We start from the raw sequence: 42,555 nt of genomic DNA, 5'->3' as shown, positions 1-42,555 counted from the left end.
GACAGCTGACCCGCGAGGAAATTTCCGCGGCCGAAGCCAATCCCGACCACAAGTTGAAACTCTCCGAGCCGAAGGTTCACGTCCCGGAAAGCAAGCGCAAGGGCCCGCGCTACACCCCGGTGTCCAAGCGCCAGGACCGGCCCAACGCGATCCTGTGGCTGGTGCGCAACCATCCCGAACTCAAGGACGCGCAGATCTCGCGCCTGGTCGGCACCACCAAGTCAACCATCGAACAGATCCGCGGCCGCACCCACTGGAACGCGGCCAACCTGACGCCGATGGACCCGGTCACGCTCGGCCTGTGCACGCAGATCGACCTCGATCTCGAGGTCGAGCGCGCCGCCAAGAACCGTGGCGCGATGCCCGAAGCCGAACTCGGCAGCGTCCTGGTTTCCGCCCGCGAAACCGAACTGGGCAACCTGGGCGACGAGGATGCCGGCGAGAAGGAAATCGATGCCGATGCCGTCTTCGCCAAGCTCAGCTCCATGAAGCGCGTCGAAACCGACGAGGACGACGACGACTGAGCGGCAGTCTCCCCCTCTTGCATGCGAAAAGGCCCGGGCGGATCCGCCCGGGCCTTTTGCGTTTGCACAGCTGCATGCGGGCCCTGCGGCCCGGCGGCTATTCCTTGACGGGCACCGTGTAGTTGAGCGGCAGGCGGCCGCCATCGGCATAAATCGTCTGGCCGGTCACATAGCTCGAATCCGCCGACAGCAGGAACGCTGCCACCGAGGCGATTTCCGAGGGTTCGCCCAAGCGGCCGAGCGGGGTGCGCGACAGGATGCGCGTGCGCACGTCCGGATTGTCGGCGACCGAGGCCAGCATGTCGGTCATGATCGAGCCGGGGCCGATTGCGTTGACGCGGATGCCGTATTGCGCAAGCGACAGCGCCATCACCTTGGTCATCTGGCTGACACCGCCCTTGGACACCGAATAGGGCACCTGGTTGGCGATCGCGAAGGTGTCGTTGATCGAGGACATGTTGACGATCGAGCCGGGTGCCTCGCCCTTCTCGATCTGCTTGACCATGTGCCGCGCCACGGCCTGGCCGCACAGGAACACGCTCTTGAGATTGACCGCCAGAACCCGGTCGAAATCGGCCTCCTCGAGATCGAGGAAATCGGCGGCATGGACGATGCCGGCATTGTTGACCAGCGCGTTGATCGAGCCGAAGGCATCGACGGTCTTGGCCACCAGGTTGTGAACGTCGAGCCGTTCGGACACGTCGGTGGCGGTGAACAGCACCTCGCCCGTGCCCGAAAGGCTCTCCACCGCGGCGGCACCCGCCGCCTCGTCATTGTCGGCAATCATCACCCGCGCGCCCTCGGCGGCAAGCCTGCGCACGATCGCAAGGCCGATTCCCTTGGCGCCGCCAGTCACGATCGCGCTACGTCCGTCCAGTTTCATCCGTCATTCCTTCCATACAGGGCCACGCGCCGGTTCGAGGACGCGGGACCTTCTCAATCCGCTTGAACATGCCGTCAGCCGGCGTCCCGCCCGCGGGACCCGGCTCCGTGGCAGCGACAGTGGCCCGTCACACCGCCGAGGTCAATCGTGCTTGCGGGCGATTCCGTGCTTTGTCATGACCTCGCGGATTTCATCCAGAATCCCCGGATCGTCGATGGTTGCCGGCATCTTCCAGCTCTCTCCGTCGGCGATCTTCTGCATGGTGGCGCGCAGGATCTTGCCCGAGCGGGTCTTGGGCAGGCGCTTGACCACCATCACCGTCTTGAAGGCGGCCACCGGCCCGATCTGGTCGCGGACCAGCTTGATGACTTCCTTCTCGATCTCCTCGTCGCTGCGCTCGACGCCGGAATTGACGACGATGAAGCCCGCGGGAATCTGCCCCTTCATGCTGTCGGCGATGCCGATGACGGCGCATTCGGCGACGTCGGGATGGTTGGAGACGGCTTCCTCCATGCCGCCCGTCGACAGCCGGTGCCCGGCGACGTTGATGATGTCGTCGGTGCGCGCCATGATGAACAGGTAGCCGTCCTCGTCGACAAAGCCGGCGTCAGCCGTCTTGTAGTAGCCGGGGAACTCCGCGAGATAGGCGTTGTGGAACCGCTCCTCGGCGTTCCAGAGCGTGGGAAGACACCCGGGCGGCAGCGGCAGTTTCACCACCACATTGCCGAGCGTGCCGGCCGGCACCGGATGGCCGGCATCGTCGATCACCTGCACGTCGTAGCCGGGCATGGCGACGGCGGGCGACCCGTATTTGATCGGCAACAGGCCCAGGCCCATCGGGTTGCCGGCAATGGTCCAGCCGGTTTCGGTCTGCCACCAGTGATCGATGACGGGCACCTTGAGAACCCGCTCGGCCCAGTGGATCGTGTCCGGATCGGCGCGTTCGCCGGCCAGGAACAGCGCCCGGAAGCCCGACAGGTCGTACTTGCCCACCAGCGCGCCTTCGGGATCCTCCTTGCGGATGGCGCGGAAGGCGGTCGGCGCCGTGAACAGGACGGCGACATCGTGCTCCGCGATCACCCGCCAGAAGGTGCCGGCATCGGGCGTGCCGACCGGCTTGCCCTCGAACACGATGGTGGTGTTGCCGTGCAGCAGCGGCGCATAGACGATATAGGAATGGCCCACCACCCAGCCGATGTCGGACGCCGCCCAGAACACTTCGCCGGGCTTGAGCCCGTAGATCGAACGCATCGACCATTCGAGCGCCACCATGTGGCCGCCGGTGTCACGCACCACGCCCTTGGGCTGGCCGGTGGTGCCCGAGGTGTAGAGCACATAGAGCGGATCGGTGGCCGCCACCGGGGTGCAGGCGATCTTGCGACCCATGCTTGCCCCGACAAGCTCCGCATAGTCGAAATCCCGGCCCTCGATCAGCTCGCAATGATGCTGCGCGCGCTGCAGCACGATCACTGCTTCGGGCTTGTGGTGCGAATGCTCGATCGCCGCATCGAGCAGCGGCTTGTAGGCGACGATCCGGCCCGGCTCGATGCCGCAGGACGCGGTCACCACCAGCTTGGCCTTGCTGTCGTCGATGCGGGTGGCGAGTTCCGAGGCCGCAAAGCCGCCGAACACCACCGAATGCACGGCGCCGAGCCGCGCACAGGCCAGCATGGCGACGATCGCCTCCGGCACCATCGGCATGTAGATGACGACCCGGTCGCCCTTGGCCACGCCCTTGTCGGCGAGCACCGAGGCGAAGGCCTCGATCTCGGCAAGCAGTTCAGCATAGCTGATGCTGCGCTTGGAGCCGGTGATCGGGCTGTCATAGATCAGCGCCGCCTGGTCGCCGCGCCCCGCGGCGACATGCCTATCGACGCAGTTGTGGCAGGTATTGGTCACCCCGCCGACGAACCACCGGCCATAGGCGCCCTGATCCGGATCGAAGGCCTTGTGCGGCGCCTCGAACCAGTCGATCGATGCCGCCTGGTCCATCCAGAAGCCTTCCGGATCCTCCCGCCAGCCCTTGTAGACCTCGGCATAACTGCTGTGCATGAACGTCTCCCCAATCAAACACTGCCGGCCGCGCGGCTCCGAGCGAGCGGCGCGGCGGCATCCCGAATGCGCGGCACCCTAGTCCGCCCGGCCCATCCGGGAAACTAGACCTTGGACTAGTGGGGCGTTATGTCCGGAGAGGTCGGCGGCGGCGCGAAGCCCCGATTCTAAAGGATCGGGGCGGCTCGCGCGGGAGCCAGGCAGATGGCCGGGGCGGGGAAAGCCAGGTCGCAGCCTACGGGGCCGGGCGTGCGCCAAAAATCGCCGATCCGACCCGAACCTCGGTCGCGCCGAAGGCAATGGCGGTGCGAAAATCATCGGACATGCCCATCGACAGGGTCTCGATCCCGTTGCGCTTCGCAATCTTGGCAAGCAGCGCGAAATGCGGGCCGGGATTGTCGTCGACCGGAGGGATGCACATCAGCCCGGCGACCGACAGCTTGAGCTCGGTCCGGCAGAACGCAAGGAACGTATCGGCCTGCTCGGGCTCGATCCCGGCCTTCTGCGGTTCCGAACCGGTGTTGACCTGAACGTAGAGCGCCGGCCGCCTGCCCTGCTTGTCCATCTCGCGCGCGAGTTCCCGGGCGATCTTCTCCCGGTCGACGCTCTGGATCACGTCGAACAGCGCCACCGCCTCGGCGGTCTTGTTGGATTGCAGCGGCCCGATCAGGTGCAGCTCGATGCCCGGCGTTTCCGCCCTGAGCCCGGGCCATTTGGACTGGGCTTCCTGGACCCGGTTTTCACCGAACACCCGTTGTCCGGCGGCGATCGCCGGCCGGATTTCGTCGGCGGACTTGGTTTTGGAGACCGCCACCAGCCGAACCGAATCCGGCTTCCGATCGGCTTCGGTCGCTGCCTGGGCAATTTGCGTTAGCACAGTGTCGAGGTTTTGCCGTACGTCCAAGGCCAGGCTCCTTTTTTCGCTGTCTGATCGCTGCCGCGGTGTTACCCCAGCCCGCAACGCTTGCCAATCCACCGGCCGGATGCCGGCAAAAAGCTCTGCATCCGGCGCACGTCGCCGCATGGCGCCGGAAGTTCGGTCCTTCCCGCCCCTCAATGGTTGACGCTTGGCGGGTTTCATGGTGAAGGTCGCGGCAAAATCTGGCGGTTTTCTGGTGAACCTTATGGCTATGGAACGATACAATCCCAAACAGGCGGAATCCCGCTGGCAGCAAATCTGGGAAGAGGCAGGCATCTACGCGACGGACACCGGCAAGCCGGCGCCCAAATATTACGTGCTCGAGATGTTTCCCTATCCCTCCGGGCGGATCCATATGGGCCACGTCCGCAACTATGCCCTCGGCGACGTGGTGGCCCGCTACAAGCGCGCCTGCGGTTTCAACGTGCTGCACCCGATGGGCTGGGACGCCTTCGGCATGCCGGCGGAAAATGCCGCCATCCAGAACAAGATCCATCCGCGCGACTGGACCTATGCGAATATCGACACCATGCGCAAACAGCTCAAGTCGATGGGCCTCTCGCTCGACTGGAGCCGCGAATTCGCCACCTGCGATGTCGCGTATTACAAACAGCAACAGGCGCTGTTTCTCGACTTCCTCAAGGCCGGCCTGATCTACCGCCGCAACTCCAAGGTCAACTGGGATCCGGTCGACATGACCGTGCTCGCCAACGAACAGGTCATCGACGGCCGTGGCTGGCGCTCCGGTGCGCTGGTCGAACAGCGCGAGCTGACGCAATGGTTCTTCCGGATCTCGGATTTTGCCGGCGAACTCGACGAGGCCCTTGACGGTCTCGACGGCTGGCCCGAGAAAGTCCGCACCATGCAGCGCAACTGGATCGGCAAGTCGCGCGGGATCGAGCTTGCCTTTGCGCTGACATCGCCGCATGCAGGCCTCGACGCGGTGACCTGCTTCACCACGCGCCCCGATACGCTGCACGGCGCGAGTTTCATTGCGATCTCGCCGGATCATCCACTGTCGCTGGCGCTTGAGGCCGGCAATCCGGAGCTCGCCGCCTTCAACGCCGACTGCCGCCGCATCGGCACCTCGGAAGAGGCGCTGGAAAAGGCCGAAAAGCGCGGCTTCGACACCGGCCTGCGGGTCAAGCACCCGACCGAGGACCGCGAGTTGCCGGTCTGGATCGGCAATTTCGTGCTGATGAGCTACGGCACCGGCGCTGTGTTCGGCTGCCCGGCGCATGACCAGCGCGACCTCGATTTCGCCCGCAAATACGGGCTGCCGGTGCAGAACGCCTTCTTCATGCCGGGCGACGACACCGCCGTGTTGACCGAGGCGCTGGTGCCCGCCAAGTCCGAGAAAGTGGTGTTCGTCGATCATTTCGCCGGCATTTCCGAGACAACCGGCCAGGAGGCGATCGACACCACCATCGCCTGGCTCGAGGAACGCAATCTCGGCAAGGGAATCACCCGCTACCGCCTGCGCGACTGGGGCCTGTCGCGGCAGCGCTACTGGGGCGCGCCGATCCCGGTGATCCATTGCGACAGCTGCGGCGTGGTGCCGGTGCCGGTCGAGGACCTGCCGGTGCGCCTGCCTGACGACGTCACGCTCGACAAGCCGGGCAACCCGCTCGACCATCATCCGACCTGGAAGCACGTCACTTGCCCGCAGTGCGGCAAGGATGCCCGGCGCGAAACCGACACCATGGACACATTCGTCGATTCGTCGTGGTATTTCGCCCGCTTCACGGCGCCGCACCACGAAAGCCCGACCGATCCCGCCATCGCCAGCGCCTGGCTGCCGGTGGACCAGTATATCGGCGGCATCGAGCATGCGATCCTGCATCTGCTCTATTCGCGCTTCTTCACCCGCGCCATGCGCCAGACCGGCCATGTCGATCTCAAGGAGCCTTTCCGCGGACTGTTCACGCAGGGCATGGTGGTCCACGAGACCTACCGGGCACAGCGGGACGGCAAGAGCGAATGGGTGACCCCGGCGGATGTGCTGATCGAGGAAGTGGACGGACAACGCACCGCGCGTCACGCCAAGACCGGCGAGACGCTGGTGATCGGCTCGATCGAGAAAATGTCGAAGTCGAAGAAGAACGTCGTTGATCCCGATGACATCATCGACAGCTACGGCGCAGACACCGCCCGTTTCTTCATGCTTTCCGATTCGCCGCCCGATCGCGACGTGATCTGGACGGAAGCCGGCGTCGAAGGTGCGCACCGCTTTGTCCAGCGGATCTGGCGCGTGCTCGGCGAAGCCGCCGACGAGCTCAAGTCCGTCGCCCCGGCCGCGGGCACCGCCGGCGAGGCTCTGGCAGTGTCGCGCGCCGCCCACAAGACCGTGAAGGCCGTGGGCGAGGACATCGAAAGGCTTGCCTTCAACAAGGCCGTGGCGCGCCTCTACGAGCTGGTCAACAGTGTCGCCGGTCCGCTGTCCGAGGTGGCTGCCGGCAAGGCCGACGCGGAACTGAAGGCCGCCTGCAAGCAGGCCGCGAACATGATCGTGCTCCTGATTGCACCGATGATGCCGCATTTGGCCGAAGAATGCTGGAAAATGCTCGGGAATGACGGCATGGTGGCCGTCACCCCCTGGCCGGAGCATGACCCGGCGCTTGTGACGGACGAACAGGTGACGCTGCCGGTGCAGATCAATGGCAAGAAGCGCGGCGATTTGACAATTGACCGCAATGCCGATCAAGCTGCCATCGAGGCTGCCGTGCTGGCGCTTGACGTGGTCAAGGCCGCCACCGGAGGCCAGCCGCCGCGCAAACTCATCATCGTCCCCCGGAGGATCGTCAATGTCGTCATCTGAAGCCTCCCGGCCGGGCTGGAAACTCACGGCGCTGGCCTGCGCCGTGAGCCTGGGACTGCTGGCCGGATGCCAGGTGCGGCCGCTCTACGGATCGCTGAACGGCCAGCACCACTCGGTTTCGGTGTCCCCCGCCGACAGCCGCGCCGAACAGACCGTGCGCAACGAACTGGTGCTGGGTTTCGGTGGCGAACGCGCCAATGCCGACTACCGGCTCGACCTGAAGGTCACCTCCTCCGTCGGCGGTATCCTTCCCGGCGGCATCGACAACGAGTTCTCCGCCGGCCGCGCGACGGTGACGGCAATCTACGCGCTCAAGTCGGCGGCGACCGGAGAGACGGTCGCATCCGGATCGCGCTTTGCCGATGCGCAACTCGACCTGCCGTCGCAGCATTTTGCCCAGGAACGGGCCAAGCTCGAAGCCGTCGATCGCGCCGCCCATTCGGTTGCCGCCTTGGTCATGGCAGATATCGCGGCCGCGCTCGACCGCTGAGGCTTGCTTGCAGGCATGGCTGGCGTGGGCGTTTATGTCAATTAAAACAAAGGGATAGGTGTATTTTACGTGTCCCACGGGCGGATCTGCGACCCGCATTGAACAAGGCGACTGCGCACTCCTGATGGCACAGCTGAAGGCCCACGAATTTTCAGGCTTTATCCGGCGCGAGGGAACGCCCTACCGGATCGTGCTGGTCTATGGCCCGGACAGGGGCCTCGTTTCCGAGCGGGCGGCGCAGATCGCCGCCAGGACCGGCGTCGACCTCAAGGATGATTTTGCGGTGCTGAAGCTCGAGGCTTCCGACCTTGGCGGCGATCCCGGTCGGCTGGCCGACGAATTCGGGGCGATCAGCCTGTTTGGTGGCGACCGCCTTGTCTGGGTACGCGATGCCGGCAATGAGCGCGCGCTCGTCGACGGTGTCTCCGCGCTTGTCGACACCGAGCCCGGGTCGTCGCATCTCCTGATCGAGGCAGGCGATCTCAAGAAGGGCAGCGCCCTGCGCAAGACGGTCGAGAACAGCCGGACGGCACTGGCCATTCCCTGTTATGCCGACGATGCCCGCGGCATCCAGACGCTGATCGACGAGGAACTGGGGGCGGCCAATCTGGCGATCCAGCCCGACGCGCGCCAGCGTCTCGCGCAGCTTCTCGGCGGCGACCGGCTTGCCAGCCGTAACGAATTGAAAAAGCTTGCGCTTTACTGCCACGATACCGGCCGGGTGACGGATGCCGACGTGATCGAGGCGATGGGTGACGTGGCCGCATTGTCGGTCGATGATGCGGTGGACGCGGTGTTTTCCGGCGATCCGGTAGCGCTTGAAGCAGCCCTCGAGCGCATTCTCGCGTCAAAGACATCCGTGTTTCTCGTGCTGCGTGGCTGCATCGTGCTGTTCGAACAGCTCGACGCCATGCGTGCGCTCGTGGAAAACCACAATCGCCAGCCCGCCCAGGCGCTCGCGGAAAAGGGCCGCGGCATTCACTTCAAACGCAAGCCGGTGATCGAGCGGGCACTGCGGCATTGGCGCCTGGACGCGATCAACCGGGAAATGCGCCGGCTCTCGGACGCGGTCCTCGAAACGCGTAGGCGGCCGCAACTGGAAGCAGCCATCGCCCGCCAGGCGCTGCTGCGCGTTTGCTTGCTGAGCCGCTAAGCCCCCTTATCGCGGGGCACGACCCGAAATCCCCGTCGCTTCGGCTGATCCCGCGACGTCACGGGCTCATGCTTTCGTGCAAGCATGAGCCCGTTTTCCTTTAACGCTTGAAAATATTAGCCTTTTTCGCCCAGAAGCCGGCAAAGTTCGTCGAGTTGCTCGAGCGATTTGTACTCGATCCGCATCTGCCCGCCCTGCCCCTTGTGATTGAGCTGGACCTTGAGCCCGAGATAATCGGACAGGCTGCGCTCGAGCGCCAGCGTGTCGGCGTCCTTGGGGGCGGCAGCGCCGGCGGATTTGGTCTCCATAGCAGCCGGGTTTGCGGCCTGCTCGGCGTCCTTCTGCGCGAGCCTTTCGGCATCCCGCACCGACAATCCGCCATCGACAATCTGCCTCGCCAGCGCCACCGGATCCGAGGTCGAGACGATCGCCCGCGCATGGCCGGCCGACAGCACGCCATCGGCCAGCATCTTGCGGACTTCTTCGGGCAGTTTCAGGAGCCGGAGCGAATTGGCGACATGGCTGCGGCTCTTGCCGATGACTTCGCCCAGATCGTTCTGCGTGTAGCCATATTGGGCGATCAGTTGCTCGTAGCCCTGCGCCTCTTCCAGCGCATTCAGATCCGCACGCTGCACGTTTTCGACAATGGCGATCTCAAGCGCGGTCTTGTCGTCGACATCGCGGACAAGCACCGGAATATCGACCAGACCCGCCATCTGGGCCGCCCGCCAGCGCCGTTCACCGGCAATGATTTCGTAGCGGTCGGCGCCGGCGCTTCGCACCATCACCGGCTGGACGATGCCGTGTTGACGGATCGAGCGCGACAGGTCCTCGAGATCGGCCGGATCGAACGAGCGCCGCGGATTGCGCGGGTTACGGCTCACATGTTCGATCGGCACCCGCCGGTCGGCCGAGACTGCGGGCTTGGATTGCGCCGCCACCGGCTGGTCGATTTCTCCGATCAGGGCGGCCAGACCGCGCCCGAGGCGCTTTTTCGATACATCTTCTGACATCGTCACATCCACTTTCGTCGCCTGATCGCGGTCAGGCGGCCTTTCGATTGCGTTCGCGCTGGATCACTTCAGACGCCAGTTGCAGATAGGCCTGGCTGCCCGCGCATTTGAGATCATAGAGGATCGCCGGCTTGCCATAGGAGGGCGCTTCCGACACCCGGACATTGCGCGGGATCAGGGTGCGGTACACCTTGTCGCCCAGATGCGTGCGCACATCCTCGACCACCTGCAGCGCCAGATTGTTGCGGGGGTCATACATGGTCATGACGATGCCCTGAATATCGAGCGTCGGGTTGAGCGAATCGCGCACCTGCTCGACGGTTTCCAGGAGCTGGCTCAGGCCTTCGAGCGCGAAGAACTCGCACTGCAACGGCACCAAGATCGAATGCGCGGCGGCCATGGCATTCATGGTCAAGAGGTTGAGCGAAGGTGGGCAGTCGATCAGCACGTAATTGTAACGCTGCGCATCGGGCGCCTGCAGCGCCTTGCGCAGCCGGAACACCCGGTCGGCGGTGCCGGCAATCTCCATCTCGACACCGAGGAGGTCCATCGTCGAGGGGATGATGCTCAGATGCGGCACGGCGGTTTCCCGCACTGTCTCGCTGATCGTGGCGTTCTGGGTCAGCAGGTCATAGGCCGACACACCGCGATTGCGGCGGTCGATCCCCAGCCCTGTGCTGGCATTGCCCTGCGGGTCGATATCGACGATCAGCACTTCCTGACCGATCGCGGCCAGCGCGGTGGCAAGATTGATGGCGGTGGTGGTTTTTCCGACCCCGCCCTTCTGGTTGGCGATGGTGATGATCCGGTTCTTGGGAAGCTGCATCGAGAGGGTCCGAGGCCTAGTTGCGCTTGGAGAGGTTGCCGAGTTCGAGGATGGCCGATCCGTCCTGAGCAAGGCTCTCATGTTCTACCAGATCGAAACCCCAAAGGTCACGCGCTGATCGCACTTCTTGCGGATAATCCAACCCTTTGTGAAACCACAATTGAAGCTTCGGGTTGTCTGCGGCAAATGGGGCGGCATAGGCGAGCAGATCCGCGAGCGGCGCGAGCGCGCGGGCAGAGATCGCATCGATGGGACCGAGCGTTCCGTGCAGCGCTTCGATGCGCTCCGGATGCACGCTCGCCCGGGCACCGGTGGCCGCAATCGCCTGACGCAGAAACGCGGCCTTCTTGTTGTTGCTTTCGGCCAGGTGCACCCAGCCCGTGCCCTTCTCGGCAAGCGCAATTGCAGTCACCACGCCCGGAAAGCCAGCGCCGCTGCCCATGTCGAGCCAGGTGAGCGGCTCAGGCTGCAGGCGGAAAAGCTGCAGGCTGTCCAGCACATGCCGGTCCCAGAGCTGTGGCAGGGTTTTCGGCGAAATCAAATTGATCGCGGGCTGCCATTTGCGCACCAGGTCCGCATAGATTTCAAGCCTTTTCCATGTTTCACGTGAAACAAACCCGGAATCCCGGAAAAAGCCTGACGAGGGATTGGTAGCATGAATCATCCGGAAACTGCCCCGATATGCCGCGCAGGCTTCTTGCGCATATGCGTGAGAATAAGAGCCATTGCCGCGGGCGTCATGCCTTCGATGCGTTCCGCATGTCCGATCGACCGTGGCCGGATCCGATCCAGCTTCTGCCGAAGCTCCTGCGACAGGCCCGGCAGGGCATCGTACCTGAAGTCTTCCGGAATCAGCCGCGATTCCTCGCGCCTGCGATCTTCGATTTCCTGCAACTGCCGGTCCATATAGACGGCATAGGCCGCATCGATGGCCGCGGCTTCAAGCACCGACGCGCCATGGACGGCCAGATCCGGCCAGATCGCAACTATGCGTTCGACCGTGACATCCGGATAGGACAGAAGTTGAAAGGCGGAGCGACGGATACCGTCCTTGTTCAGCGCCAACCCGACACGCTCCGCTTCGGATGGCGAGATTTGTCGCGCTTTCAGATCGTCCAAACATTTCGTCAACGAATCGATAAGGGTCAGGAACCTTGTCTTTCGCGCCTCATCCACACAGCCGAGTGCAATCGCTTTCGGGGTGAGACGCTGTTCCGCATTGTCGGCACGCAAAGACAGTCTGTATTCCGCCCGCGAAGTGAACATCCGGTACGGCTCGCTCACCCCTTTGCTGGTAAGGTCATCCACCATGACGCCGATATAGGATTCCGTCCGGCTGAACAGGGTCGCTTCACGCCCCTGCGCCTTCAACGCGGCATTGAGACCGGCTACCAGACCCTGTGCCGCCGCCTCCTCGTAACCGGTCGTGCCGTTGATCTGTCCGGCCAGGAAAAGTCCGGGGAGACGACGGGTCTCGAGCGTCTGCTGCAATTCGCGCGGATCCACATGGTCATATTCGATGGCATAACCGGGCTGCAGAATCCGTACATCCGCGAGCCCCGGAATCGTACGCAGGAATGCCTCCTGCACGTCTTCCGGCAGCGAGGTCGAAATCCCGTTCGGATAGACGGTCGAATCGTCCAGTCCCTCCGGCTCCAGGAAGATCTGGTGTCCATCCCGCTCTCCGAAGCGCACAATCTTGTCTTCGATCGAAGGGCAGTAGCGTGGCCCTACCCCTTCAATCTGGCCCGAATACATCGCCGAGCGGTGAATATTGTCCTGAATAATCTTGTGCGTGGCGGCAGTGGTGCGGGTGACCCCACAGCGAATTTGCGGAACCTCGATACGGTCGGTCATGAAGGAAAAGGGGATCAGATCCGCATCCGCTTCCTGCCACTCGACCGCGGACCAATCGATGGAACGTCCATCAAGCCGCGCAGGCGTGCCGGTCTTGAGACGACCCAGTTCGAAACCAGCCCGCTCAAGTGTTGCAGATAATCCCAGGGCCGGCGCTTCGTTCATTCGGCCGGCGGGTATCTTGCGGTCACCAATGTGGATCAGGCCCCGCAGGAATGTGCCGGTCGTCAGGACGACCATCGCGGTCGATACTGTTCGTCCATCCTTGAGAACGACACCGCTGACGCGTCCGCCCTCCACCACCAGATCATCGGCTTCTGCCTCGATGATATCGAGATTGGGTGTCGCCCGAAGCAGCGACTGGATAGCCTCCTTATAGAGCTTGCGGTCGGCCTGGGTCCGTGGGCCCCAGACCGCCGGGCCCTTGCGGCGGTTGAGCATGCGGAACTGAATGCCAGACCGGTCGGCCGCCAAGCCCATCAGCCCACCCATGGCGTCAACTTCACGCACCAGGTGTCCCTTGCCCAGCCCCCCAATCGCGGGATTGCAGGACATGGTGCCTATGCTGTCGATCTTGTGAGTGACCAAGGCTGTGCGAGCGCCCAGACGTGCAGCTGCGGAAGCCGCTTCACTGCCTGCGTGGCCACCGCCAATGACAACAACATCGTAATTCATGATTGGTCTCCTGAAGGAGTTGTCTTGGGAGGATTGAGCCGAGAGTCAAGCGAAATGTTTCACGTGAAACACTCTAGATGGGGACAATCTCTCGATAGGTCCTAAGTCAAAATGTTTCACGTGAATCACTGGAGTGTGTGACGATCAACCCTCCAATGTGTTTCACGTGAATCATTTGCCGATGCAGAATTCCGAAAAGATTACACCCAGAAGATCTTCGACATCCACAGTCCCTGTGATGCGGCCCAATGTATTTCCGGCCGCACGAAGCTGTTCGGCCCGGATCTCCAGTGGTGCTCGATTCACTTGGTCGATAGCCGATTCGAGTTCGCGAAGACATTGTCTGAGCAAGGCAATGTGGCGCTCTCGTGTCGGTGCTAGGGGCGCTGCCGGACTATCAAGCCTAGCAAGCCTGTCGCCAATCGCCGCAATCAGCCTATCCAGTCCTTCGCCGGTGCGGTTGGAGATCCTGATACCCTCGGCACCTGCCTGGTCCGGATCCGAATTGTGGAGATCCGACTTGGTCCAAACCAGGAGCTTGTCACGGGCGTGATCCAGATCCGGATCGATCCCGTCTCTCCGATCTGCCATGCTTCGCAACTCGATGACGAGATCGGCATCTGCAGCGGCCGAAAGGCTGCGCCGGATGCCTTCGATTTCGATCGGATTTTCCGATTCGCGGATACCGGCGGTATCCAACACCAGGACCAGATGTCCGCCGATATCGAGCCGCACTTCCACAATGTCCCGGGTCGTGCCGGCAATATCCGAGACGATGGCGGCATCCCGTTGGGCGAGGTTGTTCAGAAGCGACGACTTGCCGACATTGGGCGGGCCGATCAAGGCAATTCTATAACCTGAACGCGTGATTTCGCCAACCGATGCCTGGGACAGGTGCGTTGAGATGTCGGCAGCGATCGCGCGCAGGTCCGGCCAAAGCCCGTCGACAACCGAACCCGGAACGTCGTCCTCATCCGCAAAGTCGATATCGGCCTCGATCAGCGCTCGGGCATGCGTCAAACGGGTTGCCCATCCCTGATACAGGTCTTTCAGACGCCCGCTCGCCTGTCCCAGTGCTTGCCGACGTTGAGATTCAGTTTCGGCCCGGATCAGGTCCGACAGGCCTTCAACCGCCGTCAGGTCCATTCGCCCATTTTCAAATGCGCGGCGAGTAAAATCACCGGGTTCCGCTGGACGGAAATCCTCTATCGTGGACAGGCAGTCGAGAACCGCCGCAATGGAGGCGCGACTGCCATGGATCTGGAGCTCCCCCACATCCTCCCCGGTAAAGGAGTTGGGGCCGGGAAAGAACAGCACCAGGCCCGTGTCGAGCAGCTCGCCGGATAGGTTCCGGATTTCACATAGTTTGGCAATCCGGGGCGGTGGAACCATCCCGATAGTGGTTTCGAGTCCGAATCGAACCCCGGGACCCGATATCCGGATGACCGCGACACCGGCCGGTGGCTGTCCCGAGGACAGCGCGTAGATGGTTTCTCGCATAACGTTCCGGTATCGAATCGATAGCCGTCAGGTGTTCATCGAGTCGAAGAAATCGCTGTTGGTCTTGGTCTGCTTGAGCTTGTCGATCAGGAATTCGATCGCGTCGGTGGTGCCCATCGGCGCCAGGATCCGGCGCAACACGAAGATCTTCTGCAGGTCCTGCTTCGGAACGAGGAGGTCTTCCTTGCGGGTACCCGACTTGAGAATGTCCATCGATGGGAAGATGCGCTTGTCGGCGACCTTGCGGTCGAGCACGATTTCGGAGTTGCCGGTACCCTTGAACTCCTCGAAGATCACCTCGTCCATGCGCGAACCGGTGTCGATCAGCGCGGTTGCGATGATCGTGAGCGATCCGCCTTCCTCGATATTGCGCGCGGCGCCGAAGAAGCGCTTGGGCCGCTGCAATGCATTGGCATCGACACCGCCGGTCAGAACCTTGCCTGACGACGGAACCACGGTGTTGTAGGCGCGGCCCAGGCGCGTGATCGAATCGAGCAGGATGATCACGTCGCGGCCGTGTTCGACGAGTCGCTTGGCCTTCTCGATCACCATCTCGGCGACCTGGACGTGGCGCGCGGCTGGCTCATCGAAGGTTGAAGCTACGACCTCGCCCTTAACCGAGCGTTGCATGTCGGTCACTTCTTCCGGACGTTCGTCGATCAGAAGCACGATCAGGTAGCAGTCCGGATGATTGGCGGTGATCGAATGGGCGATGTTCTGCAAAAGAACGGTCTTGCCGGTGCGCGGCGGAGCCACGATCAACCCACGCTGGCCCTTGCCGAGCGGGGCGACCAAGTCGATCACGCGCGCGGAAATATCCTTGGTGGTCGGATTGTCGATTTCCATCTTGAAGCGCTCATCGGGATAGAGCGGCGTCAGGTTGTCGAAATGGACCTTGTGACGGATCTTCTCGGGATCCTCGAAATTGATGGTGTTGACCTTGAGCAGCGCGAAATAGCGCTCGCCTTCCTTCGGCCCGCGAATCGGTCCCTCGACCGTATCGCCGGTCTTGAGCGAGAACCGGCGGATCTGCGAGGGGGAAATGTAGATGTCGTCCGGGCCGGGCAGATAATTGGCATTGGCCGAGCGCATGAAGCCGAACCCGTCCTGCAGAACCTCGACCACACCCTCGCCGATGATCTCGACTTCCTGGGCGGCCAGCTGCTTGAGGATCGCAAACATCAGTTCCTGTTTGCGCATCACCCCGGCATTTTCCACCTCCACTGATTCGGCGAAAGCCAACAGGTCGGTAGGGGTTTTGTTCTTGAGCTCTTGAAGCTTCATTTCCTGCATGGGAAATCCAAATGGTAAGACTGTAGACTTGGGAAAAAGCGGGCCTTGCGAACCGGCTAGACAAGCCGGCCAGAACGAGTCTGACGCCCGCCATAAAGGACGTGGGCAGATTGATAGCGATTCACGTGAAACGCCGCAAGCCCCGAGATACGGCAAATTGCAGCTGAACGGAGCCCACAGAGCGAATTCGGCACCTTCAGGAGAAGGGCTTGATGATCACCATGATGACGACAAGGATCATCAGCAGCGTCGGCACTTCGTTGGCCATGCGCCACTGCCGCGCCGTCATGCGGTTTTCCCCGGCTGCAAACCGGCGCGCCGAACGGCTCAGGAACACGTGAAACACGGTCAGGCCCACGACCCCGGCGATCTTGATCCAGAGCCATGTGCCGTAAAAGCCGAACCCGCTCCAGGCGAGCCAGAGGCCGACCGTCCACGACACCATCATCGCCGGCGCCATGATCACCTTCACGAGCCTCTGTTCCATCACCACGAAGGTGGTGGCCGGCTCGCCGCCGGCCTCCGCATCCGCGTGATAGACGAACAGCCGCGGCAGGTAGAACAGCCCCACCATCCACGAGATCACGGCGATCACATGGAGCACCTTGAGCCATTCGTAGAGCCAGGGCGGATCCATCCACCAGGCGAGCGCGGCGATGAACACCACCACGGCAATCGAAAAATAGGCCTTGCTGCGGGCCTTGCCGCCCTCGCTCTGGCTGGTGGCCTTGTCGACACTCACGGCTTTGCGGCGCTCCGGATGCGGTTCATGAGCCGCGTCACGTTTTCCGGATCGGCCTGCGGCGTAATCCCATGGCCGAGATTGAAGATCAGCGGGCCGTTGCCAAGCGTCTCGAGCACCTCGTCGATGCCCTCGTCGAGCGCCTTGCCGCCGGCGACCATCCGCAAGGGATCGAGATTGCCCTGCACCGCGCCACCTGCCTGGATCTGCCGGGCGAGCTTCGACGGCACCGTCCAGTCAAGCCCGACACAGTCGACGCCGGTTGCCTCGCGATAGTTCTCAAGCAGCGCGCCTGCGCCCTTGGCAAAGCCGATCACCGGCACACCCGGACGCTCGGCCCGGATCCGGTCCACGATCTTGCGCATCGGCGCGATCGAGAATTTCGCGAAATCGCGTTCGCTCAGCACGCCGGCCCAGGAATCAAAAATCTGCACCGCGTCCGCGCCGGCATCGATCTGCGCAATCAGATAGTCGGCCGACATCGTCGCAAGCAGGTCGAGCAGCGCCGCAAAAGCGTCCGGATGCTCCATGGCAAACAGCCGCGCCGGGGCCTGTTCAGGCGTTCCGTGGCCGGCAATCATGTAGGTCGCCACCGTCCAGGGCGCACCGCAGAACCCCAGAAGCGTGGTCTCCTCCGGCAGTTCCGCCCGCAGCCGGTGCACCGTTTCATAGACCGGCGCCATATGGTCATGCAGTCCGGAGGGATCGAGCGCACCAATCTGCTCGACAGAAATAGGATCCATCAGCGGACCGGTGCCTTCGACGAAGCGGACATTGCGCTTCAGCGCATCGGGGATGACGAGAATGTCGGAAAACAGGATCGCCGCATCCAGGCCGAACCGGCGGATCGGCTGCAACGTCACTTCCACGGCCAGATCCGGGGTGTAGCACAGATCGAGAAAGCCGTTGGCTTGCGCCCGTGTCGCCCGGTACTCCGGCAGATACCGGCCGGCCTGTCGCATCAGCCAGACGGGTGGCGGGAACACCGTCTCCCCAGCCAGCACCTTCATCACCTTGCGATCGCCGGATTTCGTCATCACCACTTCCTTAAAACAAATCCCTGTTTGAAAAGGATTCTGATTCTTAGACTCTGTGTCTTACGGGGATTGCAACTCGTCCACAGCCCGTCCACAGCTTCTGCATATAAACCGTGTCAAACCGGAAGGACAATCCGAATTGACACTTGGCCGAAACCTCAGCCGCAAAACACTGATATTTGGGGGTTTTGGGACTGTCGGACTTTTCGTCGCGGGCACCGTCGCGGCTGTCTGTCCCCAAAGCGCGGGTGCAATCCGCGAAAACCGTTCCACCGAAACGGGGATGTGGACAACCGGCCGGGTTGTCCCTTGCCATCGGGTCGCCCCGGCCCTTACCTCTTTTCTGTCCCGGCTTATCAACACCCCAAGGAGAATCCTGTGGAGCAGACCAAAAACTATTTCCACCTGCACCTGATCTCCGATTCGACCGGCGAGACGCTGATGGCGGCGGGCCGCGCTGCCGCCGCGCAGTTCCAGGGCGCGCAGGCGCTCGAACATGTCTACCCGCTAATCCGCACCCGCAAGCAGCTGTTCGCTGTGCTCGACGCCATCGATGGCGCGCCGGGAATCGTGCTCTACACCATCGTCGATGCCGAGCTTGCCTCGATCATCGAACTCAAATGCCGCGACATGGGGCTCCCCAGCGTGTCGGTGCTCGAGCCGGTGATCAATGTGTTCCAGTCCTATCTCGGCGCACCCTCGCGCCGCCGGGTCGGTGCCCAGCACACCATGGGCGAGGAATACTTCAAGCGCATTGATGCGCTCAATTTCACGCTCGACCACGATGACGGCCAACTGCCGGCCGATTTCGACGAGGCCGATCTCGTCATTCTCGGCATTTCCCGTACCTCGAAGACGCCGACCTCAATCTATCTCGCCAATCGCGGCATCAAGACCGCCAATATTCCGATCGTCTACGGCGTGCCCCTGCCCGAAGAGCTGATCACTGCCACCAAGCCGCTGGTGGTCGGGTTGATTGCCTCTGTCGACCGGATTTCGCAGGTCCGGCAGAATCGCCTGCTCGGCGCCACCGCCGGGTACCAGGGCGAGCATTACACCGACCGTTCGCTGATCAGCGAAGAGCTGAAATATGCGCGATCGCTCTGCGAGCGCCACAACTGGCCGGTGATCGACGTCACCCGCCGCTCGATCGAGGAGACCGCGGCGGCGATCCTTGCCTTGCGGCCGAAGTGGCGCTAACCCGGAGGCATGGTCAGCACAGCACCCAGGAGAGCCCGATGACGCCGCGCCTTGTGCTTGCTTCGGCAAGTCCGTTCCGGAAAATGTTGCTTGCGAATGCGGGGCTCTCATTCGAGGTCGAGCCGGCCGCGGTCGATGAGCGCGCGATCGAAGACACGCTCGGCGACATGGACGCCGAGGATATCGCCCTGATCCTGGCCGACGCCAAGGCCCATGACGTTTCCGAACGCATGACCGACGCCCTGGTGATCGGGTCGGACCAGACGCTCTCGCTCGATGGCCGGATGCTGCACAAGCCTGCCGACATGGCCGAGGCCCGCCGCCGGCTGCTCGATCTCTCCGGCCGCACCCATGAACTCAACAGCGCCGTGGTGCTGGCGCGAAACGGCGAAACGCTCTGGCGTCACGTCTCGATCGCGCGGCTGACGATGCGCAAGCTCGATCCCGGTTTCATCGGCCGGCATCTGTCCAATGTCGGCGACCGGGCGCTGTCTTCGGTCGGCGCCTACCAGCTCGAAGGCGAAGGCATTCAGCTGTTCGAGCAGATCGAGGGTGACTATTTCACCATTCTGGGCCTGCCGATGCTGCCGCTTCTCGCCGAGCTGCGGGCGCTGGGAGCGATCGATGGATAAGGATGTCCGCCGCGCCTTCGTGATCGGCGATCCGATCGGCCATTCGCGCTCTCCGCTGATCCACCGGTACTGGCTGGAAACTGCCGGCCTGCCGGGCGGCTATGATCCGGTCGCCGTGCGTGCGGTGGAGCTCGAGGGTTTCGTCGCCGCCCTCAAGGACGGCTCATCCGGCTTTTGCGGCGGCAATGCCACCATCCCCCACAAGGAAGCGCTGCTCGGCCTGGTCGATGTCATCGATTCGACCGCAACCGATATCGGCGCGGTCAACACCGTCTGGCTCGAAGACGGCCGTCTCCATGCCACCAACACCGATTCCTACGGATTTGCCGCCAATCTCGACGAAACCGCGCCCGGCTGGGATGGCGCCACCAGCGCGGTGGTGCTCGGTGCCGGCGGTGCGAGTCGGGCGGTTCTGCATGCGCTCCTGGCCCGCGGGGTCGGGAGCATTGTCCTCATCAACCGTACCGTGGCGCGCGCGGAAGCACTCGCCCGGCGCTACGGTCCGCGGGTGACGGCGCACGGGCTCGATGCGCTCCAGGATCTCGTGCAAGGCGCCGGCCTGTTCGTCAACACGAGTTCGCTCGGCATGGGCGGAACCGAGGTGCCGGCGATCGATTTCACCGGCATGGCCCGGGACGCACTCGTGACCGACATCGTCTATGTGCCTCTCGAAACCCCGATCCTGGCGATGGCCCGGGCACAGGGTGTGGCGACTGCCGATGGTCTCGGCATGCTGTTGCACCAGGCGGTTCCGGGTTTCGAGAAATGGTTCGGCATCAGGCCGGAGGTGACACCGGAGCTCCGGAGCCGCGTGATTGCCGACATGGAGGCGCATGCATGATCGTCATTGGCCTGACCGGATCGATCGGCATGGGAAAATCGACCACGGCCGAGATGTTCGAGGCCCTGGGCATTCCGGTCAACAGCGCCGACCAGGTGGTGCACAGCCTCTATGAAGGGGAAGCCGCCCCTCTGATCGAGGCCGCATTTCCCGGGACCGCACCGGACGGCAAGGTGGACCGCGTGCGCCTGTCCGCGCATCTTCTCGGGCATCCGGGTGATTTCCCCCGGCTGGAAGCGATCGTCCATCCGCTGGTCCGCGCGCGCGAAACGGCATTCCTCGAGGAGGCGCGCGCCCGCGGCGCGGCGATGGTGGTGCTCGACATCCCGCTTCTGTTCGAGACCGGCGCCGCCGACCGGGTCGACGTCATCGTCGTCGTCAGCTGCGCGCCGGAAATCCAGCGCGACCGGGTGCTGGCGCGACCGGGCATGACGGCCGAAAAGCTTGATGCTATCCTTGCCCGGCAAACGCCTGATTCCGAAAAGCGAGCCCGTGCCGATTATGTGGTCGACACCGGCCACGGGCTCGAGGCTGCAAGGGAACAGGTCGGTGCCATCGTGGCGGATCTGGCGGCCCGGCAGGAGCGGAACTGAGAGACCATGCGCGAGATCATCTTCGACACGGAAACCACCGGGCTCGACAACCAGGCCGACCGAATCATCGAAATCGGTTGTATCGAGCTCGAAAACCAGTTTCCGACCGGCCGCACGCTGCATCTCTACATCAATGCCGATGGCCGCAAGGTGCACCCCGATGCCTTGGCGGTGCATGGCATCAGCGACGAGTTCCTGGCCGACAAGCCGGTGTTTTCGGCCGTGGCCGACGAGATCGCGGCGTTCTTTGCCGGCGCCCGCTATGTCGCGCACAATGCCAATTTCGACATCGGCTTCCTCAATGCGGAATACAAGCGGGTGGGTCTGCCGCCGGTCGACCCCGAGCTGGTGGTCGATACCCTGGCGCTGGCGCGGCGCCGCCACCCGATGGGACCCAACAGCCTCGATGCCCTGTGCCGCCGCTATGGCATCGACAATGGTCACCGCACCAAGCACGGCGCGCTGCTCGACGCCGAGCTCTTGACCGATGTCTATATCGAGATGCAGGGCGGCCGCCAGGCGGCGCTTGGCCTGTCGGTGGAAGACAGCACTGTCGTCGAGACCCGCTCGACCGACGAGGTGGTCGAGATCGGCCAGCGGCCAGCCCCCCTGCCCGACCGGCTGAGCGTGGGCGAACGCGAGGCCCATGCCGTGCTGGTCGAGCGCATCGGCGCGTCAGCACTTTGGCGCAAACACGGCTGAGCGCGCGGGCCGTCTGAGGCTTCCCGCCAAACCGCAGCCACTTGCCAAAGCGCCGCGTGATTCACGTGAAACACCGAACCGCAGCAGCGGCCACCACAGCGGATGGCGTGAAAAAGGCCGCCCGGGGGCGGCCTTTCGCAAAGTGGCGCCTCGTGCAGACGCGGCGTCAGTTGACCTGGTTGGCCGCGACCTGGGACTTGGTCTTTTCCTCGGCCATGCGCTGCTGGAACATCTGGCCGAAATCGATCGGGTCGATCAACAGCGGCGGGAAGCCGCCATTGCGGGTGGCGTCGGCGATGATCTGGCGGGCGAACGGGAACAAGATGCGCGGGCATTCGATGAACAGCAGCGGCAGCATGTGTTCCTGCGGGAAGTTGGCGACCCGGAAGACGCCGCCATAGACCAGCTCGACATTGAACACCACAGTCTCGCCGGACTTGGCTTCCGCGTTCATCGTCAGCAGCACGTCGAATTCGGTCTCGCTGATCGGGTTGGCGTTGACATTGACATTGATGTTGATGTTCGGCGCCTTTTCGCGCGGACCGAGCGATTTCGGCGCGCCCGGGTTCTCAAACGAGAGATCCTTGATGTACTGCGCCAGCACGTTGAGCGTCGGCGCGGCGCCGCCCTTTGCCTCGGGTGCTGCGGCTGCATCCTTGTTGGTGGTGTTGTCTGCCATGTGGCTCTTCCCTGTGTTTCAGCCGCGATTGCGGGCCATCCGGAAAATTGATCGGGCATGGGCTAGCACTTCGCCGCCCGGCTTACAACCCGTTTGCGCCGTCCCGGTCGCGGCTGTCCGGCGCGGCGCCGGGCTTGCCCAGGCTGTCGCGTTCCCCCGACCAGGGTGAGCGGGGATCGGGGTTGCGGTGGTATTCGTCCTCGTCGAGATCCACCACACCGTCGTCGCCCCTCTTGGGCCCGGCCGGACCACGCGGCCCGGCCGCAAAGCCGGTCGACATGGTCTGCACCACGATCCGGTCCTTGACCAGGCGCCAGACCAGGTCGCGGACGGCCGGCACGAACAGCAGGAAGCCCAGCGTGTCGGTGACGAAGCCGGGGGTCAGAAGCAGCACGCCCGCCACCAGGATCATCACGCCGTGGATGAGATCGCGGCCCGGAACACGGTTCGCACGCAGTTCCGCATTGATCCGGTTGAACAGGCCGATGCCCTGCCACCGCAGCAGGATGCTGCCGAGGACCGCCGTCAGCAGCACCATGCCGAGCGTCGCCCAGACCCCGATCTGCCCGCCGACCACCACGAACGCGGCGATTTCCGCCAGCGGGACCGCCAGCAGCAGAAACGGGATGATGGAGAAACGCATGATATGATATCCGAATCAGGACCGGCCCGCAGGGGCCGCCCGGGTGAAATAGAATGCTGCGCCCCTTTGATTGAGAGGCCTTTGGGCATTATATGCACTCTGACCAATGATGAAATGGAAAGAAGGCGGGAATGGGTTCCTTTGATTTTGTGACGTTCTTCTTTTTTGTGGCTGCGGTGATCATCTTCATCCAGCTTCGGTCCGTGCTCGGCAAGCGGACCGGGAACGAACGCCCGCCGCGCGATCAGGTCGCCCGCCGAGACCAGGTCGCGCCTGCCGATGCGATCGACGATCCGAAGGTCGTCACGCTGCCGCGCCGCGGCCGCGAAACCGCCGACCCCGAGGCCTTTGCCGCCATCGATGCCTATGCACCGCCCGGCAGCGACCTCAACAAGGGCCTGCGCGCCGTGGCCACGGCCGACCCGAGCTTCGATCCCAAGGGCTTCGTCGGCGGCGCCACCACCGCCTACGAGATGATCGTCTCCGCCTTTGCGGAAGGTGACCGCAAGACGTTGAAAAACCTGCTGTCGCGCGAGGTCTTCGATGGTTTCGTGGCCGCGATCGAGGAACGCGAGGCGCGCGGCGAGACCGTGCGCTCCAACTTCGTCGGCATCGAAAAGGCCGCCATCATCCAGGCCGAGATGAAGGGCACGGAAGCCAACATCACGCTGCGCATCGTCAGCCAGCTGATTTCGGCGACGCTCGACAAGACCGGCGAGGTGATCGAAGGCGATCTGGCCGAGGTGACCGATGTCAACGATGTCTGGACCTTTGCCCGCGACACGCGCTCGCGCGATCCGAACTGGCGCCTGATCGCGACGGAAGCCGATCAGTAATGGAACTGCCGCTCCGCCGGGAAGATTTTTCCACCCTTCCCGGCTGGGCGGAAGATCGGCCGGCAGCGGCCTTTGCGGCATTTTGCCGCTCGGCCGAACATGCCCTTCGCGTCGGGCCCTATCGCGCCGGTGGCTGGGGCCTTGGCCATGCCGATTTCGAATCGGCTTACCGCGCGGCGCTGTCTGATCCCGCCCCCGTCTCGGACGAAAGCGCGCGCCTCTTCTTCCAAACCCATTTCCGTCCGGTGGAGATCTGCCCCGATGCGGCGGACGGTCTGATCACGGGCTACTACGAACCGGAAATCGAGGTGCGCGCCCGGCCGGACGCGCGCTTCAGATATCCGTTCCTGCGCAAGCCCGACCGGCTGGTTCCGGTCCCCGATCCCGACAATCCGCCGGGAGATGTTCCCCGTGGCCATGCCTTCATGCTCGAGAACGATGGCGTGCCGGCGCCCTGCCCGGACCGGCAGGCCATCGAGACCGGCGCCTTCGCGCAAGAGAGTCTCGAAATCGCCTGGGCCGCGTCGCGGATCGACGTCTTCTTCGCCCATGTGCAGGGCTGCGCCCGGCTGCGCTATGGCGATGGCCGGGTCACGCGCATCAATTATGCCGCCAAGAGCGGCCATCCCTTCACCGCGATCGGACGCCTGCTCATCGAGCGCGGCGAGGTGCCGGCCGACCGGATTTCCATGGATGCCATCCGCGCCTGGCTCGCCGTCGAGCCCGACCGCGCCGACCGGCTGATGCGGGAAAACCGCTCCTTCATCTTCTTTTCGGAAACCGCGCTTGCCGGGGACGGATCGGGTCCGGTGGGCGCCGGCCGGGTGCCGCTCGAGCCGGGCCGCTCGCTGGCGGTCGATCACCGCATCCACTGCTATGGAAGCCCGGTCTTCGTCCGCGCGTCCGGGCTTGCGGAATTCGATGCGGCGCGGCCCTTCGCGCGGCTGATGATCGCCCAGGACACCGGCACCGCCATCACCGGGCCGGTGCGCGGCGACGTGTTCACGGGATCGGGCGCTGCGGCCGGCGAGCGCGCCGGCTCGCTCAAGGCACCCGCCCGCTTCGTCATGCTCGTGCCCGCGGGCTCCCGGATTGCACGGCAGGCCGGCCATGAGCGCTGACAAGTCCCGGCTGAGCCACGAGGACCGCATCATCTGGGCGCGCGTGGCGCGCACCGTGGAGGCGTTCCCGGGCAAACAGGTCGAGCCCGATGACTGGTTTGCGGTCGAAACGCCGGGTTTGTCGCAGCCCGCCCACGAGCCGCCGCCGCGGCCGGTGCATCCGGCAGGCCCGGGGGCGAAGCCCGCGACCAGGCACGGGCCGCATCCGATCGAGAAACCGGTGATCCGCAAGCTCGCCCGAGGCCGGTTGCCGATCGACGGCCGCATCGACCTGCACGGCCTGACCCAGAGCGAGGCTCACAACCTGCTGTTCGGCTTCCTCGCCCGTGCCCACGAACGCGGCCTCAGGCATGTGCTCGTCATCACTGGCAAGGGCTCCTCGCGCGGAAGCCAGGGCGTGCTCAAGCGGCTGGTGCCCGACTGGCTCGGCAAGCCCGAATTCCGCTTCCTGATTTCGGGTTATGAGGATGCCGCGCGCGCCCATGGAGGCGAAGGCGCGCTCTATATCCGGTTGCGACGGGAGAAGGGGAACCCGAAATGACCCCCTTCGGCGAGGCCGTGCGCCGGCTGCGCGCCGAACGCGGCGTCACCCAGCGCGAGATGGCCAAGGCGCTCGGCGTTTCGCCCGCCTACCTGTCGGCGCTGGAACACGGCAACCGGTCGGAGCCGAGCTGGCAGTTCATCCAGCGCGTGATCGGCTATTTCAACATCATCTGGGACGAGGCCGAGGAATTGCAGAAACTTGCCGGCCTGTCGCGGCCGAGGGTGACGATCGACACCTCGGGCCTGAGCCCGAAGGCAACCGAGATTGCCAACCGGCTCGCGGGCTCGATCGGCCGTCTCGACGAGGCGGCGCTTGAGGAGATCGGCCGGCTGATCGATGGCGCAAGCGGCGGCGAACCCGGCGGCAGCCTGTAAGGCGCGCACCGGCACCGGCCGCGCCGCACGCCGCCGTACGGATCCGCGTCCCTGCCACGGATGGACTTGGGAAAACGGGTTCAGCGCTCGATGATGGCGCGCAGCTCGTCCTCGTGGCTGTTGACCAGCCAGCCGTAATAATTCTCGGAGGGCAGTTTCGGCTTCTGGCCCTGGGCCTTGCGCCGGCGGTTTTCCGCAGCCAGCGCCTCGGCACGGCGAACCGGATTGCCGATATTGTAAAGCGTCGATGTCAGGCCGGGGTTTTTCGAGATGTCGAAGCCCGCGATGTCGCGATAGGCCTCGATGGATTCGACGATCACCGCCGCCATGTAGGCCAGCGTCGAATCGGGATCCATGATCGCCTTGTAGACTTCCGCCGCATTGCCGGCGCTGAGCTTCCTCAGCCGCGAGACCTTGTTGACACGGTCGGTATAGGTGAGTGCGGTCAGCGGGTTGAGCTGGCCCAGTCCGAACGTCTGGCCGGCAAAGAAAGGCTGGAAGAACACCGCACCGAACCGGTCGTCCGGATAGCCATGGCCGGCAATCGTCTTGCCGCGAAAGCTCTTCTCCCAGACCTCCTCGCGGCAGGTCCAGACCGCGGCCGAGCCGGCCTCCTCGTCGCAGCCGGAGAACTCGGGCCGCTTGACGAAATCCACCACCGATTCGCCGTTGTAATCGAACCGGAAGCGCTCGCCGGCATAGGAGACGGCCTTGATGTAATAGGTCTGCAGCCGGTCATAGGCATCGACATTGTAGGTGTGCTCGCCCACCAGCGCGCCGACGATGTGGATCGGGTCGATGCCATATTGCTGCGAGACCTTGACGATCTTGCCCCGGAGCCGGGAATCGTCCGCGATCAGGTCGCGGATACGCTCATATTTGGCGTCGAAACTGGATTTGGTGGCCGCGGTCCGCCGTTTCGACGCGCCGGGGATATCCGGCTGCTTGGCGTTGCGGTTGCCCGGCGGCACCAGGTCCGCTGAAAAAGCCTGCGTCGTCCCGGCAAGGCCCATGGTCAGCGCGACAAGGATCGCGATCACGCCATAGAGCTTGCGGCCGGAAACGATCATGATGTTCTCCAACGGGCGGCGGATGACCGGATCTCGTTGCCGATCAGGCCGCGGGGATTTCCTGCCTCGCGCCCGGGATCATCGCGGATTACAGGATGAATCGCGAGAGATCGGTATTCTGCGCAAGGTCACCAACGTGCTCCCGGACATAGTCCGAATCGATCGTGATTGTCGAGCCCGGCCGGTCCGGCGCGGTGAAAGAAATCTCGTCGAGAACCCGCTCCATCACGGTCTGCAGCCGCCGCGCGCCGATGTTTTCGATCGACGAATTGAGATGCACCGCCACCTCCGCCAGCGCGTCGATGGCATCCTCGGTGAATTCGAGCGTGATGTTCTCGGTCGCCATCAAGGCCACGTATTGCTTGATCAGGCTGGCTTCCGTTTCCGTCAGGATCCGGCGGAAATCGTCCTTGTCGAGCGCGCGCAACTCCACCCGGATCGGCAGGCGGCCCTGAAGTTCCGGCAACAGGTCCGACGGTTTGGAGACATGGAAGGCGCCGGAGGCGATAAACAAGATGTGATCGGTTTTCACCGGGCCGTATTTGGTCGCCACCGTGGTGCCCTCGACCAGCGGCAGCAAATCGCGCTGCACGCCCTCGCGCGAGACGCCGGCGCCCATGCCGCCTTCGCGGGAGGCGATCTTGTCGATCTCGTCGATGAAGACGATGCCGTCGTCCTGCGCCGATTTGAGCGCTTCCTGTTGGATCTGCTCCATGTCGAGCAGCTTGTCGGACTCGTCGTTGAGCAGCGATCCGTAGGAGTCGCGCACCGTCGTTTTGATCTTGCGCGTGCGCCCGCCCATCGCCTTGCCGAACAGGTCGCCGAGATTAAGCACGCCGACATTGGCGCCGGCCATGCCCGGCAGCTCGAACTGCGGCATGCCGGAGGCGGTGTCGGCCACCTCGATTTCGATCTCCTTGTCGTCGAGCTGGCCGTCGCGCAGCTTCTTGCGGAAGGAATCACGGGTGCCCGGCGAAGCGGTATGGCCCACCAGCGCGTCGAGCACGCGTTCCTCGGCATTGAGCCGTGCCTTGGCCTCGACTTCGGCGCGCTTGCGCTCGCGCACCAGCCCGATGCCCACTTCGACGAGGTCGCGGATGATCTGCTCGACGTCCCGGCCGACATAGCCGACCTCGGTGAACTTGGTCGCCTCGACCTTGACGAAAGGCGCGCCCGCCAGCCGCGCGAGCCTGCGCGAGATTTCGGTCTTGCCCACGCCGGTCGGGCCGATCATCAGGATGTTCTTGGGCATCACTTCTTCGCGCAGCAGGCCTTCGAGCTGCTGGCGCCGCCAGCGATTGCGAAGCGCGATCGCGACCGCGCGCTTGGCGTCCTTCTGGCCGATGATGAAGCGGTCGAGCTCGGTGACGGTTTCGCGGGGAGAGAAAGTGCTCATAGGGGGATCATGCCTTTATCGGGGGAAGCCGGTTCAGCACCGATGTGGGGAGAATCGGCCGTATAATCAAGCGCCGGATGCGTTGCCAGCCCGCGCCGAACAGGATCACCACGGCGCCGACCACGATCAGGATCAGGGCGAAAGGCGGGATTCCGGTGGAGTTGGCGGCCCCGTTGACGAGGTAATAGATGCCCACCGATCCGAAATAGGCGAGCGTCGGCGCCAGCAGCGAGCGCCGGTCGATCGCCAGCGCCACCAGCACGAACATCACCATCATCAGGGCAAGCAGCACGCCCGCGGTCACGCCCGGCTCGATCCGGCCCGAGAGCACCTCCTGGCCGGTCGCGAGGATGAACAGCGGATGCACCAGCAACGGCGCCGAGACCACGTGCAGCCAGAAGGCGCAGTCCGACCACACCGTCTGGCGTTCGCGGTCGCGCAGGTCGAGCATCACCGCCACGGCGAAGATGGCGAGCCCGCAGACGAGCGGGACCGCCAGCGCGTTCGACAGCACCTCGGCGAGCTGCTCCGGCGCCGGCGCTGCGGTCGCCCCGCTGACCAGCCGGTCGTGATAGAGCACCACCGCGCCCAGAAATGCCAGACCGGTGGCCGCGATCGCCGCCACCGCCGCGAGCACCGGAACCTTGAAACGCAGGAAATAGAGCGCCGCGGCCGCGATCATGCCGCCGCCGAGCGTGAGCCCGATCGGCCAGGCCTGCGCCCTGAGCGCCAGCAGCGAAAACGCATTGAGCGTTTGCGGCAGCTCGAATGACCGGGCGATGAACGTGACCAGCATCGACAGAACCGCGCCGCTGAAGGCCAGCGCCAGCAGCGTGCTCGACAGCCGCATGCGCTTCTGCCGGGTGACGATTTCGGCGACGATCCAGCTTGCGAGCGCCAGCACCGGTGCGATCGCCAGGCTGTCGGGCGGAAACACCGCGCGCAGCGCGAACAGGGCACCGGAAAACAGAAGCACGATGCCGACGGTGACGAAAATGTCGTTGCCTCCGCCCACCAGCCGCATCTGGTCGTCGACCGACAGCGACGGGGACTCGTCCTCAGGCAACGGACCGGACCCCGCCCCGCCGCGGGCAAGCGCGATCAGCGCATCGCGCTGTCCCGGTTCGAGGATCCCCTGGCGCACCGCGCGGGCGAGCGTCTCGTCATCGATCATATGGGCATCCTGCTCTGGACGGGTCGCTCTGCGCGGCGCGAAATCTGCCGGACTGCGGGTCCGGTGACCGCGTCAGCCGAGATCAAGGGTTTCGATGACGATATTGGTGTTGGTGTAGACGCAGATGTCGCCGGCGATCTCCATCGCCCGGCGCGCGATCTCCTCGGCCGTCTTGTCCGAGTCCATCAACGCCCGCGCGGCGGCATAGGCGTAATTGCCGCCCGAGCCGATCGCCATGGTGCCGTGCTCGGGTTCGAGCACGTCGCCGGTCCCGGTCACGGCCAGCGTCACGGTCTTGTCGGCCACCAGCATCATCGCCTCGAGCCGTCGCAGATACCGGTCGGTGCGCCAGTCCTTGGCAAGCTCCACGGCGGCGCGCGTGAGCTGGTCGGGATATTGCTCGAGCTTGGCTTCGAGCCGCTCGAGCAGGGTGAAGGCGTCGGCGGTGGCGCCGGCAAAGCCCGCGATCACGCGGTTGTCCTTGCCGATGCGGCGGACCTTGCGCGCATTGCCCTTCATCACCGTCTGGCCGAGGCTGACCTGGCCGTCGCCGGCCATGACCACCTGATTGCCCTTGCGCACGGTGATGATCGTGGTCGCATGCATGGGTCCAAAGGGATTGTGCTCGCCCATCGGGCTTCCTTTCCTTCCAGCGGGCCGAGGCCGGCACCGCATGTCTGTTCGCGTCTGGCCATATGTAAGCGCCCCCGGCGCGATTGCAAACCGGGCCGCCGGACCCATCGCCGCAATGCAGCACAGCCGTCTGGATATTTGCCCAGCGGACTGGTAATGAGCCCGCCAGAGCCTTGCCTGGAGAGCCCGGATGCCACAGACCCAATCCTCGCGCGCCGCTTCGGTCGCCCGCAAGACCAACGAAACCGATATTTCCGTGTCGCTGTCGGTCGATGGCACCGGCACGGGCTCGATTTCCACCGGCATCGGCTTTTTCGATCACATGCTCGAGCAGCTTAGCCGGCATTCGCTGATCGACATGGACATCAAGGCCAAGGGCGATCTGCATATCGACGACCACCACACCGTCGAGGACACGGGCATTGCCATCGGCCAGGCGCTTGCCAAGGCGCTTGGCGACCGCAAAGGCATAAACAGATATGCCTCACTCGATCTCGCCATGGACGAGACGCTGACGCGCGCGGCGATCGACATCTCCGGCCGGCCGTTCCTGGTCTGGGACGTCACCTTTACCGCGCCGAAGATCGGCTCCTTCGACACCGAGCTGGTGCGCGAATTCTTCCAGGCGCTGTCCCAGCATGGCGGCATCACGCTGCATGTCGCCAATCTCTACGGCGCCAACAGCCACCACATTGCCGAGACCTGTTTCAAGGCCGTGGCGCGGGTGCTGCGCACCGCCTGCGAGGTCGATCCGCGCCAGAAGGACCGGATTCCCTCGACCAAGGGATCGCTCGCCTGACCTGCCACGCGGGTTCTGACCGAACGGAGAAAGCTGATGAGCGCATATCTGGTACTGGCCAGCCCCGGGTCGCAAATCCCTGACGATCGCGCGGTGGTGCTGGAGGACGGGTTTGCGTGGTTGGCCTTCGTCGCGCCGGTGATCTGGCTCGCCGTCAACCGGCTCTGGCTCGCGGCGCTGGTCGCCGCACTGCTGACGCTCAGTGCGTTTGCGCTGGCCGGCAGCTATGCCCAACCCGCCCTGGCGCTCGCCGTCCTTCTGGCGATCAGGGTGCTTGCGGGGCTTGAAGGCCGGAACTGGCGCGCGGCCGCACTCGAATGTCGCGGATGGCGGCTGGTGGATCTGGCGGAAGCCGAGGATCCGATGACCGCATTCGAGATCCACGCCGCACGGGTCGCCGCCGCCGCATCGCCGGCCCCTTCCCTCGGCCGCGCCCCGAAATTCCCGCAGGCGACGGATCGCATGGCGGATGCGCATTCCGGCTCCATCGGGCTCGTGCCGGTCGAAAGGACGTAAAACACCATGCAGGTCGTCATTGTCGATTACGGATCGGGCAATCTTCGCTCCGCGCTCAAGGCCTTCGAGCGCGCGGCGCGCGAATCGGGCGTGGCCGCCGACATTGCGCTCAGCGCCGATGCCGACCGGGTGGCGGCGGCCGACCGGATCGTGCTGCCGGGCGTGGGCGCCTATGCCGATTGCCGCGCGGGCCTCGATGCCATCGACGGCATGCACCAGGCGCTGCGCCACGCGGTCGAGGACAAGGCGCGACCCTTTCTCGGCATCTGCGTCGGCATGCAGCTGATGTCGAGCCGCGGGCTCGAGAAGACCGTGAGCCGGGGCTTTGACTGGATCTCCGGCGATGTCGCCGAAATCCAGCCCTCGAATCCGGCTTTGAAAATCCCCCAGATCGCCTGGAACACGCTCGATCTCAAGCGACCACATCCGCTGTTCGAGGGCATTCCGACGGGCCCCGATGGTCTGCATGCCTATTTTGTCCATTCCTATCATTTGGCGGCTAACAATCCTGGCGACGTGCTCGCGACCACCGATTACGGCGGGACCGTGACGGCCGCCGTTGTCCATGAAAACCGGGCCGGCACCCAGTTCCACCCGGAAAAGAGCCAGACGTTGGGTCTGGCCCTGATCGCCAATTTCCTCGGATGGAAGCCGTAACATGATCCTGTTTCCCGCAATCGACCTCAAGGACGGCCAGTGCGTCCGGCTCAAGCTCGGCGAGATGGACACGGCCACCGTCTACAACGAGGACCCGGCGGCCCAGGCCCGCGCCTTCGAGGCGCAAGGCTTCGAATGGCTGCATGTGGTGGATCTGAACGGCGCCTTCGAAGGCCAGTCGGTCAACGGCGCCGCGGTCGAGGCCATTCTCAAGGCCACGACCAACCCGGTGCAGCTCGGCGGCGGCATCCGATCGCTCGCCCATATCGAAAACTGGCTCGACAAGGGGCTCGCCCGCGTGATCCTCGGCACGGTTGCGGTGCGCGATCCCGATTTGGTGCGCGAGGCCTGCCGGTTGTTCCCGGGCCGCGTCGCCGTCGGCATCGACGCCAAGGGCGGCAAGGTTGCCGTCGAGGGCTGGGCCGAGGCCTCCGAACTCGGCGTCATCGAGCTCGCCCGCCGTTTCGAGGGCGCTGGCGTGGCCGCGATCGTCTATACCGATATCGACCGCGACGGCGTGCTGACCGGCATCAACTGGGAATCGACCATCGAACTCGCCGATGCGGTGTCGATTCCGGTGATCGCCTCGGGTGGCCTCGCCTCGATCGCCGATATCGTGCGCCTGAAGATGCCCGACGCCGCCCGCCTCGAAGGCGCGATCTCCGGCCGCGCCCTCTATGACGGCCGCATCGACCCCGCCGAGGCGCTGGCAATTCTGAAATAGGTGGCTGGATCAATTGGGCCTGAATTGCCGAATCAAATGAGTCAGTTAGAGCCACGTGGCTAAACAATTGACTTATATTGACATTTCCGCAGTCATCGACTATATTCCACCCAAATGGATTGGGGGTTCCCGGTCGGCGTCTGGCCTCGGAGTAGTCCGAGGCCTTTCGCTTATTTGGGATTGTAGATTCCCCTGCTGGGCCGTGAGAACCGGTTGGAACCGTAAATCTTGCGCTGGATCTTGGCATAGGCGCGGTTGGCCTGGTCCGGTCGAAAAACCCTCAATCCCAAAGGACGAGCGGTAAGATCGGCGATCTGCATGCCCGTGGAATTTGTCTTCTTGTCCGCAAGGCGAATGAAGAAGCTTGAGAACGGCTCTCGGAGTTCGTTTTCCCCGGCCACGATGCGGCGAAATTCAAGTTCGAGCGCTCTATCTTCGGCCGCCCCTCGCTTTTCAAATATGAAATAGGTTCTCTTCTCGGACTGCCGTCTTCGCTTCAGAAACAGATAGACGTGCTGCAGAGCTATTCTCAGGCATATGGAGTAGGGGTTTTCCGGAAAGAAATCCGTTTTCAATTCCTGTTTGTGAATGACGGTCGCGAAGATCGTGAAGGGGCTCGTCTCCAGACAGGTGTTGAGATCCGCGAGGAAGTTTTCTCTCCGCACTTGATCGATCAGGATTGCAAAATCACCTTTCTGTTTCCGGATCTCGTGTTCGTGGAGCACAATCGAGTCGTGGCCAAAATACCGGAATTTGAATCTCTGGAAATTCGGGACCACGCGGGAACAATAGGTTTCCTTTTTGAAGCCGCATAAAGCCAGTGCAAAAACTGGATATTTGATGTCGACAGAGGTAAGGGAGTGGTCACCGCTCTCATCGGCGTAAAAAATGAAGCTCCCATTGTCATGGTCCATCCCGCGGGCCTCCTGCTACCTGAAGATGCAACATTAATGACCCTGAAATCCCGCGTCATCCCCTGTCTCGACGTCAAGGACGGACGTGTCGTCAAGGGCGTCAATTTTGTCGACCTGATCGACGCCGGCGACCCGGTGGAGGCGGCGAAGGCCTATGATGCGGCCGGGGCCGACGAGCTCTGCTTTCTCGACATCACCGCGTCGTCGGACAACCGCGAGACCATTTATGACGTGGTGGCGCAGACCGCCGAGCATTGCTTCATGCCGCTGACGGTCGGCGGCGGGGTGCGCGCGGTCGGCGACATCCGCAAGCTTTTGCTGGCGGGCGCCGACAAGGTCTCGATCAACACGGCGGCAGTGAAGACACCGGAATTCGTGGCCGAGGCCGCCGACAAGTTCGGCAACCAGTGCATCGTCGTGGCGATCGACGCCAAGAAGGTGTCGGGCCCGGGCGAGGCCGACCGCTGGGAGATCTTCACCCATGGCGGCCGCACGCCGACCGGCATCGAGGCGATCGGGTTTGCGCAGAAGGTGGTCGATCTCGGCGCCGGCGAAATCCTGCTTACCTCGATGGACCGGGATGGCACCAAGGCGGGCTATGACATCGCGCTCACACGCGCGATCGCCGACGCGGTGCGCGTGCCGGTGATCGCCTCGGGCGGCGTCGGCACGCTCGACCACCTGGTCGAAGGCATCCGCGACGGCCATGCCACGGCCGTTCTCGCGGCCTCGATTTTCCACTTTGGAACCTATACGATCCTGGAAGCCAAGCAGTATATGGCCGATGCCGGGCTTCAGATGCGGATGGCCTGACGAAGCCGTGCCGGGGACCGACTTTTGGGAGATGCCAACGCCATGACACGCTTCACCCTCGCCGATCTCGAGCGGATCGTCGCCAGCCGTGCCTCGGCCGATCCTCAAGGCTCCTGGACCGCGAAACTGGTCCAGGCCGGCATGCCGAAGGCCGCCAAGAAGCTCGGCGAGGAGGCGGTCGAAACGGTGATTGCCGCCACCTCCCAGTCGCGCGCCGAGCTGGTCGGCGAAACCGCCGATCTGCTCTATCACCTGATGGTGGTGCTGAAGATCGCCGATGTCCCCCTGTCCGAGGTGATGGACGTCCTGGAGGGCCGGACCGCGCAGTCGGGCCTTGCCGAGAAGGCCGGGCGCAAGGCGGAGTAGCCATGGACCAGACCGAGACCCAGCCCCGCGTGCCGGACCATTTTACCGGCGACGACTTTTCCCCCTTCCGGTTCTTCACCGCCGAGCAATGGGCGGCGTTCCGCGCCGACACGCCGCTGACGCTGACCGAGGACGAGGTCCGGCGGCTGCGTTCGCTCAACGACCCGGTCGATCTCGACGAAATCCGCCGGATCTATCTCTCGCTGTCGCGGCTCTTGTCCTCCCATGTCGAGTCCTCGCAGCTGCTGTTCAAGCAGCGCAAGCAGTTCCTGAGCCTGTCGAATGTGGCCAAGACCCCCTTCATCATCGGCATTGCCGGCTCGGTTGCGGTCGGCAAGTCGACCACCGCGCGCGTGCTGACCGAGCTGCTCAAGCGCTGGCCTTCGAGCCCGAAGGTGGACCTGATCACCACCGACGGCTTTCTCTATCCCAACGAGGTGCTCAGGCGCGAAAACCTGATGGACCGCAAGGGCTTCCCCGAAAGCTACGATGTCGCCTCGGTGCTGCGTTTCCTCTCGGACATCAAGGCCGGCCAGCCCAATGTGCGCGCGCCGTGCTATTCGCACCTGACCTATGACGTGCTGCCTGGCGAATATATCTATATCGACCGGCCCGACATCCTGATCTTCGAAGGCATCAACGTGCTACAGGTGCGCGACCTGCCCGAAGACGGCAAGATCGTCCCCTTCGTCTCCGACTTCTTCGATTTCTCGATCTATATCGACGCCGACGAAGCCGACATCCACAAATGGTATGTCGACCGCTTCATGAATCTCAGGCAGACCGCCTTCCAGAAGCCCGAGTCCTTCTTCCACCGCTATGCCGCGATCAACGAGACCGCGGCGCTCGCGATCGCCGAGAACCTGTGGGAGACGATCAACTTGAAGAACCTCAAGCAGAACATCCTGCCCACGCGGCCGCGCGCGGACCTGATCCTGCGCAAGGGGCCCAATCACCTCATCGAACAGGTGGCGCTGCGCAAGCTCTGAGCGCAGACTCGGGGTATGGTGCCATGGCAGGACGCCGCCGCGTGATTCCGGGTAACCGGCTCAGGCGGTCACGCGCCTGAGGGTGAGGTTGATGCGGCCGCCATCTCGGAGCAGGGCCGAGGTGGTCGGATAGATCCGGTCGACGCCGTGAAAGAGAAGCCGGCTCGGCCCGCCAAGCACGACGATATCGCCGCTTTCGAGCCGGAACGAGCGGGTCGGCTGACCGCGCTCGGTGCCGCCGATGCGGAACAGGCAGGCGTCCCCCAGCGACACCGACAGCACCGGTGCGGTCAGATCCTGCTCGTCGCGGTCCTGGTGCAGCCCCATCTTGGCCGTAACATCGTAGAAATTGACGAGGCAGGCCTGCGGCGGCCTCGCCTCCGGGCAGAATTCCCGCCACAGATCCATCAGCATGTCGGGGATCGGCGGCCAGGGCTCGCCCGTCACCGGATGGTGCGGCTGATAGCGGTAGCCGGCCCGGTCCGTCACCCAGCCGAGTTCCCCGCAATTGGTCATGCGCACGCTCAGCGGCTTGCCGGTGCGCGGCATTTCCGGGCGGTAGAACGGCGCCTGCGCCACCACGCCGCGGATGGCGTCGACCAGCCGCTCCTGTGCTGCCCGGTCGAGATGGCCGGGGATATGGCGCAGCCCCTTGGGCAGGACGAGCATCGGCTGGCTTTCGGGAACGGGGTCTCAGGCGGTTTCGAGATCCGGGATCCGGAGCACCTGGCCCGGATAGATCTTGTCGGGGTCCGACAGCATCGGCTTGTTGGCCTCGAAGATCACCGTGTATTTCGCGCCCTTGCCCTTGCCATAGGCGGCCTCGGCGACCTTCCACAGATTGTCGCCCTTCTTGACGGTGTGAAACCGCGGCGCCTTGGCCGGCGTGGAGGCCTTGACCAGTTCGGTCATGTCGGTCGTGCCAAGGGAAAGCCCGGACTCGGGCACCACCACCTTGAGATCGGCCGCTTCCACCTTGGAGATCCCGAGCGTGTTGCCGACCGCGACGATGGCCTTTTCGAAGATCGACTGATCCTCGACCACGCCCGAGAGCACCACCTTGTCACCGTCCACCTTGACGTCGACCTTGTCGGTGCCGAGCTTGAAGCTGTCCAGTTCCTTCTTGACCGAGTCCGCATCCGGCGCGTCGTCGTCGCCGCCGAGCCCGAGCTTCTTTCCGGCCGATTTGATGAAGTCGAAGATTCCCATATGCAGTCGCCTCCTCGCGTGAACTGAGCGGACTTAAGCACGCCGTGACGGGGTCTGCCAATACGCGCCGTGTCGGGAATTACTCATCGGTCACCTTGCCGCGCGCCTTCTTGATGATGGCGCGGCCGGATTTGGCCGCCAGCCGGCGCTCGATCGATCCGCGTGTCGGCTTGGTCTTGCGCCGCGGTGGCGGTGGCGGTTCCGAGGCGCGGTCGATCAGCTCGACCAGCCGTTCCCGCGCATCGACGCGGTTGCGCTCCTGGGTGCGGAAGCGGTTGGCCTCGAGGATAAGGACCCCCTCCTTGGAGACGCGGCTGCCGCCAAGGCGGAGGGCATTGGTCTTGACCCGTTCGGGCAGCGACGGCGAATTGCGGATGTCGAACCGGAGCTGCACGGCGGTCGCGACCTTGTTGACGTTCTGTCCGCCCGGCCCGGAGGCGCGGATGAAGCTCTCGTCCAGCTCCCAGCCGGCAATGACGATGCCGCGGGCGGCGTAAAGCGGCAGCGCGCTCATGGTGCCCTCTTCCAGACCAGGATCTCGTCCTCGCTCTTGCGGCTGATCGCAGGCACGGTCGCATCGGCGGCCGGATGGCCGGCCACCAGCAACAGAAGCGGCCGCTCATTGTCCGGCCGTGCGCAGATCCGGTTGAGAAAGCCCATCGGCGAGGGCGTATGCGTGAGCGTGGCCAGTCCCGCCGCATGCAGGCTCGCGATCATAAGCCCGATGGCGATGGAGACCGATTCCGGGACATAGTAATGCTTGATCTTGCGGCCCTCTGCATCGGTGCCCCAGCGCTGTGCAAAGACGGCGATCAACCAGGGTGCGGTTTCCAGGAACGGCTTCTGCCAGTCCGTCCCGAGAGGACTGAGCGCCCCGAGCCACTCCGCGCCGGCGCGGCCGCCGTAAAAGGTGCGCTCCTCTTCCTCCGCGGCAAGCCGGATCGCCCGCTTGGTGTCGGGGTCGTCGATGGCGACGAAGCTCCAGGGCTGCTGGTTGGCGCCCGACGGCGCCGTACCCGCAGTGCGGACCGCCAGACGGATGAGTTCGGGGTCGACCGGGTCGGGGGAGAAATCCCGCACCGTGCGGCGCGCCTGCATCAGCGCGAAAAACCGCCGGGCCTCGGCGAGCATTTCCGTCTCGGACTTGCGCGCCAGCGAAAGCGGGACAGTCTTGGCGGCCTCTGCCATGGCGCTCATCTCCTGCATGCGGTGTGACCGGCAGAAAATGCGCGACCGGCCCCGTCGGGTCAACGGGGCCGGTCGGAGAATGCGTGCCTGAGGGCGATCGCGTCAGGCGGCTGCGGTCTTGAGTCCGGGCGCGGCTTCCAGCACCGCCGCATCGACATGTGCCTCGAACTTGGCGAAATTCTCGATGAACATGCTGACCAGATGGGTGGCCGAGGCGTCATAGGCGGCCGCGTCCGTCCAGGTCGACCGCGGATCGAGAATGGCGTCGTCGATGCCTTCGACCGATACCGGAACGGCAAAGCCGAAATTCGGGTCGGCGCGGAAATCCACGTTCTGGAGCGAGCCGTCGAGGGCGGCCGACAGAAGCGTGCGGGTCACCTTGATCGGCATGCGCCTGCCCTGGCCATAGGCACCGCCGGTCCAGCCGGTGTTGACGAGCCAGCAATTGACCTGGTGGTCGTGGATGAGCTTGCGCAGCAGGTCGCCATATTCCGACGGATGGCGCGGCATGAACGGTGCACCGAAGCAGGTGGAGAATGTGGCTTCGGGTTCGGTGACGCCCTTCTCGGTTCCGGCCACCTTGGCGGTGTAGCCCGACAGGAAGTGGTACATCGCCTGTTCCGGCGACAGCTTGGCGATCGGCGGCATCACCCCGAACGCGTCCGCCGTCAGCATGATGATGCTTTTCGGATGGCCCGCGAGCCCTGTTGCGCTGGCATTGGGGATGAAATGTAGCGGATAGGCGCAGCGGGTGTTTTCGGTGAGCGATCCGTCGTCGAAATCGGGATTGCGCCGGTCGTCCAGCACCACATTTTCGAGCACCGTGCCGAAACGCTGGGTGGTTGCGTAGATTTCGGGCTCGGCCTCGGCTGACAGGCGGATGGTCTTGGCGTAGCAGCCGCCTTCGAAGTTGAAGACGCCGTTCTTGCCCCAGCCATGCTCGTCGTCGCCGATCAGCGTGCGCTTGGGGTCGGCCGACAGCGTGGTCTTGCCGGTGCCCGACAGGCCGAAAAAGATCGCCGTGTCGTCCTCGGTCCCGACATTGGCCGAGCAGTGCATCGGCATCACGCCTTCGGGCGGGAGCTTGTAGTTGAGCGCGGTGAACACCGATTTCTTGATTTCGCCGGCATAGGAGGTGCCGCCGATCAGCACCAGGCCCTTCACGAAATTGACGGCGATCACCGTCTCGGTGCGGCAGCCGTGGCGCGCCGGATCGGCGCGGAACGACGGCAGGTTGAGAATGGTCAACTCGGGCGTGAAGCTTTCGAGCGCCGCCTGCTCCGGGCGGATGAGCATGTTGCGGATAAACAGGGCATGCCAGGCATAGGCCGTCACGATCCGGGCGTTGAGCGCATAATGCTGGTCGGCGCCGCCGACCAGGTCCTGCACGAACAGATCCTTGTCCTGGGCGTGGGCCAGCATGTCGGCATGCAGCACGTCGAAAGCCTCGTCATGCAGCACGTCGAACGCCTCCGGCGTCATGGCGTTGTTGTTGTCCCACCAGATCTTGTCTTGGGTCGTCGCGTCGCAGACGATGAACTTGTCCTTGGCGGAGCGGCCGGTGTGCTGTCCGGTGAGCGCCCTCAATGCGCCCTGCGCCGTCAGGCAGGCTTCGCCGCGCGTCACGGCGAGTTCGACCAGCTCAGCCTCGCAGGTGTTGTAGCGCACCACGCCGCTGGTGCTGAGGCCGCTCTGGCCGATGGCGGACGAAGGATTGAATACTCCCAAATCCTTGCTCATTTCGGATTCCTTTTCCTGTGAGGCATGCCGGATCAATAGACCCGGACCATAGGGGCGTGCCCATCAAAAAACAACAAGCCATTCGTCGATAAATTAATGAAATCAAATAAATAATCGATTTAAAGAATGGGACGCCCCATTCAATCGGTTCAACTGGCGGCTGCACTTTGCCGCCCCCGCCACGGGGGGAATGACACAGGCCGCGATCTGTGCCACATTTTGTTCTCACTTTATCCCCATGGACGTGGCGGTGGGACCCGGCGATGGCGCGACTGTGCGATCGCGCCGGGAGAAGTGGGGGCACTTCCGAGAGGTGCTTGAAGGCCATGATGGAGACGACAGACATGCAGACAATCGCGCTCGTCGACGACGACCGCAACATCCTTACCTCGGTTTCGATCGCACTCGAAGCCGAAGGGTATCGTGTTGAGACCTACACCGATGGCGCCTCCGCCCTGGATGGTTTGCTGGCACGTCCGCCGCAACTTGCCATTTTCGACATCAAGATGCCGCGCATGGACGGCATGGAGCTGTTGCGCCGGCTGCGCCAGAAATCCGACATTCCGGTGATCTTCCTGACGTCGAAGGACGAGGAGATCGATGAGCTGTTCGGCCTGAAGATGGGTGCCGACGATTTCATCACCAAGCCGTTCTCGCAACGGCTGCTGGTCGAGCGGGTCAAGGCGGTGCTGCGCCGTGCCGCCAACCGCGAGGCGGCCGCATCGCCCGGACGCGCGACCGCCGCGCCCACCAAGTCGCTCGAACGCGGCAATCTGGTGATGGACCAGGAGCGCCACACCTGCACCTGGAAGAACGAGCCGGTGACCTTGACCGTGACCGAATTCCTGATCCTGCAGTCGCTGGCGCAGCGGCCCGGCGTGGTCAAAAGCCGCGACGCGCTGATGGATGCCGCCTATGACGAACAGGTCTATGTCGACGACCGCACCATCGACAGCCACATCAAGCGGCTGCGCAAGAAGTTCAAGATGGTGGACGACGATTTCGACATGATCGAAACGCTATACGGAGTGGGTTACCGGTTCAGGGAAATGGCATGACCCTGCGTGTCCGCCCTGCTTCGGGGTTGAGGTGGCGATAGCGACATGAGCGCTGAGGACATCGATGAGACGGGGCGGGACGAGCCCGCACCCGTTTCGCGCCGGGCCAGAGGCTGGATTCATCCGGTGACGCTGGTGCGCCGGATCTTCGGCCATCTGATCTTTTCGAGCCTGACCCGGCGCATCCTGTTTCTCAACCTGGCGGCGCTGATCGTCCTGGTCTCGGGGATCATGTATCTCAACCAGTTCCGCGAAGGCCTGATCGACGCCCGCGTCGAAAGCCTTCTGACCCAGGGCGAGATCATCGCCGGCGCGGTTGCGGCCTCGGCCTCGGTCGATACCAACTCGATCACCATCGATCCCGAGAAACTGCTCGAACTGCAGGCCGGGCAGAGCATTTCGCCGACCAGTTCCAACGAGAACCTCGATTTTCCGATCAATCCCGAGCGTGTCGCCCCGGTGCTGCGGCGGCTGATCTCGCCGACCCGGACGCGGGCGCGCATCTATGACGGCGATGCCAGCCTGATTCTCGATTCGCGCTATCTCTATTCGAGCGGCCAGGTGCTGCGCTACGAGCTGCCGCCCGCCGACGCCGGCGCGACCGGCATCGCCGAGACGGTCGGAACCTGGTTCAACCGGTTCTTCCAGCGCCGCGACCTGCCGCTTTACCGCGAGCCGCCGGGCGCGGACGGATCGATCTATCCCGAGGTGATGAACGCGCTCACCGGCGGCCGCGGCGCGGTGGTGCGGGTCACCGAAAAGGGCGAGCTGATCGTCTCCGTGGCGGTTCCGGTGCAGCGCTTCCGCGCGGTTCTGGGCGTGCTGTTGCTCTCCACCCAGGCCGGCGACATCGACAAGATCGTCCATGCCGAACGGATGGCGATCTTCCGGGTGTTCGGCGTCGCCGCCATGGTCACGATCGTTTTGTCGTTGCTGCTCGCCAGCACCATCGCCACCCCGCTCAGGCGGCTGTCGGCGGCGGCGGTGCGGGTGCGCCGCGGCGTGCATGCGCGCGAGGAAATTCCGGACTTCTCCGAGCGCCAGGACGAGATCGGCAACCTGTCGGTGGCGCTGCGCGACATGACCAACGCGCTCTATGACCGCATCGCCGCGATCGAAAGTTTTGCCGCCGATGTCAGCCACGAGCTCAAGAACCCGCTCACCTCCCTGCGAAGCGCGGTCGAAACCCTGCCGCTGGCCCGCAACGAGCAGTCCCGCAAACGGCTGATGGACGTGATCCAGCACGATGTGCGGCGCATGGACCGGCTGATCAGCGACATTTCCGACGCCTCGCGGCTCGATGCGGAACTCGCGCGCCAGGACGGTGTCGAGGTCGACCTGCAGAAACTCCTGACCGACCTC

Annotated in this window: 45 protein-coding genes; 22 read left to right on the top strand and 23 right to left on the bottom strand. The window is 64.1% G+C overall.

Annotation, left to right across the window (positions count from 1 at the left end; translation table 11 throughout):
- A partial coding sequence (locus tag AWJ14_RS12385) for a cell cycle transcriptional regulator TrcR (RefSeq protein WP_066179394.1) occupies positions 1-524 on the top strand: 524 nt, incomplete at its 5' end.
- Between the two features lie 97 nt (positions 525-621).
- Here the strand turns inward: AWJ14_RS12385 and AWJ14_RS12380 are convergent.
- From AWJ14_RS12380 to AWJ14_RS12370, 3 genes are all read right to left on the bottom strand, one after another.
- Positions 622-1,407, bottom strand: coding sequence for an SDR family NAD(P)-dependent oxidoreductase (locus AWJ14_RS12380; protein WP_066179391.1), 786 nt, complete (start codon positions 1,405-1,407; stop codon positions 622-624).
- Positions 1,408-1,548: 141 nt separating this feature from the next.
- Positions 1,549-3,459 carry a propionyl-CoA synthetase gene (locus AWJ14_RS12375; RefSeq protein WP_066179387.1) on the bottom strand — a complete coding sequence of 637 codons (1,911 nt, stop codon included), beginning with the start codon at positions 3,457-3,459 and terminating at the stop codon, positions 1,549-1,551.
- Between the two features lie 235 nt (positions 3,460-3,694).
- A complete protein-coding gene (locus tag AWJ14_RS12370) occupies positions 3,695-4,363 on the bottom strand; it encodes a YggS family pyridoxal phosphate-dependent enzyme (protein WP_066179383.1) in 669 nt (222 codons plus the stop codon).
- Positions 4,364-4,583: 220 nt separating this feature from the next.
- Between AWJ14_RS12370 and leuS the strand changes: the two genes are divergently transcribed.
- From leuS to holA, 3 genes are all read left to right on the top strand, one after another.
- Entirely contained in the window at positions 4,584-7,196 is a 2,613-nt protein-coding gene (gene leuS / locus AWJ14_RS12365) for a leucine--tRNA ligase (protein WP_066179403.1), read from the top strand.
- Positions 7,183-7,686: a hypothetical protein gene (locus AWJ14_RS12360; protein WP_066179379.1), complete on the top strand. Its 504-nt coding sequence runs from the start codon at positions 7,183-7,185 to the stop codon at positions 7,684-7,686. The genes leuS and AWJ14_RS12360 overlap by 14 nt, the downstream gene beginning before the upstream one ends.
- A 124-nt stretch (positions 7,687-7,810) precedes the next feature.
- Positions 7,811-8,839 carry a DNA polymerase III subunit delta gene (gene holA / locus AWJ14_RS12355; protein ID WP_066179376.1) on the top strand — a complete coding sequence of 343 codons (1,029 nt, stop codon included), beginning with the start codon at positions 7,811-7,813 and terminating at the stop codon, positions 8,837-8,839.
- Positions 8,840-8,955: 116 nt separating this feature from the next.
- Here the strand turns inward: holA and AWJ14_RS12350 are convergent, their stop codons facing one another.
- The 8 genes from AWJ14_RS12350 to hemE all read right to left on the bottom strand — a co-directional run bounded on the left by AWJ14_RS12350 (position 8,956) and on the right by hemE (position 17,782).
- Entirely contained in the window at positions 8,956-9,852 is an 897-nt protein-coding gene (locus AWJ14_RS12350; protein ID WP_066179400.1) for a ParB/RepB/Spo0J family partition protein, read from the bottom strand.
- A 31-nt stretch (positions 9,853-9,883) separates the two neighbouring features.
- A complete protein-coding gene (locus AWJ14_RS12345) occupies positions 9,884-10,678 on the bottom strand; it encodes a ParA family protein (RefSeq protein WP_066179373.1) in 795 nt (264 codons plus the stop codon).
- A 16-nt stretch (positions 10,679-10,694) separates the two neighbouring features.
- Positions 10,695-11,342: a 16S rRNA (guanine(527)-N(7))-methyltransferase RsmG gene (gene rsmG / locus AWJ14_RS12340; RefSeq protein ID WP_066179370.1), complete on the bottom strand. Its 648-nt coding sequence runs from the start codon at positions 11,340-11,342 to the stop codon at positions 10,695-10,697.
- Positions 11,339-13,213, bottom strand: a complete 1,875-nt coding sequence (gene mnmG, locus AWJ14_RS12335; RefSeq protein WP_066179366.1) for a tRNA uridine-5-carboxymethylaminomethyl(34) synthesis enzyme MnmG — start codon at positions 13,211-13,213, stop codon at positions 11,339-11,341. The genes rsmG and mnmG overlap by 4 nt, the downstream gene beginning before the upstream one ends.
- A 168-nt stretch (positions 13,214-13,381) precedes the next feature.
- A complete protein-coding gene (mnmE, locus tag AWJ14_RS12330; protein WP_066179363.1) occupies positions 13,382-14,710 on the bottom strand; it encodes a tRNA uridine-5-carboxymethylaminomethyl(34) synthesis GTPase MnmE in 1,329 nt (442 codons plus the stop codon).
- Positions 14,711-14,737: 27 nt separating this feature from the next.
- Entirely contained in the window at positions 14,738-16,003 is a 1,266-nt protein-coding gene (rho, locus tag AWJ14_RS12325) for a transcription termination factor Rho (RefSeq protein WP_139112630.1), read from the bottom strand.
- Between the two features lie 196 nt (positions 16,004-16,199).
- Complete coding sequence (gene hemJ, locus AWJ14_RS12320; RefSeq protein WP_066179360.1) at positions 16,200-16,745, bottom strand: protoporphyrinogen oxidase HemJ; 546 nt, start codon at positions 16,743-16,745, stop codon at positions 16,200-16,202.
- The gene (gene hemE / locus AWJ14_RS12315; protein WP_066179357.1) at positions 16,742-17,782 is read right to left on the bottom strand and encodes a uroporphyrinogen decarboxylase; all 1,041 of its coding nucleotides are present in this window, start codon (positions 17,780-17,782) and stop codon (positions 16,742-16,744) included. The genes hemJ and hemE overlap by 4 nt, the downstream gene beginning before the upstream one ends.
- A 378-nt stretch (positions 17,783-18,160) precedes the next feature.
- On the opposite strand from hemE, the gene AWJ14_RS12310 reads away from it, so the two are divergent.
- Genes AWJ14_RS12310 through dnaQ form a run of 5 tightly spaced genes read left to right on the top strand, consistent with a single transcriptional unit; the run spans position 18,161 to position 21,750 of the window.
- Positions 18,161-18,982 carry a pyruvate, water dikinase regulatory protein gene (locus AWJ14_RS12310; protein WP_066179354.1) on the top strand — a complete coding sequence of 274 codons (822 nt, stop codon included), beginning with the start codon at positions 18,161-18,163 and terminating at the stop codon, positions 18,980-18,982.
- A 38-nt stretch (positions 18,983-19,020) separates the two neighbouring features.
- Positions 19,021-19,614 carry a Maf-like protein gene (locus tag AWJ14_RS12305; RefSeq protein WP_066179352.1) on the top strand — a complete coding sequence of 198 codons (594 nt, stop codon included), beginning with the start codon at positions 19,021-19,023 and terminating at the stop codon, positions 19,612-19,614.
- On the top strand, positions 19,607-20,455 hold the full coding sequence (locus AWJ14_RS12300; RefSeq protein WP_066179349.1) for a shikimate dehydrogenase: 849 nt from the start codon (positions 19,607-19,609) through the stop codon (positions 20,453-20,455). Before AWJ14_RS12305 ends, AWJ14_RS12300 begins: the two co-directional genes overlap by 8 nt.
- On the top strand, positions 20,452-21,048 hold the full coding sequence (gene coaE, locus AWJ14_RS12295; RefSeq protein WP_066179346.1) for a dephospho-CoA kinase: 597 nt from the start codon (positions 20,452-20,454) through the stop codon (positions 21,046-21,048). The genes AWJ14_RS12300 and coaE overlap by 4 nt, the downstream gene beginning before the upstream one ends.
- A 6-nt stretch (positions 21,049-21,054) precedes the next feature.
- Positions 21,055-21,750: a DNA polymerase III subunit epsilon gene (dnaQ, locus tag AWJ14_RS12290; protein ID WP_066179343.1), complete on the top strand. Its 696-nt coding sequence runs from the start codon at positions 21,055-21,057 to the stop codon at positions 21,748-21,750.
- Positions 21,751-21,916: 166 nt separating this feature from the next.
- Here dnaQ and secB read toward each other — a convergent pair whose 3' ends face one another.
- Entirely contained in the window at positions 21,917-22,429 is a 513-nt protein-coding gene (gene secB, locus AWJ14_RS12285; protein ID WP_066179341.1) for a protein-export chaperone SecB, read from the bottom strand.
- Positions 22,430-22,511: 82 nt separating this feature from the next.
- A complete protein-coding gene (locus tag AWJ14_RS12280; protein ID WP_066179338.1) occupies positions 22,512-23,072 on the bottom strand; it encodes an FxsA family protein in 561 nt (186 codons plus the stop codon).
- Between the two features lie 131 nt (positions 23,073-23,203).
- Between AWJ14_RS12280 and AWJ14_RS12275 the strand changes: the two genes are divergently transcribed.
- Genes AWJ14_RS12275 through AWJ14_RS12260 form a run of 4 tightly spaced genes read left to right on the top strand, consistent with a single transcriptional unit; the run spans position 23,204 to position 25,947 of the window.
- Positions 23,204-23,908: a Tim44/TimA family putative adaptor protein gene (locus AWJ14_RS12275; protein ID WP_066179337.1), complete on the top strand. Its 705-nt coding sequence runs from the start codon at positions 23,204-23,206 to the stop codon at positions 23,906-23,908.
- The gene (gene mltA, locus AWJ14_RS12270) at positions 23,908-25,029 is read left to right on the top strand and encodes a murein transglycosylase A (protein ID WP_066179335.1); all 1,122 of its coding nucleotides are present in this window, start codon (positions 23,908-23,910) and stop codon (positions 25,027-25,029) included. The genes AWJ14_RS12275 and mltA overlap by 1 nt, the downstream gene beginning before the upstream one ends.
- Positions 25,019-25,570 carry a Smr/MutS family protein gene (locus AWJ14_RS12265; protein ID WP_066179333.1) on the top strand — a complete coding sequence of 184 codons (552 nt, stop codon included), beginning with the start codon at positions 25,019-25,021 and terminating at the stop codon, positions 25,568-25,570. Before mltA ends, AWJ14_RS12265 begins: the two co-directional genes overlap by 11 nt.
- Entirely contained in the window at positions 25,567-25,947 is a 381-nt protein-coding gene (locus AWJ14_RS12260; protein WP_066179331.1) for a helix-turn-helix domain-containing protein, read from the top strand. The genes AWJ14_RS12265 and AWJ14_RS12260 overlap by 4 nt, the downstream gene beginning before the upstream one ends.
- A gap of 80 nt (positions 25,948-26,027) precedes the next feature.
- On the opposite strand, the gene AWJ14_RS12255 is transcribed toward AWJ14_RS12260, so the two are convergent.
- From AWJ14_RS12255 to hslV, 4 genes are all read right to left on the bottom strand, one after another.
- Entirely contained in the window at positions 26,028-27,017 is a 990-nt protein-coding gene (locus tag AWJ14_RS12255) for a DUF1402 family protein (protein WP_066179328.1), read from the bottom strand.
- An 88-nt stretch (positions 27,018-27,105) separates the two neighbouring features.
- Positions 27,106-28,413 (bottom strand): ATP-dependent protease ATPase subunit HslU, encoded by a 1,308-nt coding sequence (gene hslU, locus AWJ14_RS12250; RefSeq protein ID WP_066179325.1) that lies wholly within the window; start codon positions 28,411-28,413, stop codon positions 27,106-27,108.
- Between the two features lie 7 nt (positions 28,414-28,420).
- Positions 28,421-29,587 (bottom strand): hypothetical protein, encoded by a 1,167-nt coding sequence (locus tag AWJ14_RS12245; RefSeq protein ID WP_066179320.1) that lies wholly within the window; start codon positions 29,585-29,587, stop codon positions 28,421-28,423.
- A gap of 72 nt (positions 29,588-29,659) precedes the next feature.
- Positions 29,660-30,220, bottom strand: coding sequence for an ATP-dependent protease subunit HslV (gene hslV / locus AWJ14_RS12240; RefSeq protein WP_066179317.1), 561 nt, complete (start codon positions 30,218-30,220; stop codon positions 29,660-29,662).
- A 190-nt stretch (positions 30,221-30,410) separates the two neighbouring features.
- On the opposite strand from hslV, the gene hisB reads away from it, so the two are divergent.
- From hisB to hisA, 4 genes are read left to right on the top strand one after another with little or no spacing between them, the layout of a single operon-like run.
- A complete protein-coding gene (hisB, locus tag AWJ14_RS12235; protein ID WP_066179314.1) occupies positions 30,411-31,019 on the top strand; it encodes an imidazoleglycerol-phosphate dehydratase HisB in 609 nt (202 codons plus the stop codon).
- 36 nt (positions 31,020-31,055) lie between these two features.
- On the top strand, positions 31,056-31,535 hold the full coding sequence (locus AWJ14_RS12230) for a DUF2628 domain-containing protein (protein ID WP_066179309.1): 480 nt from the start codon (positions 31,056-31,058) through the stop codon (positions 31,533-31,535).
- A 6-nt stretch (positions 31,536-31,541) separates the two neighbouring features.
- Complete coding sequence (hisH, locus tag AWJ14_RS12225; protein WP_066179306.1) at positions 31,542-32,192, top strand: imidazole glycerol phosphate synthase subunit HisH; 651 nt, start codon at positions 31,542-31,544, stop codon at positions 32,190-32,192.
- A 1-nt stretch (position 32,193) separates the two neighbouring features.
- Positions 32,194-32,916 carry a 1-(5-phosphoribosyl)-5-[(5-phosphoribosylamino)methylideneamino]imidazole-4-carboxamide isomerase gene (gene hisA / locus AWJ14_RS12220; protein ID WP_066179303.1) on the top strand — a complete coding sequence of 241 codons (723 nt, stop codon included), beginning with the start codon at positions 32,194-32,196 and terminating at the stop codon, positions 32,914-32,916.
- 170 nt (positions 32,917-33,086) lie between these two features.
- On the opposite strand, the gene AWJ14_RS12215 is transcribed toward hisA, so the two are convergent.
- Complete coding sequence (locus AWJ14_RS12215) at positions 33,087-33,830, bottom strand: DUF3800 domain-containing protein (protein WP_066179301.1); 744 nt, start codon at positions 33,828-33,830, stop codon at positions 33,087-33,089.
- 36 nt (positions 33,831-33,866) lie between these two features.
- Here AWJ14_RS12215 and hisF point away from each other — a divergent pair, with 36 nt between their 5' ends.
- Genes hisF through coaA form a run of 3 tightly spaced genes read left to right on the top strand, consistent with a single transcriptional unit; the run spans position 33,867 to position 35,998 of the window.
- A complete protein-coding gene (gene hisF, locus AWJ14_RS12210; protein WP_066179299.1) occupies positions 33,867-34,643 on the top strand; it encodes an imidazole glycerol phosphate synthase subunit HisF in 777 nt (258 codons plus the stop codon).
- Between the two features lie 42 nt (positions 34,644-34,685).
- Positions 34,686-35,009 carry a phosphoribosyl-ATP diphosphatase gene (locus tag AWJ14_RS12205; protein WP_066179296.1) on the top strand — a complete coding sequence of 108 codons (324 nt, stop codon included), beginning with the start codon at positions 34,686-34,688 and terminating at the stop codon, positions 35,007-35,009.
- Positions 35,010-35,011: 2 nt separating this feature from the next.
- A complete protein-coding gene (gene coaA / locus AWJ14_RS12200) occupies positions 35,012-35,998 on the top strand; it encodes a type I pantothenate kinase (RefSeq protein ID WP_066179293.1) in 987 nt (328 codons plus the stop codon).
- Between the two features lie 60 nt (positions 35,999-36,058).
- On the opposite strand, the gene AWJ14_RS12195 is transcribed toward coaA, so the two are convergent.
- The 5 genes from AWJ14_RS12195 to AWJ14_RS12175 form a co-directional block, all read right to left on the bottom strand.
- Positions 36,059-36,667: an alpha-ketoglutarate-dependent dioxygenase AlkB family protein gene (locus tag AWJ14_RS12195; RefSeq protein ID WP_066179290.1), complete on the bottom strand. Its 609-nt coding sequence runs from the start codon at positions 36,665-36,667 to the stop codon at positions 36,059-36,061.
- 24 nt (positions 36,668-36,691) lie between these two features.
- Positions 36,692-37,207 carry a peptidoglycan-binding protein LysM gene (gene lysM / locus AWJ14_RS12190; protein ID WP_066179287.1) on the bottom strand — a complete coding sequence of 172 codons (516 nt, stop codon included), beginning with the start codon at positions 37,205-37,207 and terminating at the stop codon, positions 36,692-36,694.
- Between the two features lie 79 nt (positions 37,208-37,286).
- Positions 37,287-37,721, bottom strand: coding sequence for an alternative ribosome rescue aminoacyl-tRNA hydrolase ArfB (gene arfB, locus AWJ14_RS12185; protein ID WP_066179285.1), 435 nt, complete (start codon positions 37,719-37,721; stop codon positions 37,287-37,289).
- Positions 37,718-38,395: a nitroreductase family protein gene (locus AWJ14_RS12180; protein WP_066179282.1), complete on the bottom strand. Its 678-nt coding sequence runs from the start codon at positions 38,393-38,395 to the stop codon at positions 37,718-37,720. The genes arfB and AWJ14_RS12180 overlap by 4 nt, the downstream gene beginning before the upstream one ends.
- A gap of 102 nt (positions 38,396-38,497) precedes the next feature.
- Positions 38,498-40,135, bottom strand: coding sequence for a phosphoenolpyruvate carboxykinase (locus tag AWJ14_RS12175; protein WP_066179277.1), 1,638 nt, complete (start codon positions 40,133-40,135; stop codon positions 38,498-38,500).
- Positions 40,136-40,479: 344 nt separating this feature from the next.
- On the opposite strand from AWJ14_RS12175, the gene AWJ14_RS12170 reads away from it, so the two are divergent.
- Together AWJ14_RS12170 and AWJ14_RS12165 are read left to right on the top strand one after the other, a co-directional pair.
- Positions 40,480-41,193: a response regulator transcription factor gene (locus tag AWJ14_RS12170; RefSeq protein ID WP_066179274.1), complete on the top strand. Its 714-nt coding sequence runs from the start codon at positions 40,480-40,482 to the stop codon at positions 41,191-41,193.
- Between the two features lie 45 nt (positions 41,194-41,238).
- The coding region (locus AWJ14_RS12165; protein ID WP_066179271.1) for a sensor histidine kinase at positions 41,239-42,555 on the top strand (1,317 nt) is incomplete at its 3' end.

Origin of the sequence: Parahoeflea olei (assembly GCF_001703635.1) — a bacterium.
GTDB classification, from domain to species: Bacteria; Pseudomonadota; Alphaproteobacteria; order Rhizobiales; family Rhizobiaceae; genus Hoeflea; species Hoeflea olei.
The sequence above is the reverse complement of the archived record's forward strand: the minus strand, read 5'-3'. Positions and strand labels throughout refer to the sequence as shown.

Bases quoted from the DNA above. Each gene is read 5' to 3' on its own strand.
- AWJ14_RS12380 (WP_066179391.1), bottom strand. From the start codon at position 1,407: ATGAAACTGGACGGACGTAGCGCGATCGTGACTGGCGGCGCCAAGGGA.
- AWJ14_RS12375 (WP_066179387.1), bottom strand. From the start codon at position 3,459: ATGCACAGCAGTTATGCCGAGGTCTACAAGGGCTGGCGGGAGGATCCG.
- leuS (WP_066179403.1), top strand. From the start codon at position 4,584: ATGGCTATGGAACGATACAATCCCAAACAGGCGGAATCCCGCTGGCAG.
- AWJ14_RS12360 (WP_066179379.1), top strand. From the start codon at position 7,183: ATGTCGTCATCTGAAGCCTCCCGGCCGGGCTGGAAACTCACGGCGCTG.
- holA (WP_066179376.1), top strand. From the start codon at position 7,811: ATGGCACAGCTGAAGGCCCACGAATTTTCAGGCTTTATCCGGCGCGAG.
- AWJ14_RS12350 (WP_066179400.1), bottom strand. From the start codon at position 9,852: ATGTCAGAAGATGTATCGAAAAAGCGCCTCGGGCGCGGTCTGGCCGCC.
- AWJ14_RS12345 (WP_066179373.1), bottom strand. From the start codon at position 10,678: ATGCAGCTTCCCAAGAACCGGATCATCACCATCGCCAACCAGAAGGGC.
- rsmG (WP_066179370.1), bottom strand. From the start codon at position 11,342: ATGATTCATGCTACCAATCCCTCGTCAGGCTTTTTCCGGGATTCCGGG.
- mnmE (WP_066179363.1), bottom strand. From the start codon at position 14,710: ATGCGAGAAACCATCTACGCGCTGTCCTCGGGACAGCCACCGGCCGGT.
- rho (WP_139112630.1), bottom strand. From the start codon at position 16,003: ATGCAGGAAATGAAGCTTCAAGAGCTCAAGAACAAAACCCCTACCGAC.
- hemE (WP_066179357.1), bottom strand. From the start codon at position 17,782: ATGACGAAATCCGGCGATCGCAAGGTGATGAAGGTGCTGGCTGGGGAG.
- AWJ14_RS12305 (WP_066179352.1), top strand. From the start codon at position 19,021: ATGACGCCGCGCCTTGTGCTTGCTTCGGCAAGTCCGTTCCGGAAAATG.
- AWJ14_RS12300 (WP_066179349.1), top strand. From the start codon at position 19,607: ATGGATAAGGATGTCCGCCGCGCCTTCGTGATCGGCGATCCGATCGGC.
- coaE (WP_066179346.1), top strand. From the start codon at position 20,452: ATGATCGTCATTGGCCTGACCGGATCGATCGGCATGGGAAAATCGACC.
- dnaQ (WP_066179343.1), top strand. From the start codon at position 21,055: ATGCGCGAGATCATCTTCGACACGGAAACCACCGGGCTCGACAACCAG.
- secB (WP_066179341.1), bottom strand. From the start codon at position 22,429: ATGGCAGACAACACCACCAACAAGGATGCAGCCGCAGCACCCGAGGCA.
- AWJ14_RS12280 (WP_066179338.1), bottom strand. From the start codon at position 23,072: ATGCGTTTCTCCATCATCCCGTTTCTGCTGCTGGCGGTCCCGCTGGCG.
- AWJ14_RS12275 (WP_066179337.1), top strand. From the start codon at position 23,204: ATGGGTTCCTTTGATTTTGTGACGTTCTTCTTTTTTGTGGCTGCGGTG.
- mltA (WP_066179335.1), top strand. From the start codon at position 23,908: ATGGAACTGCCGCTCCGCCGGGAAGATTTTTCCACCCTTCCCGGCTGG.
- AWJ14_RS12265 (WP_066179333.1), top strand. From the start codon at position 25,019: ATGAGCGCTGACAAGTCCCGGCTGAGCCACGAGGACCGCATCATCTGG.
- AWJ14_RS12260 (WP_066179331.1), top strand. From the start codon at position 25,567: ATGACCCCCTTCGGCGAGGCCGTGCGCCGGCTGCGCGCCGAACGCGGC.
- AWJ14_RS12255 (WP_066179328.1), bottom strand. From the start codon at position 27,017: ATGATCGTTTCCGGCCGCAAGCTCTATGGCGTGATCGCGATCCTTGTC.
- hslU (WP_066179325.1), bottom strand. From the start codon at position 28,413: ATGAGCACTTTCTCTCCCCGCGAAACCGTCACCGAGCTCGACCGCTTC.
- AWJ14_RS12245 (WP_066179320.1), bottom strand. From the start codon at position 29,587: ATGATCGATGACGAGACGCTCGCCCGCGCGGTGCGCCAGGGGATCCTC.
- hslV (WP_066179317.1), bottom strand. From the start codon at position 30,220: ATGGGCGAGCACAATCCCTTTGGACCCATGCATGCGACCACGATCATC.
- hisB (WP_066179314.1), top strand. From the start codon at position 30,411: ATGCCACAGACCCAATCCTCGCGCGCCGCTTCGGTCGCCCGCAAGACC.
- AWJ14_RS12230 (WP_066179309.1), top strand. From the start codon at position 31,056: ATGAGCGCATATCTGGTACTGGCCAGCCCCGGGTCGCAAATCCCTGAC.
- hisH (WP_066179306.1), top strand. From the start codon at position 31,542: ATGCAGGTCGTCATTGTCGATTACGGATCGGGCAATCTTCGCTCCGCG.
- hisA (WP_066179303.1), top strand. From the start codon at position 32,194: ATGATCCTGTTTCCCGCAATCGACCTCAAGGACGGCCAGTGCGTCCGG.
- AWJ14_RS12215 (WP_066179301.1), bottom strand. From the start codon at position 33,830: ATGGACCATGACAATGGGAGCTTCATTTTTTACGCCGATGAGAGCGGT.
- hisF (WP_066179299.1), top strand. From the start codon at position 33,867: ATGACCCTGAAATCCCGCGTCATCCCCTGTCTCGACGTCAAGGACGGA.
- AWJ14_RS12205 (WP_066179296.1), top strand. From the start codon at position 34,686: ATGACACGCTTCACCCTCGCCGATCTCGAGCGGATCGTCGCCAGCCGT.
- coaA (WP_066179293.1), top strand. From the start codon at position 35,012: ATGGACCAGACCGAGACCCAGCCCCGCGTGCCGGACCATTTTACCGGC.
- AWJ14_RS12195 (WP_066179290.1), bottom strand. From the start codon at position 36,667: ATGCTCGTCCTGCCCAAGGGGCTGCGCCATATCCCCGGCCATCTCGAC.
- lysM (WP_066179287.1), bottom strand. From the start codon at position 37,207: ATGGGAATCTTCGACTTCATCAAATCGGCCGGAAAGAAGCTCGGGCTC.
- arfB (WP_066179285.1), bottom strand. From the start codon at position 37,721: ATGAGCGCGCTGCCGCTTTACGCCGCCCGCGGCATCGTCATTGCCGGC.
- AWJ14_RS12180 (WP_066179282.1), bottom strand. From the start codon at position 38,395: ATGGCAGAGGCCGCCAAGACTGTCCCGCTTTCGCTGGCGCGCAAGTCC.
- AWJ14_RS12175 (WP_066179277.1), bottom strand. From the start codon at position 40,135: ATGAGCAAGGATTTGGGAGTATTCAATCCTTCGTCCGCCATCGGCCAG.
- AWJ14_RS12170 (WP_066179274.1), top strand. From the start codon at position 40,480: ATGCAGACAATCGCGCTCGTCGACGACGACCGCAACATCCTTACCTCG.